Here is a 56,465-nt window from a genome sequence, read left to right on the forward strand (position 1 = left end):
CGGAAGAGCGCGATGGTGAGACAGGGAAGCTCGAAAAGTACTTTTCCGAGAAGCCCGGCGAGGGTGGGTAAGGCAAATTTCGCGCTGATTCGAAGCGATTCGCGTAAATATTTAGGCCTTAATCTCTTCGTTTCGCGGTGTTTTCCTTGAATTGACGCAGGGTCCGCTTTTTTGCGGTCCGTTTTTGTGTTATATTACTTTCACAAAGCAATAACGGATATGCTCATCGCCTTGCGACCTGATTGGTGGCTGGCACTGGAAAATCGATCGGCACACACTCGGACGCGCGGCCTCACGGTCAACGCTCGGTGTGTTTTTGACTGTCGAAACTCTGCGGGGCCGCTGCCGTTTTCTAAGGAACACTGAATGACCAAATCGAAGAAACTTGATTTCCGCCCGAACGAATTCGTCGTCTACCCCGCGCATGGCGTGGGTCAAATTCTGTCGATCGAGGAACAGGAAGTGGCCGGGATCTCGCTGGAGCTCTTTGTGATCTCCTTCGAGAAGGACAAGATGACGCTGCGGGTGCCGACGCATAAGGCGACGGAAATCGGGATGCGGGCGCTGAGCTCGCCGGATGTGATCACCCATGCGATGAAGACGCTGAAGGGGAAAGCCAAGGTCAAGCGGGCCATGTGGTCGCGCCGGGCGCAGGAATACGAGCAGAAGATCAATTCCGGCGACCTGATTGCGATTGCCGAAGTGGTGCGCGATCTGCACCGCACCGATGATCAGCGCGAGCAGAGCTATTCGGAGCGTCAGCTTTATGAGGCCGCACTGGAGCGTCTGACCCGCGAAGTGGCCGCTGTGAGCGGTGGCGATGAGTTGGCCGCTGCCAAACAGGTGGGCGACGTATTGGAAAGCCGCGTCGCGGCCTGATCCCAACATTGCTCTTGAAAAAACCGCGTGTCCGCCGGGCGCGCGGTTTTTCTATGGTAGCAGCAGCACGAAGACTGCCAGAATGCCAACCTCGGCCAGTTGCTGCGTCGCGCCAAGGACGTCGCCGGTCTGTCCGCTAATCTTCTGATGTGCAAGCCAGCCCAACGCGCCGGCGATGGCCAGCGCAACCAGCAGGCCGCCAATGGCCGCGCTTCCGACGCTTAGCCCGGCCAGCAAGAGTGCTATGCCCAATCCCAGAACCGCCGTCGGCGCATCCGGACGCCCCACGCTCTGCGACAGGCCAGCCTCCCGTGCATGAGGCAGGGCGGCCATCATGCAGGGCATCATCGCGCGCGAGAGGGCCGCGGCCGCAACCGCCGACCAGAGGCCTAGGGGCAGAAGGGTTGCATAGGCGGACCACCTGAGCCCGGTCACGATCAGCAGGGCCAGGATGCCATAGGTGCCGGTTTGGCTGTCCTTCATGATCTCGAGCCGCCGCGCCCGATCGAAGCCGCCCCAGAAACCGTCTGCCGTGTCGCCAAGCCCATCCTCATGCATGGCACCGGTCAACAGCATCAGAACGGCCAGCAGACCGCCTGCCGCAAAAACGGCCGGCAACCCCATCGCCAGGAAAATGCTGGCTGCAATCCCGGCAAGTCCCCCGATCACCGCCCCCACAACCGGATAGGCCCAGCAGGCATGCGCCGCGCGCTCGAATGCGGAGGGCGGCACATGCGGCAGGGGCAGGCGGGTCAGCAAAGACCCTGCGAGCAGAAGATCGGTCAGCCAGAAAGGGATTTTGTCGGTTTTCATACGGTGCCGTGTCGTTCGAGGCTTGTGGGGACGTGTTCATTGGGTAATCAGGTGCGCAGGATGTTGCAACCGAGGGACCCCATGACAGCAGCTTTTTCGGACATGGCCGGTTTCCGGTCCCTTCTGGCCGCACAGCCGGGCAGCGATGCCGCAGCCTTTGCCGCCGCCACTGCGCGAAACGGTCAGTTGACCAAACCGCCCGCCGCGCTGGGACGTTTGGAAGATCTTGCGATTTGGTATGCGGGCTGGCGCGGCACTGCGCGTCCGGTGGTCGAGAAACCGCAGGTCATTGTCTTTGCTGGCAACCACGGGGTTGCGGCGCAGGGGGTGTCGGCCTTCCCGCCGGAAGTGACCGCGCAGATGGTGCTGAACTTCCAGCATGGCGGTGCGGCGATCAACCAGTTGGCCAAGACCTTTGGCGCGCAGTTGGACGTGCACGCGCTCGCGCTCGACAGGCCGACCGCGGATTTCACCCAAACCGCCGCGATGAGCGAGGCGGACCTGGTCGAAGCTCTGCAGACAGGCTGGACAGCGGTGGATGAAGGCGCAGACGTGCTGGTGACCGGCGAGATGGGCATCGGCAATACCACTTCTGCAGCGGCGCTGGCGGCGGCTCTTTTTGGCGGCACTGCGTCCGACTGGACCGGGCGCGGCACGGGCGTGGATGATGCGGGCTTGGAGATCAAGACCCGTGTGGTGGCTGAGGGTGTCGCGCTGCACGGCAGTCAGGGCGATGGTCTGGAGACCCTGCGCCGTTTGGGCGGGCGCGAGGTCGCTGCCATGGTAGGTGCCATTGCGCGGGCGCGGAGTCTACGCATCCCGGTCCTGCTGGACGGATTCATTTGCTGCGCCGCCGCCGCCTGTCTGGAAAAGACCGTGGCCGGATCGCTGGATCATTGCGTTGCCAGCCATCTCAGTGCCGAGGGCGCGCATCAAAAGATGCTGGACGCCCTGGGCAAAGAGCCCCTTTTGTCGCTTGGTCTGCGCTTGGGAGAAGCCTCGGGCGCCGCCCTCTCCATCGGTGTGTTGAAGGGCGCCGTTGCCTGCCTGAGCGGCATGGCCACTTTTGCAGAGGCCGGTGTCACCGACGCCTGACCCTTGAGCGCTGCGAAAACTGGATCAAGCTTGCTTTTTTTCAGAATCCCGGCTCAGGAAGGCGGTCTCGAGTTCCTTTTGCAACTCCTTGGCACGGGCGAGATAGGCGGGGTTCTGGCTGGCCGGAACCTCCGGATCCCAGAGCTGTGCCAACTCCTGTACGGAGTGGCGGTCGTGATGGTAGAAAATCCGCTCCGCCTCCGAGGCCTCGTATTCGCTGAGCCCCATGTTCTCCAGCACATAGCGCCCGGCGCGTAGGGAGCTGTCGAAAAGCTCGCGCACGATGTCATCCGCACCGGCCTGGTAGAGTCTGTAAACGTGGGTCCGGTCGCGGGCACGGGCGACGATGTGTAACCCGGGCCGCAGCTTGCGGGCATATTGCACCAGTTTGATTGCCGCCTCGGAATCATCCAACGCGACGACCAGCACGCGGGCGGACTCCAGACCGGCCGCGCGCAGGATATCGGGGCGGGTCGGATCGCCCAGAAACCCCTTGAACCCGAAACGTCGCATCACGGCGATGGTTTCCATGTCATGATCAAGCACGACGGTGTTGAAACCATTTGCCTGCACCAGCCGGTTCACGATCTGACCGAAACGGCCAATGCCTGCGATGATGACCGGCCCCTCGATGTCAATCTCGTCGTCTGGATGTTGTTCACTCGTCTCAGGGGCGCGTTTTGAGAGCAGATCATAGATGATGAAGAGCAGGGGCGTGATCAGCATCGAAATCGAGATGACGAGCAGCAGCGTTTCCGCCACGCCGCGTGGAATGACCCCCTGCACGACGGAAAAAGACACAAGGACAAAGCCAAACTCCCCTGCTTGGGCCAGCGCGAGGGTAAAGAGCCAGTGATCCTTGCCCTTGAGTTTGAAAGCGCGGCCTAGGAAGAACAGGATCAGCCCTTTGATCAGGATGACCAGCAAGGCCATCCCGACGATATTGAGCACATTGTCAAAGAGCAGCGTGAAGTTGATGCCCGCGCCGACGGTGATGAAAAAGAGCCCCAGAAGCAGGCCCTTGAACGGCTCAAGGTCAGTCTCGAGCTCATGGCGGAATTCAGAGCTGGCCAGCACCACACCCGCCAGAAACGCGCCCAAAGCTGGTGAGAGGCCTACCAGCGTCATCAGAAACGAAATACCCACGACAATCAGCAGCGCGAGTGCAGTGTACATTTCGCGCAGGCGCGCAGAATGGATGTATCGGAAAACAGGGCGCGTCAGGAAGATGCCCGCAAAGATGACCGCCGCGATGGCCGCGATGGTCACCAGCGTCACGCCCCAGCCGGGCAAGCCTTCGACCAGAGACAGGCTGTGATGCGCCTTGTCATGGGCCTCCTCGCCGCTGCGCTGGATCGAGCCATCGGTGGCAATCTGCGCCGGCACTGTGGCGACGAGCAGCGGCAGAAAGGCGAGGATGGGAATAACGGCAATGTCCTGCGTCAACAGAACAGAAAAGACAGATCTCCCGCCACTTGTCTGCATCAGGCCTTTTTCGGAAAGGGTTTGCAGAACGATCGCGGTGGAACTCAGCGACAACGCCAGACCAATGGCAAGTGCAACACCCCATGGCTGATTGTAAGCCATGGCGATCCCCATGAGCGCAAGCGCGCTGATCGTGATTTGCAACCCGCCCAATCCGATGAGCCTGTGCCGCATGTCCCAGAGGGCACGCGGTTCGAGTTCCAACCCGATCAGGAAGAGCATCATCACCACGCCGAATTCGGCGAAATGCTGCAAATCCTCTGTTTCAGACCCGACCAGTCCCAGAAGCGGGCCGATGATGATCCCCGCGGCCAAGTAGCCCAGCACCGACCCCAGCCCCAGGCGCGAGGCGAAAGGCACCGCAATGACGGCGGCGGCCAGGTAGATCGAGGCCTGGAACAGGAAGCTATCCATGTGGGTGACGTCTCCTCATCGGGGGTCAGGTGGGCAGGGGCCCATCGGATTTCAGCTGGTCCATCACGATCTGACTATGCACCCGCGCCACAGCCGGATGCGGCAGCAGCACGTCATGGATCAGCGCATTCAGGGCCGGTAAATCAGCGCAGTAAACCCGCAAAAGATAATCCGCATCGCCGGTCATTGTCCATGCGCTCGTAATCTCCGAACGGGTGTTGACGAGGCGCGCAAAGCTCTTGGAGTGATCCGGTCCGTGCGTGCCCAGATGCACTTGCACAAAGCCCTGAACGTGCAGTCCCAGATGCGCGGGATCGAGCCGGGCGACATAGGCGCGAATGTAGCCGTCGGCTTCCAGCCGCTGGCGGCGGCGGCCTGCCTGGCTGGAGGAGAGATTCAACATCTCGCCCAATTGCTGCGCCGTCAGATGGGCGTTGCGTTGCAGCGCTTGCAAGAGGCGGGTGTCGGTGTCGTCAAGCATGATGCGGGTCTTTCGCACGTGTTGCGCCTATCATGCGGAAATTCCGCGCCGTAGTCGATGCCCGACATGGAGATTGCGCGGAAAATGCGCGTGAAAGGCGGTACTCTGCTCAAAATTCGCGCATCGGGCGCGACTCGCTTTGCTGACTGGAGATCACCATGGGCCCTTTTCCGCATGACGCACCGAAATCCACGATCACCGAGGAGAACCCCGCCGGGACGGATGGGTTCGAGTTCGTGGAGTTTGCCCATCCCGATCCGCAAGAGCTGCGCGATCTTTTTGCGCGTATGGGCTATGCGCATGTGGCCAATCACAAGACCAAAAATATCGAATTGTGGCAGCAGGGCGATATCACCTATGTGCTGAACGCTGAAGCCGATAGTTTCGGGGCGCAGTTCGTCGAGGCACACGGACCCTGTGCGCCGTCTATGGGCTGGCGTGTCGCAGATGCCCAGGCAGCGTTCGACCATGCGGTGTCGAAGGGGGCGGAGCCCTATGAGGGGGCGGGCAAAGTGCTGGATGTGCCAACCATCGTCGGGATTGGCGGGTCGCTGCTGTATTTCGTGGATCAATACTATGACACGAGCCCCTACAACGAAGAGTATGACTGGATTGCCCAGTCGAAGCCTGCGGGTGTTGGGTTCTACTATCTCGATCACCTGACCCATAATGTGCACAAGGGGAACATGGACAAATGGTTCAAGTTCTACGGCGATCTGTTCAACTTTCGCGAAATCCGGTTCTTCGACATTGAGGGCAAGTTTACCGGGCTGCTCAGCCGGGCGTTGACCTCGCCCTGCGGGCGTATCCGTATCCCGATCAACGAGGATCGGGGCGAGACCGGGCAGATCGTGTCCTATCTGAAGAAGTACAAGGGCGAGGGTATCCAGCATATCGCTGTGGGCTCAAGCGACATCTATGACAGCACGGACGAGATCGCGGCGCGCGGGCTTAAGTTCATGCCCGGTCCGCCGGAGACATATTACACGCTCAGCCATGACCGTGTGGTCGGCCATGATGAACCCGTGGAGAGGATGAAGAAACACGGCATCCTGATCGATGGCGAAGGGGTCGTGGACGGCGGAGAGACAAAGATCCTGCTGCAGATTTTTTCAAAGACGGTCATCGGCCCGATTTTCTTCGAGTTCATTCAACGCAAGGGCGATGATGGGTTTGGCGAGGGGAACTTCAAGGCGCTGTTCGAGAGTATCGAGCAAGAGCAGATCGACAGCGGAGAACTGGCAGCGGAGTAGGGGTGGCCTGAAGCCCACCCTACCTGCTGGCGCTCAGGTACCTGCGTATAACCGGCGGCAGCGCTACCCTTTGGGCATCTTGAGGACGAGGTTGCGCCCCCGTTTCTGATAGCGCAACTCGCCTTCGCCAATGGCGGAAATCCGGCCGCCATCGATACGGTCGCCAACCTGAACTTTCTTGTACCTGCCGTTGGAAAGCCGCACCAGTGCACGGCGGTCTGACGGTGTGCCATAGACGCCGATCAGGTTCACTTTACGCAGGTTGATCGCATTGCGGATCGTTGCCTCCCGCGTCACGGATGCACTTGAGGGGATGCTCGGCGCAACCGCGCGTGGCGCGATGCTGGCCGCGCCAACGGCGGCGGCTGAAGCCGCGGTTCGTTGCGCTCTCGCGACGATCTGTCCGAAGTTGTTGGGGCGGGCGTCCGGCCGCAACGACGCGGCGAGAGCCAGCTCTTCGCTGCTGGCGACAACACGATCTGACCCCTGTTCCGATAGGGGGGCGGCACCGTCACCCAGCGGAACAAGGCTAGCCGTGGCTGCATTGGCCGGCACAAGCGCTGGTGCAGGCCGAGCGGGGGGGCGCAATTCAGCAAGCTCCGAGCGGGTGAGCCCGTCGAGGGTCGCCCGCTCTGTGGTTTCGACCAGATCACCGGGGCGTGTTTGTGGCCGGAACGCAGCGAGTGCCGTTTGGACCGGGGCCAATTCGGTCGCCGCAGCCGCACGCGATGGGAAGCTCGCCGGACGTGTAGGAGGCGCGCCCGCAAAGATTTTTACGCCATCGGGGTTCAGCGTGCCCTGCGCCGTCGGCACCACAAGACCACGATTGTCCAATGCGAAGGTCGTACCGGCTGCGGCAGGCGAGGTTGGAGCATCAGGAGCAACGTCCTGCGAAAATGAGGTGGCGGGCGGCAATGCCACGGCATCGAAGGCGGGCTCAATCGGATCTATACTGGTCACGTATAGGTCTTCGATGTCCACAAGAGGTGGCGGCGTTGGCACATCGGGAGCCTGCGGCCAGATACCGGTCACGGCATAGCTTGCCCGAAAATCGTCGGGCGATTGTTCAGGCGCTGTGTCATTGGCAAGGGGCGTGCGCAGAGCATCCAAAACCGCCGCATCCTCATCTGTGAGATCTGGGTCCAGCAGGGAAAGTTCCGTTGCATCGCTTGTGTTCGGATTTGACAGGGATGTGGACGGCTGGATTGGCGGGGCGACCTCTACAGCCGTGATCTCGGGTGCCGCGTCATTGCGCCACCCGGCCATGCGGTCCTGCAGGCTCCCGAACGACCAGGTCCCGATACCCACAACAGCCAGAACCAAAACCGCCGCAAGCCCCAGGGGCAACACCCGCCTTTGCGGCGTCACTTCCTGCGCTTCACGTGCGCCGAAAACGGTATAGCGTTCGGCTTCGTTTGCGGGTTTCGTTGCCACGGGTGCCGCAGCTGGCAGGGGCACACGGACCGATCTGGCCTTGGGGGCGTCTGGTCTTGGGGTGTAGGGCTTTGCGGATTCTGCAAAACCAAAGGCTGCCGAGGCGGGTGCCGTGTCATGGGGTGGAGATATCGGGTCCGAGGGTGTGCGGCGGCTGGAAAATGGCGCGATCTCAGTCTCAATATCCCGTGGGGGCAGATCAGGCGCCGTGACATCGGCCACCTGAGGCTCCGAGGCGCGTAGGCTTTGCAAGGCATCCTGCAGGTTGTCTGCCCGTTCCGCTTCCGCCTGTCTGGCCGATTTAAACGTTAGGGCTTCAGTCTTGGGTTTGACAACAGGCTCGGCCACCGGCGGCATACCGGGCAGTTCCTTTGCCACGGGGCCTTTCGGTGTTTCCATATCGCCAACAATAACAATGGCAACGCCATCCGGCTCCACGGTCTGGCCGGGGTCAAGCAATTCCCGCGCGGCGCGGGTTGGTCCGAAATAGGGTTCTCCCGCGTAGCTCTGCGGTTCTGGCATCGCGACGAAGCTTACCGGATGGAACCGGTGCTCTACCGCGAAGTCCTCTGCTTCCTGCAGGGTCTCAAGGGCCACTGCAGCGACATCCGTGGAATCGCCGTCCACCGCTACGTCAAAAGCCAGGTCATCAAGCGCATAGGGCGTCGCCCCCGCCAGGGCATCGCGTGCCGCATCGCGCCGATCCGCGAGGTCGAGCCCGGGGGTCGCCAGCCTGAGATAGCGCAGCTGCTCGTTGGGGATAACCAGTTTGCACCGCAGCCCATCCGGAGCCATCGCGGTGGCCGTTTTGCGCAGCACGGTAAGCTTTGCGCCCAGCTCCTCGGCTTCCGGCGAAACCTCGCCGATCACGCGCCACCCGTCCCCCGAGCGATGTAGCAGACGGATGCTGTCGAACGACAGGGAAAGTGCGAAGTTTGGTTTCATAGCGCGGGTTTACCAGTCATCATGGTTCTTGCACAGATCGATCATGTATTGGCAGAACATATAGCGGGTCTTTGCCGAGGAAAAGTAAACGCCAAGTTTACCACTTGTTCAAACCGTAAGGGCCGTATCAGATGCCGCTGCAATCAGGAGATTAACAATGAGACATGTTTTGAAGGCGATGCTACTGGTGATCCTCACCACAGGGGTCGCAATGGCGGACGAAGACCGGATCATCACGGTCACTGGCGTCGGCACTGTTGAGACCGTACCGGATATGGCAACCGTTCGTCTTGGCGTCACCCATCAGGCCAAAGAGGCCGCGGCGGCCATGTCCGCCACCGGCGAAGGGGTCGCCGCTGTGCTCAGTCGGCTCGAAAAGGCGGGTCTCGCTGCGCGGGACATACAGACAGATCAGCTCTCGCTCCAGCCGGTCTGGTCGGACTACACCTTGAACAGTCGGCGGATCACCGGCTTTTCAGCCACCAACATGTTGATGGTCCGGGTGCGGGACCTTGATGCGCTCGGGCGCGTGCTGGATCTCGTGATCACGGATGGCGCCAATTCCTTCAACGGTCTTTCCTTCGGCTTGCAGGAGCCGAAACCCGCTCAGGATGCTGCACGCGCTGCGGCGGTGGCGGATGCGATAGATCGCGCGCGACAGCTGGCTGAGGCTGCGGGGGTGACCCTTGGCCCGATCCAGAGCATCAGCGAATATGTTGGCGGTGCCCGGCCCGAGATGATGAACATGCCGATGTCGCGCTCGGCTGCGGATGTGCCGATTGCGCAGGGCGAAGTGTCGGTTGCGTCACAAGTGAACGTCGTATTTGCGATTGTGGAGTGATCCGGTCGCGCACCAAATCGAAAGGGCGCCGCTGAGGCGCCCTTTTTACGTGGCGGAGGTCAGCTTGCGGCTTTCGACAACGCCTGATCGAGATCGGCAATCAGGTCTTCGGCATTCTCGGTTCCGATGGAAATCCTCACGACGCTGGGCCCGGCACCTGCGGCTTCTTGCTGCTCTGCCGTGAGCTGCCGGTGAGTGGTCGATGCCGAGTGGATCACCAGACTGCGGGTATCGCCGAGGTTCGCCACGTGGCTGAAGATTTCCAGCGCATTCACGAATTTCACGCAAGCCTCGTAGCCGCCCTTGATCGCAAAGGTGAACAATCCGCCAGCGCCCTTGGGGCAGATTTTCTTGACCCGATCATTGTAAGGCGACGACTTGAGCCCGGCATAGGTAACATAGTCAACGCGCGGGTCTTTTTCGAGCCAACCGGCCACGGTCTCGGCGTTTTCCACATGCCGCTCCATGCGCAGGCTCAGCGTTTCGGTACCCATCAGCGTGTAGTGTGCGGCTTGCGGGTTCATGGTCATGCCCAGATCGCGCAGCCCTATGGCGATGGAGTGGAAAGTGAAGGCCAGGGGTCCGAAAGTCTCGTGGAACTTCAGCCCGTGGTAGGCAGGTTCGGGCTGGCTGAGCGAGGGGAATTTGTCATTCGCCGACCAGTCGAACTTGCCACTGTCCACCACGCACCCCCCGGTGACGGTGCCGTTGCCGGTCAGGTATTTGGTGGTTGAATGCACCACCAGCGTCGCGCCATGCTCGATCGGGCGGCAGAGATAGGGCGTGGCCGAGGTATTGTCGACGATCAGCGGAATGCCCGCCGCATCGGAGATTTTCGAGATCGCATCGAGGTCTGTGATGTAGCCGCCGGGGTTGGCGATGGACTCGCAGAAGACTGCGCGCGTGTCATCGTTGATCGCGGCCTTCACGGCATCGAGATCGTCGAAATCGACGAAGGTGCACTCCCAGCCAAACCGTTTGATGGTGTGGCTGAACTGCGTGACCGTGCCGCCGTAAAGGCGCGTGGAGGCCACAATGTTCTTGCCCGGCCCCATCAGAGGGAAGAGCGCCATGATCTGCGCTGCATGCCCCGACGAACAGCAGGCCGCCCCGACACCGCCCTCAAGCGTTGCAATCCGTTCCTGCAGCACGGCGACGGTGGGGTTGGTCAGGCGGGAATAGATGAACCCCACTTCCTGCAGGTTGAAGAGGGCGGCGGCGTGGTCCGCATCCCGGAACACATAGGCCGTTGTCTGGTAAATCGGGGTCTGGCGCGCACCGGTCGCGGGGTCGGGACGGGCGCCTGCATGAATTTGCAGGGTGTCAAAACCGTAGTCGGGGCCGTCTGTCATGGGGTTCCTCCTGAGGACTTCGTTAACGGTATCGTTAGGCGATGGGGGGCAGGCATACAAGAGTGCCAGCCTGCAAGGCATGTGCCTCAGCGCATCCAGAAGCCCGCCGATTTGATCCGGTTGCGGATGGCGGCCTCGCGGCGCGGCAGGTTGTCCTGATCGAAAAGCGCGCGCACCTTTGTCCCGCGTCCCTGGTAGACATTTCGCTTGATCGGCGCGTGCGCCTTGAGCAGTTTCTTGATCTTGTTGGGGGCCGCGACCTCTTCGAGCACCTCGATCACCGTGTCACTTTCACGGGCATAGAGCAGCGGGAACATGCGGTAGTGGCAGCTGACGGAGCCATCGAGCAGCCCCTCCGGCAGCATGTCACGCCCGCCCCCCAAGGCGTGAATGACGAGCGGCAGCGCGATCTGATCCAGCCAGGGGGTCATTTCCTGCGCACATAGTTCTTTTGGCGGGTCGTCCCGGATGGCTACGGCATAGTCTTCGAAGAGCGCACCAAAGCGGCGCGGGCAGCTGTAGAAGAAGTAGCCTGCATTGAAGTAGAGATAGCGCCGCCAGTATTCATCCGGTTGGTTCCGATCAAGCGAGCTTTCGAAGTCCAACCCGAACTTGTCGTAAAGCGACCCCCACAAATCGCTGTATCCTGGCCCGTAGAGTTCCGGTTTCGGCCATGTGCCTTCCCGTTTGAGCGAGGCGGAGGGGCGGTCAAAGTCGAAAGGCACGGAGCTCAAATCCCCGGTAATCAGCGTGTCAGTGTCAAAAAAGACAAAGGGCGTGCCTTCGGGCAGCTCCCTGAGCATTTCGATCTTGTTGCCGTACGGATACTTGACCCCAAAATGGCGAGACTCGAAGGGAATGATCTCTGCCTCAAGCATCTCCAGCATCTCCAGCACACCCTGATCTGAAATGCGGGGGTCCTTCGGCCACAAGGGACCGGGCTGCGGTTCTGCGATCAGCAGGCGGCCCTTAAAGTCCGGGCTGGAGCGGCGCAGAGAAGCCGCGAAAAGCAACGCCTCATAGGTCAACCGACCCTCTTGGGCGACGACCACCACGTTGAAATCTGGTGTGAAATTCTCAGCCGTTGCGGCCATATCAGCCTGTTCGTTAAAGGTATTATGCCCCAACTATAGGGCCAAGTCGGGCACGACTAAAGCGATTTGCGCGCAGGAGGTTGGATGAGATGTCGTGAATGGTGGGCGACCCTGGAATCGAACCAGGCGTGCGTCTCCGCGAGGGAGTTACAGTCCCCTGCCACACCTTGCGGCCTGTCGCCCACGCCGCTGATGCATTGCACCTGCGGTGAAGGCGTGATTACAAGCGGTGCCCAGAGGCGTCAAGGCGAAATCAGAACCTTTTTGGCGCTGGAATGAACAGGACCGATCCGATGAAAAAACCCAAGTGGGTTGTGCAGAAAGAGCAGGATAAAAAGGCGCAAGGCCGCGAGACGGTCTGGCTTTTTGGCCTGCATGCGGTGCGTGATGCGCTGATGAATCCCGCGCGGGAGAAATTGCGGCTGGTGGTGACGCTGAACGCGCAGAACAAGCTCGCGGAGGCCATCGAGAGCGCCGGCGTGACGCCGGAGGTTGTCGATTCGCGCAGGTTCGCGGCCCCGCTTGATCCCGGATCGGTGCATCAGGGGGCCGCGATGGAGGTCAAACCGCTGGACTGGGGGCGTCTGGAGGATGTCTGCATCGGCCCGGTATCGCCCCGGGTCGTGATGCTCGACCGGGTAACCGATCCCCATAACGTAGGGGCAATCCTGCGGTCTGCTGAGGTCTTGGGGGCGTCCGCCGTGGTGGGAACCCGGCATCATTCCGCCCCTGAAACCGGGGCCTTGGCCAAAACCGCCAGCGGCGCCCTTGAACGCCAACCCTACATCCGCGTCCGCAATCTGGCAGATGCGATCAAGGCCCTGCAGGACATGGGATATATCGTCTTGGGGCTGGATGGTGAGGCGACCCAAACAATTGAGGCGGCGGTCGAGGGCAAGCGCGACCGGCCTGTAGCGCTGGTGTTGGGCGCCGAAGGGCCAGGGCTGCGCGAGAAAACTAAGGAAACGGTGGATGCGCTGGTGCGGATCGACGCTGGCGGTCAATTCGGCTCGCTCAACGTCTCGAACGCGGCAGCAATCGCCTTATATGCATCCAGAGCGTCCGCATGACGCTTGAGGTTTAGGACGCGCTGAATGGCTCATTCAACGAAGATTGCAACATGTTGCTATTGCGGGACACGCGCCGCGCTGGTGCTGGGGCGGGACCGTCACGAACTCGTCTGCTCCAGCTGTGGCGCACCGCTGCACGAGTTGAAACGTCTGCCGCAGGAGCACCCCGGGAAAACCGAGCTTGTACGCCCCTCCGCGGTGCGCAAGTCGTCGAAAACTGCTAAAACCCCCAAGATGAAAAAGCACAAGCCGCGTCGCAAGAGCTACAAGCGGCGCAAGGGTTTCATGCAGCATCTGATGGAAGAGGCCTTTGACGTGATCGAAGATATCTTTGATTGAGTATTCTGGCGGGTTTCTGCGCGAAAATTTAACGTTTCGTTCACAGATTTGCGAGACAGTCTGGATATGCGGGTTTGCACGCATATCTAAGTGTCATGTCAAAGAGCTCGGAACGCTTTTTGATTTCATGACTGTCCCTCGTTCCGTACCTCTGCGCGCCCCTTGCTTTATAGCATCGGGCGCTCTTTTTTTCGGGCGTCGGGACAGGTAGGAAGAGTCATGACCTATTCGGACGTCCAGCTTAAGAAAATTCTGACCCGCACGCGCCGCATTGCTGTGGTGGGCGTGTCGATGAACCCGGTACGGCCCAGCTATTACGTGGCGCGGTATCTGTCCCTGAAAGGGTTTCAGGTGGTGCCGGTCAATCCGCGTCATGCCGGGGAGGTGCTATTGGGGCAAAAGGTGCGAGGCGCGCTGTCCGATATCGAAGGTGGCGTGGATATGGTCGATATCTTTCGCCGCTCGGACGCCGTGCCGCCAATCGTTGATGAAGCTCTGGCGCATTTTCCAAAGCTTCAGACGATCTGGATGCAGATCGGGGTGGAACACGCCGATGCCGCAGCACAGGCCGAAGCGCGCGGCGTCACGGTGATCCAGAACCGCTGCCCCAAGATCGAATATCAGCGCCTGTTCGGAGAGTTGCGCATGGGCGGGTTTGCCACCGGGATCGTCTCATCACGGCTTTAGGAGCGTGCGGCTTTTTCGGCCAGTCCCGATTGGCCCTGACGACGGCCAAGCTCGTGCAGTACCTCATCCAGCGTCACGTCCGAGGCGGCCAGCATGACCAGCAGGTGGTAGAGCACGTCTGCCGCCTCCGACGTCAGGCGGTCTTTGTCGCCCTTCACCGCTTCGATGATCGCCTCTACCGCCTCTTCCCCGAATTTCTCGGCGCATTTTTGTGGACCCTTGGCAAGAAGCTGCGCCGTCCAGCTGCTGTCCGGGTCCGCCGATTTGCGGGCTTCGATGGTTTGGAACAGGTCGTCTAGGGTCATGTCAGCCTCATGGGGATGCCCGCAGCGGCCATATGCGCCTTGGCCTCGGCAATGGTGTAGTCGCCAAAGTGAAAGATCGACGCGGCCAGCACCGCAGAGGCTCCGCCTTCGGTGACCCCGTCCACCAGGTGATCCAACGTGCCCACGCCGCCCGAGGCGATCACCGGCACCGGCACCGCATCGGAAATGGCGCGAGTGAGCGGCAGGTTGAACCCGGCGCGTGTGCCGTCACGGTCCATCGAGGTCAGCAGGATTTCGCCCGCGCCCTTTGCCGCCACGGTTCGGGCGAATGCAACGGCATCGATGCCGGTTGGCTTGCGGCCGCCATGGGTGAAAATCTCCCATTTTCCGGGGCTGACGGTCTTGGCGTCGATGGCGACCACGATGCACTGGCTGCCGAACTGGTTCGCCGCATCCGCCACCACATCGGGGTTGGCCACGGCGGCGGAATTGAACGATACCTTGTCGGCGCCCGCCAGCAGCAGGGCGCGCACATCAGCGGAGGTGCGCACGCCGCCGCCCACCGTCAGCGGGATATAGCAGTGTTCGGCTGTCCGGCTGACCACGTCGAACATCGTGCCGCGATTTTCGTGGGTGGCGGTGATGTCGAGGAAACAAAGCTCGTCCGCCCCCGCCGCATCATAGGCAATGGCCGCATCCACAGGGTCGCCCGCATCGCGCAGATCGACAAAATTTACGCCTTTCACGACACGCCCTTCGGCGACATCCAGACAGGGGATGATACGGGTTTTCAGCATGTGGCACTCATTCCGGCAGGAGGGTGGACCGGCCATCGCGTTCAGCGCGGGCAACCCGGGCCAGCGCGTTGCGGGCGATCAGGATGTGAAACGGCAGGATGGACCGCAGATAGAGGCGCCCCCCCAGATTATGCGGATGCACCCAGGTGGCCAGAAAGACGTGGCCGGCATCGCTCAGGACGCTGACGCGGAAATTGAGGTGCCTGTCGTCAAAGCCAGCGATGAGTTCGTCGTCGGCGCTATGTTCAACGGGGAAAAATCCAATTTTTTCAGATTTCTCCGGGCCGTCCTTCATCAGACCAAAGGGCGCGGTGAGCAGGTTGCGCAGGGCGACAAGACCCTTTGCCCATCCCGGAAAATCCACGATGATGCGCGCCGCCGAGGGCGCGGGCAGGGTGCTGGCGACCCGGTAGCAATCCAGAAAGTCACCCGGTGTCATCCGTGCGTGCAGGCGGCTTTGCACAGGCAAGTCGGTTTTGGTCACTACTGGAACCATGCTTGGTCAGGCCTTCAGTGCTGCAAGTGCTTCTTTCAGGTCGATGGCCCCATCATAGAGGGCGCGACCGGAAATTGCGCCTTGAAGATCTGCGCCACAATCACGCAGGGCGATCAGGTCCTCCAGCGATGAGACACCGCCCGAGGCGACCACCGGGATCGACACCGCCCGGGCAAGCGCCGCGGTAGCATCGATGTTGGGGCCTTTCATCGCGCCGTCACGCAGAATGTCGGTGTAGATGATGGCGGCGACCCCGGCGTCTTCGAAGGATTTGGCGAGCTCGGTCACCCGGACGTCCGTCTCCTCCGCCCATCCCTTGGTGGCGACAAACCCGTTGCGCGCATCGATACCCACCGCCACATGGCCGGGGAAGGTACGTGCCGCTTCGCGCACCAGATCGGGGTTTTCGACGGCCACGGTGCCTAGAATTACGCGGGTGAGGCCTTTTTCGAGCCAGGCTTCGATGGTGGCCATATCGCGGATGCCGCCGCCCAGTTGCACGGGAATGGTGCAGCTCTTCAGGATCGCCTCGACCGGCGCGGCATTCACCGGCTCTCCTGCGAAAGCGCCATTCAGGTCAACCAGATGCAGCCATTCACACCCGGCGGTGACAAAGTCCTGCGCCTGGGCGACCGGGTCATCGTTGAAGACGGTCGATTTGTCCATATCCCCGTGCAAAAGGCGCACGGCCTGACCGTCCTTGAGGTCAATCGCAGGGTAAAGGATCATGGTGCGGGTCCTGTTTCGATATTGGGGGTATGGTACAGACCGTCTCTTGCACGCTTTGGCATGGTTTTGCAACGCGACGCAGGGTCATGCTTGCAGAGCCCGCCCCGGAATGCGGAGACTGCCGCGCAAAAGGGAGGACAATATGAAGAACCTGACAACAGCAGCACTCGCACTCGCGACATGCGCCGGTGTAGCACTGGCCGATCCTATCGAAGGCATCTGGCAAACCCAGCCGGATGACGGCGCCTATGCTCTGGTCGCAATGGCACCCTGTGGGCCGAACTACTGCGGCACGATCGAGCGGACGTTCAATGCGGATGGCGAATACCAGTCCGACAACATCGGGAAGACATTGGTGATCGATATGGCGGCGGAAGGCGGCGGCAAATACAAGGGTAAGGTTTGGCGCCCGTCCAACGATAAAATCTACATCGGCAAAATCGCACTTGACGGTGATAGCATGCGCCTGTCGGGCTGCGTGGCCGGTGGCTTGATCTGCTCCAAGCAGACATGGTCGCGCGCAAAATAGGGCAGCCTGCCGCGTTTACATATGGGCGGAAGAACTGACCTGGGCCTTGACCGAAGCTCCCCCCGCTCAACGCTTCATTAACAGGTAGTGGCTTAATACAGGTGTTGATCCTTGCTCCCGCGCCTTGGGGGTAGGGCGTTTCTTATGGGAACTCGCACCGGGCCGCCGAATGCCACAACGCCGCAAACCAGCATCCGAAGTGACACCTGAATACGAGGATTCAGGTCTGTTCAAGAACAAGGTCGGGCAGCTCTCGGTTGAGCTGGTGCCGCAGATGATGCGTAACGGGCGCAATGATCTTGTCGTACGGGGGTTCGTGAACCGCACGATTGAGATCGAAGTGGCCTTCGCCGGGCGGCGGGTCAAGGAAGTGGGCCCGCTGGAGGCGCGATTGCGGGCCATGATGACTCATGCGGTCAAGAAAGCGGCGGCCAGTGGGGGGAAGGAGCCGGATACGGATCACATTCGATTGCCGGTTCTGATCGAAGGCGCGTGGCGGCCCCGGTTCAAGCGTGACCAGGCGGGGTGGGAGACGCGCAGTTACTACCTCTTTGCGGCGCGCTGGTCCGTTCTGGACAATGAAGGCAACACGGTCTCATTTGGATCTCCACCCATCGTGGTTGCAAGCCAGTATCAGGATTGACGCAGGCGCGGGGACGCGCGCTGAGGTTCAGCATGCGCGGCACTCAGATGACTGCAAGCCCCGTGTTTCAAGGGCGCCAGGTGAGGAAATTTCCGATCATGCGCAGACCGGCGGCCTGGCTTTTTTCCGGGTGGAACTGCAGGCCGATCATCGTGCCGGTGCCAATCACCGCCGTGACATCGCCGCCGTAGTCCACATGGGCCAGCCGCTGTTCGTCGCGCGCGACTTCCATGTGATAGCTGTGCACGAAATACGCGTGATCCCCGGTCTTGATACCGTCAAAGACCGGGTGCGTGCCGTCCAGCACCAGATCATTCCAGCCCATATGCGGCACCTTGAGCGCGGGATCTGACGGTTCGATCTTCCGCACCTCGCCCGCGATCCAGTCCAGCCCTTTGGTATCGGTGTATTCGCGCCCCCAACTGGCCATCAGCTGCATACCAACGCAAATCCCCATGAAGGGACGGCCCTTGGTCTCCACCGCCTCGACCATCGCCGCGTAGAGGCCGGAATGGCCTTTCAATTCGGCCATGCAGGCGGGAAAGGCCCCATCGCCCGGCAATACGATGCGGTCCGCCCGCGCTACAACATCCGCGTCCCCGGTCACGACGATCTCGCCGCCGCCTGTTTCGCGCGCCATGCGCTCGAACGCCTTTTGCGCCGAATGCAGGTTGCCGCTTTCATAGTCAATAATCGCCGTCAGCACGTCAGAGTGCACCTTTGGTCGAGGGGATCGCATCCGCCTTGCGCGGGTCAACCTCCACCGCGTCGCGCAGCGCGCGAGCGACGGATTTGAACGCCGCCTCAGCGATGTGGTGGCTGTTGAGCCCGTGCAGCATGTCCACGTGCAGAGTGATGCCCCCATGGGTGCTGAGCGCCTGAAAGAATTCGCGCACCAACTCAGTGTCAAAGGTGCCGATCTTGGCGGTGGGCAGATCGACGTTCCAGATCAGGAAAGGCCGCGCTGACAGATCCAGCGCCGCACGTACCAGCGCGTCATCCATCGGCAGAAGGCAGGCGCCATAACGGCGGATGCCCCGTTTGTCACCCAGGGCGGCGGCCAGGGCCTGGCCGATGGCAATGCCGGTATCCTCCACCGTGTGGTGGTCGTCGATGTGCAGATCGCCCTGTGCCCGCACCGTCATGTCGATCAGCGAATGGCGCGCCAGCTGGTCCAGCATATGGTCGAAAAATCCAATCCCGGTCTGGTTGTCATAAGAGCCGGTCCCATCCAGATCGAGGGTCACGGTGATCTCCGTCTCCGCGGTGGAACGGGTGAGGGTGTGGCTGCGCATAGGGGCCTCCGGGCCGAAGTGAGTGCGCGCCCTTATAGCAGCCTGCGGGTCCGCGCCAAGATGTGACATTCGGGATTGCAGCGCCCGTGCCGTATATGTCAGCTTGGGGTCGAGGCGAACCGCCCAATCAGGAGCATTCATGGCCACATGCGTCTTTATCCAGATCCGCTGCACACCGGGCACGACCTACCGGGTGGCGGAGGAGATCGCCCTGCGCGAAATCCATTCCGAGCTCTATTCGACCAGCGGCGATTTCGACCTGCTGATGAAGCTCTACATTCCCAAAGACGAAGATGTGGGCAAATACATCAATGATCATCTGCTGGACATCAAAGGGATTGAGCGGTCGTTGACGACGATGACGTTCAAGGTCTTTTGAGGCGCGGGCTTAGCCTCGGCGCGCTGGCGCTCGTGATCTGTGCCGGGCCTTTGGCGGCCGGGCAGAAAACCTATGCCGGCGAAGAAGCCGCTGCCTTGCGCTGTGCCAATACGCTGGCTTTCACGGCGGTGGCCTTGGAATCGTCAGGCGGGATCGGCCAGTTGGAGAAGGATGTGATGCTGGATATCACCGTCCGTATCCTTGTCGATCATGTCAGCGGCACGTGGCGGCAGAAAAAGGCAGCACTGCGCATCGTGCGCGACCGGCGTGACGTGATCGAAACGCTGGATGATTTTCGGCGCTACGCCAATCAGTGCCTGGCGCAGTTTCCCATCAACTGAAGAGGAGGCCAGCCGTTGTTACGCGGCGGCGAGATGGCGCGTGATCCGCGCATATCGGCGGTCTTTTCGCAGGTTCTGCAGCATGGGCTCTTGCTCGAGCCACATGTGATCCCGGTAGCCTTCGTCAACGGCCGAAGAGAGGGCCTCGAATGCACGATCATGTTCGCCCATCGTGGCAAAGGCAAAGGTGTCGTGAATCTGGCAGAGCGAAGTTGCCGCGCCATGGCCGCAGAGCTTGTTGAATGCTGCTTCGGACTTGCCAAGCAGGGCCAGTACAGGGGCAAGCGTCTGACAGGACCTTGGATCATCAGGGTTCAGTGCCAGTTGCGCCTCCACGCCACGCCGACAAATCGCCGAAATCCGATAAGACAGCGAAGAGTCGAAAGCCTTGGCAGCGCGGGCCGCAAGAAAGAGTGCGCGCGCGGGATCCACGGTCAGTTCGGCGGCGCGCATCGCCAGCGTGGCGGCCTCGCGATGACGTCTGGACGCAAAGGCCGAGCGCGCAGCGAGGTAGTGCCCCTCGCCATCCCGGTCTCCCAGCTCGATGCTGCGCGCAAAGGCATTGCTTGCCTCAGCGTTGCGGCCAAGGCTGGCCAGCGCAAAACCATATGCGCTGTGTGATATGGCGCAGGTTGTGGCGCTGGAAACCGCGATCTGGCCATGTTCCGCAGCCGCCAGCAGTGTTTGTCTCGTGCCACCGCCATAGAGCCCCGTGTGCGCCAGCGAAATTGCGTGCTGAGCCTGCGCCATGGCAGCCTCCGGCGCAAGTGCAACGGCTTCACGGCTCAATTCCGTTGCGCGACGTACTGCGTCGCGGTCCCCGCCTGCCAGTGCGGTACGCGATTCGAGCACACGAATATACGCATCGATCGACATTGCCGGGACCTGCGGCGAGAACTGTGGCGTGACGCTGTCGAGCGGACGGGTTTGCACCAGTAACCGGTAGCCCACCTTGGCGACGGTGCCGATCATTGGTTCGGCATTTCTCCCGTTGCGGAAGGCCCGCCGCAGTTCTGCCACCGCCTGGCTGAGGCTTTCGTCGGTCACTGTGACATTGGGCCAGACAGCATCCAGAAGCGCCTCGCGAGTGACCGTTTGTCCATCGGCGGTGCATAGTTCTGAGAGCACGCCAAAAGCCCGTGGAGAAAGTCTTTTTTCAACGTAGCCATCGCTGATGGCACGGGCGCCGGGATCAACCCGCCAGCGTCCAACGGCAAAAGGTGCTGTGCGAAATTGGATAAATGACATGGTAAAATACCCCCTTGCTACGTGCATGTGGTGTCTGACAGAAATTTCCAGATTAATGTTCGATACAATTGGCGCAAAAAACACGAGCGCGATATGCCCTGTCAATTCAAGGCTGCGTGAGGAATGGGCGCAAGCGGCTTTACGCTTTGAAACGGCAATAAACTTTTTGAACGAATGGCGAAGTGCCCTGGTGTCCATATATGTAACTCGGATGTCACCCGGAGTTCTCGGAGCTGCGCCCGGTCTTTAAAGAGTGGCGCGGAGTTTGGGTGCCGATACGCGCATTGTGACATGCGAAATGAGCCAAACGTGTACCCTTAAACCTTGTCTCAAACTCTCTGTTGTACGATCACTGGGATATCCGCCCCGTGCGGTGGCGATGGTCATCCGAAAATGGAGTGCCCGGTGAAATTTAGTGATATGATTTTGGCTGCAGCCCTGTTTTGCTCGCCCGCGTCTCCGCTTGCGGCGCAGACGGAAATCGCGTTCTGGCATGCGTTCTCCGGGGGGCTGGCGGAGCTCATGTCAACACAAGTTGACGCGTTCAATGCCGCGCAGAACGACGTGATAGTAACCGCCGTCCGCAAGGGGGACTATGGGCAGACCCTTCGCGCCGGTCTTGAGGCTCTTGGTGCGGATGATCAGCCAAACCTGCTAATGGTTGACGATGTCGGGTCCGCTGCCATGGTCTCGACCCCAAGTGCTTTCAAACCGCTGCATGACGTGATGGTCATGCGCGATCCCGAGTTCACAGGTGACACTTACATCCCCGGCATCCGGGCTCTTTTTTCGGATCTGGACGGCAGAATGCTCTCCTTGCCGTTCAACACGTCAACACCGGTGCTTTGGGTGAACCGGGACGCGCTTGCCGCTACCGGGATTGATCCGGAAGTTGATTTGTCCACCTGGGAGCAGGTCAGCGATGTATTGAGCCTGTTGAAGGCAGCAGGCAGTACCTGTCCGCTGACAACCAGCTGGCCTAGCTGGATTCATCTGGAAAACTTCTCAGCCTATCACGACGTGCCTTTTGCCACGCAGGCAAACGGTTTGGGCGGGCGTGATGCAGCGCTTGCCCTGAACAGTGCCGCGCAGGTGGCGCACATCAACGCTTTGGGTGTTTGGGCGCAGGAAGGTAAATTCGTCTACGAAGGACGTCGCAATGCCGCCGGTGCAAAGTTCCGCGCCGGGGAATGCGCGCTTTTGACGGAAAGCTCGGCGGCATACGCCTCGATCCATGCGAGCGCGGATTTCGATGTTGACGTGCGCCCTCTACCTTACTGGCCAGCTTTGGTGGACGGGCCGCAGAATTCGAGTGTCGGCGGCGGGTCCATCTGGATCATGGAAGGGCAGACAGAGCCGGAGTATCAGGCCACAGCCGCATTTCTGGCCTATCTTAGCGCGGCCGACACGCAGGCACGTTGGCATCAAGCGACGGGGTATCTGCCGATCACCTATAATGCGGTACAGCTCACAAGGGCTCAGGGGTTTTATGCAACGAACCCGGGCACGGATGTCGCCGTGACGCAGATTTCTGTTGACGTTTTGACAGATAACTCAAGAGGGGTGCGCCTGAATGCGCTGGACCTGCTGCGTGGGATCATCAACGAAGAGCTTGAGGCCGTCTGGTCAGGAGAAGCAGATGCACAATCGGCTCTCGACAGCGCCCAGAGGCGTGGGGATGCTGTCTTGCGCCGATTTAATCAGGCCAACTGACAACAGGGCTCAGGTTGTGCGAGGAGGGGGGCAGATCGTTCCTTGCGAAAGCGGCTGGTACTTCTTTGCCTTTCCGTAGGCTGCGCGCCCGATAGAGATCTTGAGGCATTTTTGATGGTCTAATCAAGTGACGGGCATCCGGTAAACTGGGGCATTTGTCCTGTGATTTTAGCAGTTAGGTCCGCCCAAGACTTCAGGCGACTCACATCCGTGATTACACCAGTGCAAATTCCTGTAGCGCGTCTAAAAGGGTGCTGGCGGAACTCCCGGTAGACGGGAATTTTGAGCGAGTAGACAATTTGTCGCAGCTCCAAAGCCCAAGTCTGATACTGGCTGGTGTGCTTTGGGATATTTTTGCCATGGACCATGGGTTGGAGCAAGATTGTTACGGTGAAGTAATCATTGGTTAATCTTGCCGCCTGAGAACTCTTTTACAAGAAATCACTATTTCCGAAAAAATATTTACAAAAAATACCAATGAAACCAATGAAAAGGATGCCCAGTTTACAATTCTGAGTATGCTCTGAGGGCAAGCGCCATGTACCCCCGATGGTTGGGATGCAACGCGGCGCAGCACGAGGAGGATACCTATGACAACGGAAGACTTGCTAGCGCCGACCGAGGTGTCGCCAGACGTTACCGCGCGTAAACGGCCACATGTGACTGCAGAGGACTATGCGCGGATATACAACGCATCCGTGCAGGACCCTGACGCCTTTTGGGCCAAGGAAGGTCAACGGATCGACTGGATCAAGCCTTTCACCAAGGTCAAAAACACGTCCTTTGCGCCCGGCAACATTGACATCCGCTGGTTCGAAGATGGCACGCTGAATGTCTCGGCCAACTGCATTGACCGCCACCTCGAAGCGCGGGGCGATCAGACCGCGATCATCTGGGAGCCGGATGACCCGGCGAAGGACGCGGCCCAACACATTACCTACAACGACCTGCACCGCTCTGTCAGCAAAATGGCAAATGTGCTGCGGGAGTTGGGCGTCGCAAAGGGCGACCGCGTCGTCATCTACTTGCCCATGATCCCGGAGGCGGCTTATGCCATGCTTGCTTGTGCGCGGATCGGGGCCATTCACTCCATCGTTTTCGCCGGTTTCTCCCCGGACGCATTGGGCGCGCGGATCAACGGCTGTGACGCGAAAGTCGTCATCACTGCAGATTATGCCCCCCGGGGCGGACGCGAAACGCCGCTGAAATCAAACACCGACACCGCGCTGCTGCACTGCAAGGACGATGTGAAGTGTCTGGTGGTCAAACGCACCGGTGGACAGACCACATGGACAGATCGCGATTATGATTGCACCGCGTTGATGGCCGCGGCCTCGGCTGATTGCACGCCGGTTGAGGTGAATGCCGAAGACCCGCTTTTCATCCTCTATACCTCCGGCTCAACAGGCCAACCCAAGGGCGTTGTGCACAGCTCCGGTGGCTATCTGGTCTATGCCGCGATGACCCACGAAATCACTTTTGACTACCACGACGGCGATGTCTTCTGGTGCACGGCGGATGTGGGTTGGGTGACCGGCCACAGCTACATTGTCTATGGCCCGCTGGCGAATGGTGGGACCACGATCATGTTCGAAGGCGTGCCGACCTATCCAGATGCGGGCCGTTTCTGGGAGGTGTGCGCCAAGCATAAGGTCAACCAGTTCTACACGGCGCCCACCGCGATCCGCGCGCTGATGGGCGCGGGCAAGGAGTGGGTGGAAAAGCACGATCTGTCGAGCCTACGCCTGCTGGGCTCGGTCGGCGAGCCGATCAACCCCGAAGCGTGGAACTGGTACAACGAGGTTGTCGGCAAGGGCAAATGCCCCATCGTCGACACCTTCTGGCAGACCGAGACAGGCGGTCACATGCTGACGCCGCTGCCCAGCACCAAGCTCAAACCGGGTGCGGCGCAGCAGCCGTTCTTTGGCGTGCAGCCGGTTGTGCTGGAGCCGACCTCGGGCGAGGTGATCGACGGCAATGGCGTCGACGGTGTGCTGTGCATCGCCGACAGCTGGCCCGGACAGATGCGCACCGTCTGGGGTGACCATGAGCGGTTCGAGAAGACGTATTTCTCTGATTACAAAGGCTATTACTTCTCCGGTGACGGCTGTCGGCGTGACGAGGATGGCGATTATTGGATCACGGGGCGCGTCGATGACGTGATCAACGTCTCCGGCCACCGCATGGGCACGGCGGAGGTGGAAAGCGCGCTTGTGGCCCACGCCAAGGTCGCGGAAAGCGCTGTGGTCGGCTACCCACATGAGGTGAAGGGGCAGGGCATCTACGCCTATGTGACCTTGATGAACGGCGAAGAGCCGTCCGATGAACTCCGCAAGGAGCTTGAAAAATGGGTCCGCACCGAGATTGGTCCCATCGCCAAGCCGGATCTCATCCAATGGGCGCCGGGCCTGCCGAAGACACGCTCCGGCAAGATCATGCGGCGTATCCTGCGCAAGATTGCAGAGGATGATTTCGGCGCGCTTGGTGACACCTCAACCCTCGCAGACCCGTCCGTGGTCGATGATCTCATCGAAAATCGCATGAACCGGGGGGACACATGATGGACGGCTCAAAGACACCTGTTGCAGCCCCGGTTCTGATCCTTCTTGGGCCTCCGGGCGCGGGTAAAGGCACCCAGGCGCGCATGTTGGAAGAAACCCACGGGTTGGTCCAGCTGTCCACCGGTGATCTGTTGCGCGCCGCTGTGGCTGCGGGCACAGAGGCGGGCCAACGTGCCAAAGCGGTGATGGAGGCGGGCGATCTGGTCAGCGACGAGATCGTGGTCGCGATCCTGCGCGACAGGTTGGCGGACGCGGATTGCGCGCAGGGTGTGATCCTCGATGGCTTCCCGCGCACAACTGTTCAGGCTCAGGCGCTGGATGCGCTGTTGCAGGCCAACGGCCAGCGGATAAACGCCGCGATCAGCCTTGAGGTGGATGACGCGGCCATGGTCGACCGCATCTCAGGGCGGTACAACTGCGGCGGCTGCGGTGAGGGCTATCACGACACGTTCAAGCCGACGGCCAAACCGGGTGTCTGTGACCATTGCGGCGGCACAGAGATGAGGCGCCGCGCTGATGACAACGCCGAAACGGTGGCGCAGCGGCTTGCGGCCTACCATGCGCAGACCGCACCGCTCATCGACTACTACGCAGGCCAGGGTGCGCTGTCGCGTATCCCAGCCATGGGCGCGATTGACCAGATTGCGGTAGCGCTCGACAACGTCGTCACCGAGGCCACGGCCTAGCCAATTGAGGGAGGCCATACCGGCCTCAGGGAACCATACGGAGGAGGGCTTCATGTCCCAAACAAATGATAACAACGCCTATTGGAGTGCCAATGTGCGTCTCATCCTGATCAGCCTCGCGATTTGGGCGCTGGTCTCATTCGGGTTCGGGATTGTCCTGCGCCCGCTTCTGGCCGGGATCGCCGTGGGCGGCACCGACCTGGGCTTTTGGTTCGCGCAGCAAGGATCGATCATCGTCTTTCTTATCCTGATCTTCTTTTACGCCTGGCGCATGAACAAGCTCGACCGTGAACACGGCGTCGAGGAGGAATAAGAACAATGGATCAGTTTACACTCAACCTGCTGTTTGTGGGCGCGAGCTTCGCGCTCTACATCGGCATCGCGATCTGGGCCCGCGCGGGCTCCACATCGGAGTTCTACGCGGCCGGGCGCGGCGTGCATCCTGTCACCAACGGCATGGCGACCGCTGCTGACTGGATGTCTGCCGCTTCCTTCATTTCCATGGCGGGGCTGATCGCCTTCACCGGCTATGACAACTCGTCGTTCCTGATGGGCTGGACCGGCGGCTATGTGCTGCTGGCACTGCTGCTGGCGCCCTACCTGCGCAAGTTCGGCAAGTTCACGGTGTCCGAGTTCATCGGCGACCGGTTCTATTCCAGCACCGCGCGCATGGTGGCGGTGATTTGCCTGCTGGTGGCTTCCATCACCTACGTGATTGGCCAGATGCAGGGGGTGGGCATCGCCTTTGGCCGCTTCCTTGAGATCGACGCCTTCTGGGGTCTGCTCATCGGGTCCTGTGTGGTCTTTGCCTATGCGGTCTTTGGCGGCATGAAGGGTGTGACTTACACGCAGGTGGCGCAATACTGCGTGTTGATCACCGCCTATACGATCCCGGCGGTCTTCATCTCGCTACAACTGACGGGCAACCCGATCCCGGCGCTGGGTCTCTTTGGCAGTACCGAGAGCGGCGAGCCGCTGCTGGTCAAGCTGAACCAGATCGTGACCGACCTGGGCTTTGCCGAGTATACCGCAGCGCATGGCTCGACCATCAATATGGTGCTCTTCACCCTGTCGCTGATGATCGGTACCGCCGGTTTGCCGCACGTGATCATGCGCTTCTTCACCGTGCCGCGTGTGTCGGATGCGCGCTGGTCGGCAGGCTGGACGCTGGTCTTCATTGCACTGCTCTATCTGACAGCCCCGGCTGTGGGTGCGATGGCACGGCTGAATATCTCCGAGCTGATGTGGCCCAATGGCACAAGCGGTGAAGCGGTCAGCGTTGAGCAGATCGAAAGCGATCCGGAATACGCCTGGATGGCCACATGGCAAAAAACCGGTCTGCTTGGCTGGGAAGACAAGAACGGCGACGGCAAGATCCAGTACTACAACGATGCCAATGCCGATCTGCAGGCCAAGGCGGCGGAGAATGGTTGGGAAGGCAATGAGCTGACCAACTTCAACCGGGATATCCTCGTGCTCGCCAACCCAGAGATCGCAAGCCTGCCCGGCTGGGTGATCGGCCTTGTGGCAGCAGGCGGCCTCGCGGCGGCGCTGTCGACGGCAGCGGGTCTGTTGCTCGCGATCTCCTCTGCGGTCAGCCATGACCTGCTGAAAGGGCAACTCACGCCGAACATGTCGGAGAAATCCGAACTGCTGGCGGCCCGTATCTCGATGGCAGCGGCGATTGTGGTGGCGGTCCTTCTGGGGCTCAATCCACCGGGCTTTGCGGCTCAAACGGTGGCCTTGGCCTTCGGTCTCGCGGCAGCCTCGATCTTCCCGGCGCTGATGATGGGGATCTTCTCGACCCGCATCAACAACGCAGGCGCCGTGGCGGGCATGCTGGCCGGTCTGGTGGTCACGCTGCTTTACATCTTCCTGCACAAGGGCTGGTTCTTCATCCCGGACACCAATTCGTTCACGGATGCCGACCCGCTGCTGGGCCCGATCAAATCCACCTCTTTCGGTGCGATCGGGGCGGCGGTCAACTTCACGGTGGCCTACATTGTCTCCGGCATGACCAAGGAGACCCCGCAGGAAATCAAGGACCTCGTCGAAAGCGTGCGCATCCCCCGCGGTGCAGGCGTGGCCGTCGAAGGTCACTAAAACCGCCTGACGTCGCCACCCACCAGTGGCGGCGCCTCCCAAATCAGGCCCGTCCTGCCCGATCCTCCCTCGGGCAGGACATCCCGCTTCAGGAGGCTGACATATGCCCCTCTCGGCCCACCAAAGACAGTTTCTCGCCTCCGTGCACCCCTACGACAGCCTGTCGGATGCTGATCTCGATGCGCTGGCAGAGGTTTGCGAGGCAAAGGACTTCGCACCCGGAGAAAACGTGTTCGTGGTTGGAGAGGCCGCGACAAGCCTTTACATCATTGTCGCTGGCGAGGTTGAAGTCACCGACGAAACCGATGTGCAAATCTCAATTCTCGGGCCCCGCAATTCCTTTGGCGAAAGGGCCCTGCTGCGGGGCGAAGAGGCCAGCCGCACGGCTAGAACCACCCAGGACACGACGCTGATCGTGATGCCATCAGCAACGTTCTACGCGCTGATCGACGCCCACGCGCCGGTCGCGAAATTCTTCGACCGCCGCCGCCCGCCGCGCTCGGATCAGAAGGATCTGGCAACGCTGCCGGTAGGGCAGCTGATGACACGCGACCCGGTGACCTGCGCGCCCGACACCCCCATCCGCACAGCGGCCGCGCAGATGCATGCCAAAGGTATCTCGTCGATCTGCGTCAGCGATGCGCAGGGCTTTCGCGGCATCGTCACGCTACGCGATATGACGGGCCATGTGGTGGCGGGCGGACATGACCCTGACGCGCCTGTGTCCTCGATCATGACCGAGCACCCGCTGACCCTCGGACCGCAGGCGCTGGTGACGGATGTACTGCACCTGATGGTAGAGCGCGGCATCGGGCATGTGCCCATCGTCGAGGGGGCTGACCTCCTGGGCATCGTCACGCAAACCGACCTCACCCGCGCGCAGGCGATGTCGTCGGCGGATCTGGTGGGCCGCGTGGCCAAGGCGGCCGATGCGGCCGAGATGGCGCGCGCCACGGCGCAAATCCCGGAGCTGCTGGTGCAACTGGTCGAGGCGGGCAACCGGCACGAGGTCGTCACCCGCCTGATCACCGACATCGCCGATACCGCAACGCGGCGCTTGCTGACGCTGGCCGAAGCCGAGCTTGGGCCGCCGCCCGTGTCCTACCTCTGGCTCGCCTGCGGCTCACAGGGGCGGCAGGAACAGACGGGGGTGTCTGATCAGGACAACTGCCTGATCCTCTCGGACGAGATGACCGAGGCGCATCATCACTATTTCGCGGCACTGGCCAAATACGTCAGCGACGGTCTGGACACTTGCGGTTATTTCTACTGCCCCGGTGACATGATGGCGACCAACCCGCGCTGGTGCCAGCCGCTGCAGGTCTGGAAGGACTACTTCCGTGGCTGGATCGCCACGCCAAACCCCGAAGCACAGATGCTCGCCTCGGTGATGTTCGACCTGCGCCCCATCGGCGGCGATCACAGCCTGTTCGGCAACTTGCAGGAGACCACTCTGGCGGCGGCGTCGAAGAACTCCATCTTCACCGCGCATATGATCTCCAACTCGCTCAAGCACCAGCCGCCGCTGGGGCTGTTGCGCGGGCTTGCGACGATCCGATCGGGCGAGCACCGAAACCAGCTGGACCTCAAGCACAACGGTGTCGTGCCCGTGGTCGATCTCGGCCGTGTCTATACGCTGCAGGGACACCTCAGCCCGGTGAACACCCGCGCGCGGCTCGACGCCGCCCAGAAGGCCGGAGTTCTTTCAGCCTCGGGCGGCGCAGACCTGCTGCACGCCTATGACCTGATCGCGACGACGCGGCTCGACCATCAGGCGGCGCAGATCAAGGCGGGTAACAAACCGAACAATTATCTCGATCCCGCCACACTCTCGGATTTCGAGCGCAGCCACCTGCGCGACGCCTTCGTGGTCGTCAAGACGATGCAATCCGCTGTGGGATCGGGCAAAGGCGCGTTAGGATAGGTCCATGTTTGTCGAACTCATCGCTACCATCTTCGCCGGGATCGCCTGTGCTGGCGTTGCCATGCTGCTCAACATCATCACCGGGCGCCGTTTACCGAAGTGGGTCATGCCCGTCGCTGCGGGCGCGGGCATGATCGGCATGACGATCTCCAATGAATACACTTGGTTTGGACGTACTGCAGAAAGACTGCCCCAGGGTGTGCAGATCGCCACAACGGTTGAGGAACAAGGCTGGCTACGCCCGTGGACCCAAGTGTGGCCCTATACCAAACGCTTTGCTGCCGTCGACACGGGCACGGCGCGTAGACACCCGAACCTGCCCGATCAGCGGCTTGCGGATATCTATTTCTTTGGCCGCTGGTCGCCGGTCAACCAGGCCCCGATGTTGTTTGATTGCAGGCTGTCGCAATCCGCCCTGCTGATTGACGGGGCTGATTTTGCCGCGGATGGCACTGTGTCCGATGCTGATTGGCAGACAATGCCCGCGGATGATCCGATCCTGACACTGGTGTGCGAGACCTGAGATGTTCACGAACCTCTCCCTGCGCTTTCGCGTCTTTCTCTTCTTCTGCCTCGTGGCATTTGCGAGTGCGGCGCTGGCGGCGGGGGCGCTGGCTTTTGGCTGGTCGCGCGGCGACGCGGGCCTGCCCGCGGCGCCTTTTCTCACCGCATTCGTTGCCTTCACCTTTCTGAATACCGGATTCGCGCTCGGCATCTGGCTGCTGTTCGACGAGAATATGGCCAAACCCATCACGCGCCTCTCGGCCGATCTGCGCCTGCGCGCGCACTCCGGTGTCGACTGTGCCGTCGATACCGAAGCGGCGCGCTATCTCGGCGATCTGGCGCCCGCCGCCAGCGCGCTGTCGGAGACGATGAACAGCTCGGTCATGGACACTGCCGCCGAGGTCGCGCGCGAGACGGAGCGGCTGAAAGCGGAGAGCGCGCGGCTCACCGCGTTGCTCACCGAAATCCCGATTGCAACGATCCTGCTCAATCCGGCACGGGAAATCGTGCTCTATGATGCGCAGGCTGCTGACGTGCTGTCACAGATTGCGCCGCCGCGCTTGAAAGCACCGCTCGCCGATTACTTCGACCTCAGCCCGCTGCATGAGGCGATGGATAAGTTGTCGAAAGGGGCGGGAGAGGTAACTTTTACACTGCAGAACACCGCTGGAAATGGCGATTTCAACGCAAGGCTGAAAGCCCTGGGTGGCGATGGTCATATGCTCTGTCTGGACGTAAAGACGGTGAAAAGCCCGCCGATAGACCCGCGTCCACTGGTGTTTGATTTCGATCTGATGAATGCGTCCGAGACAAAAGAGATCAGGGAAATGCCGTTGCGCGATCTTTGCTTCGTGCCTTTTGATACCGAGACAACCGGTCTGTCGGTCGAAAAGGATGCGATCGTTCAGCTGGGCGCCGTACGGGTGCTGAATGGTCGGATTGTCGAGGGTGAAGTGCTGGATACCTATGTCAATCCCGGCCGTCCCATCCCGCCCGCCTCAACGAAGATTCACGGTGTGACTGATGCCGATGTCGCAGCAGCGCCTGATATCGGAACGGCTGGTCGCAGCTTTCACCACTTCGCCCGAGATGCCGTTCTCGTCGCGCATAACGCGCCTTTCGACATAGGCTTGTTGCGCAGGTTCCAATCCGACATGGAAGTGGAGTGGAACCATCCGGTATTGGATACCGTGCTCCTGTCTGCCGTGGTCTTCGGCACCAATGAGGAGCACTCCCTCGATGCGCTTTGCGATCGTCTGGCGGTGAGCTTGCCAACGCATCTACGTCATACCGCGCTCGGCGATGCTCAAGCGACTGCGCAGGCCTTGGTCAAGCTTTTGCCGTTGCTTGAGGGCAAAGGTCTTCGCACGTTTGGCAACCTGCTGGAGGCCACTCAAAAACACGGGCGCTTGCTACAGGACATGAATGGCTAGTTCCCTTTCAGAAGGCGGCAAGTGTCGCGCCTGGCATCTGGCGACCAATCTGGCTGGAGAGAGAACCGGCTCCTCCGAAAGCCCTGACCCTCAGTCCTGACGTATACCAGAGAGCGGTACCTTGAAGAAATAGGGGGGCCACTGGCCCCCCAGGGTTGGCTCTTACTTAATTTTTCCGGGCAAGCTCAGATCGCCAGAGGCGACATCGAAAACATCCACGACGCAGAGCAGAGGTGAATGAATGTTCGCATTCACGCGCAAGGCAGATGTCACGCCGTCGTAGGCGACGCCTGCCAATTCGACATCGCTTCGAAAGCCGACGTTGATCGCAATCTCCGGACCATCAAAAAGCGGTGTGAACCCCGGACTGTCGAGAAAGATCGGAAAACCTGGCCAAGTCGCCGGGAGTTGGGGGCTCTCCCCCTCGGGAATATCGCGCACGGCAAGCGCGCCCACGCCGCATGCCTCGGTCGGCGTCAGAACCACCCAATGACTGTGCCAGATCACGCCGTCATTGGTTGGATCGCCATCGTTGTTTTCATCATAGAGCGGCGTGTCGTCAAAGTCGGGGTGGCTGGTCGCCGCCAGCGCGAGAATTCCCGTGCCGCTTTCGAAACCGACGGCGGAAGGATCCAGTGACGTGGGCCAGACATAGGACAACACGGTCGAACCGCCCACTTCACCAATAGGGTGAGGGACATCGGCGCCCGCCATGCCGTTTGTGGTCATATGGAACGTGACGACATTGCCGGTGCGGTGTGCATGTGCCGCCAGAATGTCGAATGAGGCAACCTTTGTGCCATCTGCATCTGAGAGAACTGCGCCTTTCTGGGTGACCGCGTGCCCGTGATCGTGATTGCCCGCCGCGAAGGCCGTCGCGCCGAGAAGGACAATACCTGCAGAGAGGGCAAAGAGAGTTTTGGTCATGTCGTATCCTTTCAAGTGATTTCGACTCACTATTAATATCGAGTCGAAACTATTGCAATAATAATTTCGACTCGATACATTGTATCCATGGCAACAGATACGCATATCCGTGAACTGATAAACCGACTTGCAAGGTTGGATGCGGCCGCTGGCTGGGCAGGGGATTTGAACCCCTCGCAGCGCGCCGTACTCGGCTATCTTTGTCGGGCCAACCGATTTTCCAGAAGCCCGTCGCATGTAGCGGATTATCTTGGAACAACTCGGGGAACGACAACCCAATCGCTGAAATCCCTACTCCAGAAAGGATACGTGAAGGAGCATCGTTCAGAGCATGACAGACGGGTTATCAGCTATGAGTTGACGCAAGCGGGACGCATGGCCGCGGAGCGCCCTGCGCCGTTGCAAAGTGCAGTGTCTGCGCTCGGCAGGGATGATCAGAACGCCTTGCAAAGCTTGCTGCGCAACGCGCTTCAAAATGCGCTCGCTGAAAATGAGGGCCGCGAATTCGGTCTGTGCAAAACCTGCATTCATCATCGAAACGTTGAAGGTGTTCCCTTTTGCGCATTGTTGGACGTGACGCTGTCACCTGATGAAGGAAATCAGATTTGTCATGAACAGGAGAGCGTATGACGGCGTCCCTGACATCCCGGATAGACGGGCTTTTCGTTGGCCAGATACAAAATCGCTGGGAGGGCCGGGAGCCCTCGGCGATTGGCAAAACGGCGGTCACCAGCCCCATGCTGATCGATGAAAACGGATTTGTTGAGGATGCGCAGGCCGATCTCAAGAACCACGGGGGATGTGACAAGGCGATCCACCACTATGCTTCGGACCACTACGCATCATGGATAGCAGAAGGAGAGATTCCGGTGGGGACGATCCCGGCTGCATTCGGCGAAAATGTCGCCACGTCCGGCATGACCGAAGATATGCTATGTGTCGGAGATATCCTGCGTTTCGGAACAGCTGTCGTTCAGATCAGTCAAGGGCGACAGCCTTGCTGGAAGGTGTCCGAGCATACCCGGAACAGCCGTATGGCCTATCTGTTCCAGAAGACAGGGCGGACGGGCTGGTACTACCGGGTTTTGGAGAATGGCCGGGTGGCGGTGGGTAACGAGGTGCAGCTCATTGAGCGCCGACAGCCCGACTGGTCGGTCAGGCGCGTTACGGCTGCGCGCCTCACGCGGCGTATTTCCGAGGAGGATGCGGCGGAGTTGGCGATGGTGCCTGAGCTCGCCGAGGGCTGGCGTGTTGCATTCTCCAGAATGGCATCCGGAGATCGGACCGAAGACACCAGCCGACGGCTGGAAGGCTGAAACTACAGGCGAGGTTTCTCAAGCTGCTGCCGAGCAACCAATGGGTAAGACGGGTCATATCTGTCTTACTTCCATACGTCCTGCGCCTTGCTGAAAGGCGATCACGAAAAGCATCGTGGCCAAATGTCTGCTTTCAGCATTTGGCCGACCAAAAGGATCACATATTCCGATTGTGAACGGCTGCCGATCAAATAACCGAAACCCAACGAAAGACAGGTCTCTCTTTTAGACGCGATTCTTCGTGAATGGTCCCCATTGGAGCGGGCGAGGCGATTCGAACGCCCGACCCTAACCTTGGCAAGGTTATGCTCTACCCCTGAGCTACGCCCGCATCCTTGGGTGAGGCGTGAGATACCTGCGCTGCTCGCTGCCTGCAAGTGAAAAATCGGCTCGCGATCCAAAAAAGTTGGCAGGTTTTCACCGCGCATGTCACAACACGCGCGCCCGCTTACGAGGCTTTCTGGATCAGGTCCCAGCGGTTGCCAAAAGGATCGCGAAACACGGCCACCGTGCCATAAGGCTCGGTTCTGGGATTTTCTTCGAAAACGATGCCATGTGCCAGCAGGCGGGCATGGTCGCGTGCAAAATCCTTCGTTTCCAGAAACAGCCATACCCGGCCGCCGCCCTGATGGCCGATCATGGCTTCCTGCTGCGCGCCATCCGCACGTGCGAGGATGAGGGAGAGTGCCGCGCCCGGTGCCCGCACTTCGACCCATCTTTTCCGGCCCTGAGGTATGTCCGCGACAAGGTCGAACCCCAGTATGTCGACGAAGAAGGCGAGGCCCGCTTCATAGTCGGGCACGAGGATGGAGAAGGACGATATCTGCATGCGATCTTCCTGCCATGGATACCGGGAAAGCGACATGGAAAACCGAACCGTGGTCGGAATTGATTCGCCCTCCGCGCCCGATCTCACTCCGATAAGCCCGTCGGCTTTTGGTTGTGTGCCGGGGTGTTACTGGTCATCACGATTGAGATTTTCCACCGGTGGTGGAAATTGTACCCCCGATGCCGGGGTTTTTTGAGTTCGATGGTCTTGCCGCTTTGGGTTTTCACGGAATTTGCGTTAAGCTCTGGGGCGGTGGGTATGAATTTCAACCCGCTGCAGACGCCGCTTGTGCGGCACGTGGTTTAGGGGATTTGAAGTGAACTGGATTTTTAAATCTGTCGCAGCCGGCATCATAGCGCTTGGCTTGAATGTCAGCGCGGCGAGCGCGGCGGTCATTGAAAGCTGTGGGAACAAGGATTTCTCGGCAACGCAGGACGGCATGGATCTGTCCGTGACGGACCCGGGTTCCATTTGTGGCAATCTCGGTGGTCCGCAGGGGAACTCAACCGGTGCAGCCAGCCCGATCGCGGCCGCCGGCTGGATATCTGGCGCGGAGGTACAGGGCAGCAATCCCGATGGCGCCAGCGGCCAGGGTGACGGTAACCTGTCGTTGGCGATAAGTATCCTCGACAACACGTGGACGATCCTGAACCCTAACAACTACGAGAAAGTCGGTCTGTCGGTAAAGCATGGGAACGGGTTTGCGTTCTACAATCTCGATCTGACCAAGGCCCTGACCGGGACCTGGTTCACCTATGACAATGCAAATTCCGGCGCTGGCAACGCGTTTTCGCATATCAATGCGTGGTACATGGGGGACCCGGTTTCGCCAGTTCCACTGCCAGCCGCGGGTTGGATGCTGATCGCGGGGCTTGGCGGCTTGGGCGCGATGCGCCGGTTCCGCAAATCCTGACCATAGCCGAGACGCATTAGGTAAAGGCCCCTTCGTGGGGCCTTTTTTAGTTTTTGGCCCCCCGCGCGCATCCAGGCGCGGGGAGGCCAGTCAAAGTGCGCTTTGGATCAATCCAGTTCCACCAGCAGGTCCTTGGCGTCAATCTGGCCACCCGGCGTGACATGCACCGCCTTGATCACCGCATCGCGTTCGGCATGTATCCCGGTTTCCATCTTCATCGCCTCTATCGTCAGCAGCAGGTCGCCCGCCTTGACCTTGCCGCCGACACTGGCCGCAACCGAGGCGACGACACCGGGCATCGGCGCGCCGATATGATTGGCGTTGCCAACTTCCGCCTTGGGCCGCTGCGCCGTGCTGGCCTTGACCAGACGGTTGGGCACGCGGATCACGCGGGGTTGGCCGTTGAGCTCGAAGAACACCTTGACCTCGCCATCCTCGTTGGTGTCGCCCACCGCCTGCAACCGGATTTCCAGCGTCTTGCCGGGATCGATCTCGGCAGAGATTTCCTCGCCCGGTTCCATGCCGTAGAAAAACGTTTTCGTCGGCAGCGCGCGCACGGGGCCATAGGTGCGATGCCGTCCCATGTAGTCGAGGAAGACCTTGGGATACATCAGGTAGCCGCTCAGATCCTCATCATCGACCTCGCGGCCTTCCATTGCATCCGATGCTTCCTTGCGCAGTGCTTCCAGATCGGCGGGCGGCAGGTGCTTGCCCGGGCGTTCGGTGTTGGGTTTTTCGTCCTTCAGCACTTTTTCCAGAATGCCAGCCGGGAAACCGCCGGGAGGCTGGCCAAGGTTGCCGCGCATCATATCGACAACGCTGTCGGGGAAGGCGACATCGGTCTGAGGGTTCTCCACGTCTGCGCGGGAGAGGTTCTGCGACACCATCATCAGCGCCATGTCACCCACCACCTTGGATGAGGGTGTCACCTTCACGATGTCGCCGAACATCTGGTTCACATCGGCATAGGTCTGCGCCACCTCGTGCCAACGGTCTTCCAGACCCAGACTGGCAGCCTGCGCCTTGAGGTTGGTGAACTGCCCGCCGGGCATCTCGTGCAGATAAACCTCGGAGGAGGGGGCCTGCATGCCGGTCTCGAAGGCCGCATAGTGGCTGCGCACCTCTTCCCAGTAATCCGAGATTTCGCGCACCGCCTGCATGGACAGCCCGGTGTCGCGATCCGTATGCTTGAGCGCCTCCACGACCGAGCCAAGTGTCGCCTGGGACGTGTTGCCCGAGAGCGCGTCCATAGCGCAATCCACTGCGTCCACGCCTGCTTCGGAGGCTGCGAGGATTGTGGCGCAGGCTACGCCTGCGGTGTCATGCGTGTGGAAGTGGATGGGCAGGCCAACTTCGGATTTCAGCGCCTTGATCAACTGACGGGCGGCGGCGGGCTTCAGCAGCCCCGCCATGTCCTTGAGGCCCAGCACATGGGCGCCCGCGTCCCGCAGCTCTTTGCCCATATCGACGTAGTATTTCAGATTGTACTTGGCGCGATCCGGATCATTGATATCGCCGGTGTAACAGATCGTGCCCTCGCAGACCTTGCCGTTCTCGATCACTGCGTCCATCGCGACGCGCATGTTTTCGACCCAATTCAGGCTGTCGAAGACGCGGAAGACATCGACGCCAGTTCTGGCCGCCACCCGTACGAATTCCTGCACCACATTGTCAGGGTAGTTGGTGTAGCCAACGCCGTTGGAGGCGCGCAGCAGCATCTGGGTCATCAGGTTGGGCATGGCGGCGCGCAAGTCACGCAGGCGCTGCCAGGGGCATTCCTGCAGGAAGCGGTAAGCCACGTCAAAGGTCGCGCCACCCCAGCATTCCACGCTGAAAAGCTGCGGCAGATTGGCGGCATAGGTCGGGGCCACCTTGATCATGTCATGGCTGCGCATCCGTGTCGCCAGCAGGGATTGGTGCCCGTCCCGCATGGTGGTGTCGGTGATCAGCAATTGCCGCTGCTGCTTCATCCAGTCGGCAACCGCTTGGGGCCCCTTCTGTTCCAGCAGGTTGCGCGTGCCCATCATTGGCTCTGCCTTGAGCGCGGGCGGCTTGGGGTTCCGCACATGGGCTGCGGGGCGCGGGTGGTCCTTGGTCTCCGGGTGCCCGTTCACCGTGATGTCCGCGATATAGGTCAAGACCTTGGTGCCGCGATCCCGGCGGCGGGTGAACTGGAAGAGATCCGGCGTCTCGTCAATGAACTTGGTGTGGTAGGTGTTGTCGAGGAACGTCGGATGCTTCAGCAGGTTCTCGACAAAGGCGATATTGGTGCTGACGCCCCGGATACGGAACTCGCGCAAGGCCCGGTCCATCCGGGAAATTGCCGCCTCCGGCGTCTGCGCCTTGGCGGTCACCTTGACCAGCAGGCTGTCATAATACCGCGTGATCACCCCGCCCGAATAGGCCGTGCCCCCATCCAGACGAATGCCCATGCCGGTGGCCTCACGAAAGGCGGTGATGCGGCCATAGTCGGGGATGAAGTTGTTCTGCGGGTCCTCGGTGGTGATCCGGGTCTGCAGCGCGTGGCCGTTCAATTGCACGTCTTTCTGCGTGGGCTTGCCCGTCGCCTCGGCAATGCTCTTGCCCTCCGCGATCAGGATTTGCGCCTGCACGATGTCGATGCCGGTCACCTCTTCGGTCACGGTGTGTTCGACCTGCACCCGCGGGTTCACTTCGATGAAGTAGAATTTGCCGTCGTCCATATCCATCAGGAATTCGACGGTGCCCGCGCATTCGTAATTCACATGCTTGCAGATTTTGTAGCCCAGCTCGCAAATCTCTTCGCGCTGCTTGTCGGTCAGATAGGGGGCAGGGGCGCGTTCCACGACCTTCTGGTTGCGGCGCTGCACCGAGCAATCCCGCTCGTAAAGGTGATACATCCCGCCGTGCTTGTCGCCGAGGATCTGCACCTCCACGTGGCGCGCCTTGAGGATCATCTTTTCCAGATAGCCCTCGCCATTGCCAAAGGCGGCCTCTGCCTCGCGGCGACCCTCCAGCACCTTCTCTTCCAGCTCATCTTCGCCTTGGATCGGACGCATGCCGCGCCCGCCGCCGCCCCAGGAGGCTTTGAGCATCAGGGGGTAACCGATCTCTTTCGCCTCCGATTTGATGGCCTTCATGTCGTCGCCCAGCACTTCCGTGGCGGGGATGACCGGCACACCGGCCTCCATGGCCACCCGACGGGCGCTGGCCTTGTCACCTAGGGCACGCATGGTCTCCGCGCGCGGACCGATGAAGGTGATGCCGTTCTGATCACAGGCATCGACAAAATCGGGGTTCTCCGACAGCAGCCCGTACCCTGGGTGGATCGCATCCGCGCCGGACGCCTTCGCGACCCGGATCATTTCATCGATCGACAAATATGCAGCGACGGGCCCCAACCCCTCGCCAATGCGATAGGCCTCATCCGCCTTGAACCGGTGCAGGCCAAGCTTGTCCTCTTCCGCATAAACGGCCACCGTTTTCTTGCCCATCTCATTGGCGGCGCGCATGATGCGGATGGCAATCTCACCGCGGTTGGCGATCAGGATTTTGCGGAAGTCAGTCATAGGGGGCTCCGGTCTTTCGCGCTATTGTGCAGGTGCAGCAACGTGTATGACGTTTGGGTAACTGCAACAACACGTAGTAGTGGGTATATCGCAAGAATCCGTGTTTGAACGGCGTTTTGCGAAGGTTGAACCCTCTGTAAACGCCGTTGGAGCAGGGATATTCCCTGCTGATTGAGCTTCCCGGTAACTTCCCTGACGTCTGGACAGCGTGCATATTGGCCGGGGTGCCAACGTCATGTGATCCCTTCTGACACAGAGTTCGAGATGGTTAGATATGTCCTGGCCGCTCGGGGTGGGGGCGTGCACGACCGGGACTGCTCGCACGGAACACGCATGTCACTGTTGGGGTCGATCCAGGTTAAGAGAGGACGATGGGGGGCGGCAGGCTTGCCAGATTCTGCGCGCCCAATTGTCCCATATTGGCGATCAGATCCTTCCGCAGAATATCGACGAGGTGATCGACGCCTGAAGGGCCGAGGGCGGCAAGGGCAAAGTGGAACGCGCGGCCCAGCATGACGAAATCCGCGCCGCTTGCCAGTGCCCGCAGGATGTCGAGCCCGCCCTCAATCCCGGAATCGAAGATGATCGGCAGGTCCGTTTCGGCGCGGACGTGCGGCAGCGCTTCGATTGAAGCGGGCGCACCGTCGAACTGGCGCCCCGCATGATTGGACACCCAAAACCCGTCCACACCGATCTTTTCACAGGCGGGCACGTCGTCGGCGCGCAGAACGCCCTTGATCAGCAAGGGGCCGTCCCACGCATCACGCAGCCAGGCGACATAGTCCCAATCGGGCGAGGTGCGCAGCAGATAGCCCACATGCGCCGTGGACGAGAGTGCCGTGGTGGCCTCGCTGGCGTATTTCTCCAGCGTGCGCATCCGGGGCAATCCGCGCCGCGCCATTTCAAATGCCCAGCGGGGGCGCAGGGCGACCTGGGCCAGCAGGCGCGGCGTCAGCCGGGGCGGCAGCGTCAGACCAGAGCGCGTCTGGCGCTCGCGGCGCGAGGCAACCGGCACGTCTACCGTCAACACAAGCGTTGAGAAACCCGCGGCACGGGCGCGGTTCAGCATATCGGTGCGAATGGTCTCGTCGCGTGGTGGATACATCTGGAACCAGCCATCCGCGGCGAGGTGTGGGGCGATGTCTTCGGGGGTCTGGGTGGCCACGGTAGACAGGCTGTAGGGGATGCCCGCCCGACCCGCGGCGCGGGCCAGATGCGCTTCGGCATCCGGCCAGATCATCCCCGACATGCCAACGGGCGCGATGCCGAATGGCAGGGGCAGGGTGTCCCCAAAGAGCGGCGTGCTCAAGTCAGGATCGAATTCGCCGTGCAGGATGGAAGGGACAAAGCCAATGCGGTCCAAGGCCTTGCGATTGCGCGCCTTTGTGGCTTCCTGCCCGGTTCCGCTGTCAAGGTATTCCCAGACAAATTTCGGGATGCGCTGCTGGGCGCGCTGGCGCAGATCGACGAGGCCGGGGTAGGTATTGTGCAGGTCCATGGCGCGAAGCTAGCAACCAATGGGCGGCGCGGAAAGCGTCCTTTGCCCGCTTTCCGCACGCGCCATTCGGTGGCGTTCAACTGGCCGCCGGAAGGGTCCCGACCTTGGCGTGTTCCTCAAAGGCACGGTCCGCCTCTGCCTCGGCGTCCCCGTCAAAGGCGTCGACCTCGGTGCTGCCCAGGACCACCCGGTTGCGGCCCTGCGCCTTTGCCTCATACATGGCGTCATCGGCGACGCGCAGCAGGTCCTGCGGCATGTGCCCGTGATCGGGGAAAAGCGCCACGCCGACCGACACCGTGATCCGGGGCAGGTTCTTTTCGCCGTAGCGCAGCGTGATCGCCTCAATCGCCCGGCGCAGCTTTTCCGCCCGGCTTTCGGCGGTCTTCCGATCCGTGCCTGGCAGCAGGAGCATGAACTCCTCGCCTCCCATCCGGCAGGCGATTTCATCGCCATCGCAGGCCCGCTCCAGCGCCTCGCCAACCGTGCGCAGCACCATGTCACCCGCATCATGGCCGTGGTTGTCATTGAATTTCTTGAAGTGGTCGACGTCGAGGTACAGCATGCTGAATACTTCTTCGGTTCGCTGCGCGCTCTGGATCATCTTGCGCAGATAGTCCGTCATGTGGCGGCGATTGAAGAGCCCCGTCAAGGGATCGCGCACGGACCGTTCCTGCAACTGATCGCGCATCTGAACGTTGGCAATGGCCAGACTGATCTGTTCTGCGCACATCTGCGCCAGCTTCTGATATTCCTTGAAGGCATCGACAGACATCATCGTCTTCGCTTTCAGATGCATCAGGCCAACGGTTTCCCCATGCGCAAGGATCGGGAAGCAGAAGTAAGGCCGGTCATCATGTGGTTCGGCATGCTCACAGACAAAATCAATGCTGGACGTGCCGTAAACATAGGTCCGGCCCCGGCGCAGCCCCCAGCATTCTTCGGGATGGATATGGGCCTTGTGGTCGCCCTCGTTCCAGGAAATCGCACCATCCAACACGTCGCGGGAGTTGGAGTAGACATACACACTGCCCTCGCAGTCAGGCAGCATATGCGTCATGAAACGCGCGACCATTTCGAACAATTCGTCCAGTGACCGGCTTGACTGCAGCCACTCGTTCAGCTCACCCAGCAGGCTCACTTCGCGGGCCAATTGCATCTGACGCTCCAGACTTTTGCGTTCCTTGGTGGTGCGCGTCTCAAGCTCGTGCATCTGACGCCGTCCGCGTCGCAGAACGGACAAAACGATGATGGAAAAAATCGTCATGAAGATGGTCGAGACAATCATCATCAACCACTCGATACGCCACGCAAACGTGTCACGCTTTTTCGTGATGTCGGTGTAAAACTCGATCGCCCCGATCACCGAGCCGTTGAGGACGACGGGCGTATAGACCTCGGCCACTTCGCGCGTCATTTCATTGGTATCGGCTAGGGCGTGCAGCTCAAAGTCATCTACTTCGGATGCCGGTTTCATCTCGTGTTTGTAGTAAGATTCGCCATTCATCACCTCGCCGATGAAGTAGGGTTTGGTGTTGATTGCCCCGATATCGGACGGGCGGCTGGACCAGAAAACCCGACCCTCGGCGTCGAACATCTTGAAGCGGTAGATGTCCGAGGCGCGCGTGATCTGGCTGAGAAAGGAAATGTCCAGATCGGTGAGGCCGTGCTGATTGCCGCCGACACCGCCATAGGCGCTCAAGTCTTCGCCCGAGGGGTCTGCTTCGGTGGTCAGCTCGAACGTCTCTGCGCCGTGACTGAGTTGGTCCAGAACGCGTTTGCGCCAAAGCTTGGCTTCCTCCTTGATGTCGGCCTCCAGCATGCGGTCGACAATCGGGTAGGGAAGTTTGATGTTCGCAAAGATGTTGGCCGCCGCCATGACGATCAAAAGCGCCACCACGCCATACTTGCGGGTTTTGGCGCTGGCATTTTCCTGCGTCACGATTTCCGCAAGCTTCTTAGTCTGTTCTGCGGTTTCCACTAACACACTCCTTGTGCACCCTCATGCCAAGGGATGAAGTGGTAACATTTCCAATTCCTTAAACTTTGAGGGGCGGTAGCCTGCATGTGATTGGTTTTTAAGTCCAGTTTTCGTCAGATTGAGCCGTTTTGGATCCGATGTGCAGATTATTGAACATTATAAGAACATAGCTTTAAATCGCCGCCTGACTTCGGTACGATATCGCCATGAGCAGTTACGATGAAATGGACGCCTTTGATGGCGCATCGCTGTCGGCGCGGGCGATGGCCGCGCGACCGCAACCTTATCTGGACGGGTTGAACCCGGCGCAGCGCGAAGCGGTGGAGAAGCTGGACGGGCCGGTCCTGATGTTGGCCGGGGCGGGGACAGGCAAGACGCGCGCGCTGACCGCCCGCATCGTGCATCTGCTGAACACCGGGTCTGCCCGGCCCAACGAAATCCTGGCCGTGACCTTCACAAACAAGGCCGCGCGCGAGATGAAAAAGCGCGTAGGCCAGATGCTGGGCCAGCAGATCGAGGGGATGCCCTGGCTGGGCACCTTCCATGCGATCTGTGTGAAGCTGCTGCGCCGCCATGCGGAACTGGTGGGGCTGAAATCCAACTTCACCATTCTGGATACGGACGATCAGCTGCGGCTGCTGAAACAGCTGGTGGCGGCCGACGGGATCGACGACAAGCGCTGGCCTGCGCGGCAATTGGCGAGCATCATTGACGGCTGGAAGAACCGCGCTCTCACGCCCGAAAAAGTGCCTGCCAGTGATGCGGGGGCGTACAATCACCGCGGTGTCGCGCTCTATGCGCAATACCAACGGCGCCTGATCGAGCTGAACGCCACGGATTTCGGCGATCTGCTGCTGCATATGGTCACAATTTTCCAGACCCACCCGGATGTGCTGGAGCAGTATCAGCGCTGGTTCCGTTACATCCTCGTGGATGAATATCAGGATACCAATGTTGCGCAGTACCTGTGGCTGCGCTTGCTGGCAGGCGGACACAAGAACATCTGCTGCGTGGGCGACGATGATCAGTCGATCTATGGCTGGCGCGGGGCCGAGGTTGGCAATATCCTGCGGTTTGAAAAGGATTTTCCGGGTGCCCATGTGGTCCGGCTGGAACAGAATTACCGCTCCACCCCGCATATTCTCGCCGCGGCCTCCGGCGTGATCGAGGGCAATGAGGGCCGGTTGGGTAAAACGCTTTTCACCGATCTCACCGAGGGCGAGAAGGTGCGTCTGATCGGCCATTGGGATGGCGAGGAAGAAGCCCGCTGGATCGGCGAGGAAGTGGAGGCGGCGCAGCGCGGTACGCGGGGCATGAAACCTTTTGGCCTCGACCAGATGGCCATTCTGGTGCGCGCCTCCCACCAGATGCGTGCCTTTGAGGATCGGTTCCTGACCATCGGGCTGCCTTACCGCGTCATCGGCGGTCCGCGGTTCTATGAGCGGATGGAGATCCGCGATGCGATGGCTTATTTTCGCATCACTGTCAGCCCTGATGACGATCTGGCCTTTGAACGGATCGTGAATACGCCCAAACGCGGCCTCGGCGACAAGGCGCGGCAGACCATTCAGCGCATCGCCCGTGAAAACGGGGTTTCCCTGCTGGAAGGCGCGCGGTTGGTGGTGGAAACACGCGCCATCGGCGGTAAAGGCGGCGCGGCGCTGGCGCAGCTTGTTGACGGGATCGACCGCTGGGGCCAGATGACGAAGGGTCGCTTGATCTCCGTCTCTGAGACCGACGATGTGATCGACGAGGGCCCGGTCGAGCTGGAGTATGGGCCCCCCGATGTAAGCCATGTGGAGCTTGCCGAAATCATCCTCGATGAAAGCGGCTACACCGCCCATTGGCAGAACGACAAGACGCCCGAAGCACCGGGGCGGCTGGAAAACCTCAAGGAGTTGATCAACCAGCTGCACAACTTCGAGAACCTGCAGGGGTTCCTGGAACACGTCAGCCTGATCATGGACAATGAAACCGATGACGGCGGCGAAAAGGTGTCCATCATGACGCTGCATGCGGCCAAGGGGCTGGAATTTCCCGTGGTCTTCCTGCCGGGCTGGGAAGACGGTCTTTTTCCCTCGCAACGGTCGATGGATGAAAGCGGCATGAAGGGCCTCGAAGAAGAGCGCAGGCTGGCCTATGTGGGCATCACGCGGGCCGAAGAGGTCTGCACGATCTCCTTTGCCGCCAACCGTCGGGTGTTTGGCCAGTGGCAATCCTCCATGCCCTCGCGCTTTATCGATGAGTTGCCCGAGACCCATGTGGAGGTGCTGACCCCGCCGGGCCTTTATGGTGGCGGCTATGGCGCGGCGGCACCGACATCGAACCTGCACAATGCGGCCGCCGAGGCAAACGTCTACAACTCACCGGGGTGGCGCCGCCTGCAGGCGCGCAGCCAGGACCGCCCGGTCAGCCAGCCCCGCGAAAGCAAGAACACCGTGATCGATATGTCAGCGGTTTCAAGTTTCGCCGTCGGCGAGCGCGTTTTCCATCAGAAATTCGGCTACGGTGCCATCCAGGGCATCGAAGGCGACAAGCTGGAGATTGCCTTTGAAAAGGCAGGCGTAAAGAAGGTCGTGGCGAAATTCGTGACCGGCTGCGACGATATCCCGTTCTGACCAGCGCTGTCCGGGTCCTGCTGTAACCAAGCTATTTTGGATTCAGGTCACGCAAACAGACGCTTCTGTAAACAGAATGAATAGGCAAGAGTGTCTGATCTATGCTGCTGCTGGCTCCGAAGATCGCTCAGGTCAGCTTGATACCCTTAATATGAGTGACTTCACTGCGAGTTTTTTGGTCCCTAGACATAAATGGCGAGTAGCTTCCCGCATTATTTTCGACCATATGAAAGAGGATAGAAACCAACTTCGGCCAACCAAGCCGCGACAATTCGCGCTTTTTATTTCTGGATCGCAACCGGAGCTTTTGGCGACACTCAACAATACTCCTTAGAGTCAGCGGTAATATGCCGATGGGTTGCGGATAGTTTCTTGAATCCTGCTAACATACAGAAAAAAAGTCAGAAATTATCGGCAAGATTTAGCCTATATTAACCAGAGCTATCGATACCAAGGTGAAGGCAGCTGGAAAGAGACCATGTCGCACTGGGTAAGAGCAGTTCTGGAAGAAGCCATCGGTAATGATGCACAGCGACCATCCCAAGTTATGGAGGGGCTGAAAAGGATTTCGCATATCATCGAAGAGTCTGATGCCATCCAGTTTCGCACGGATGACATGGAGGAACTGGCCAACTCGATCAGTGTGTGCGACAACCTTACCGAGCTTTCGCAGCTTCTATGGCAGGCCGCAACCAACTCAGGATTCCAGCATTTTTCTCTGTTTGTTGTCGAGCAGGGACGATCCGCAAACTTTTCATCGCGCATGTGTACGTCATACGGGCAAAATTGGCTTCGGCGACACGAGGAGAAGTCATATCAATTCGTCGATCCAGTCTTTCTGGAAGCAAAGTCCGGAAATGACAGTTTTCTGTTTAGCGATCTGAGTACGTCATCTCCACTTGTAAGAGAGTTTTGGGATGACAGGGAAGAGCACAATGTCGGGACCAAGGGAATGTGCTATGCGAGCACACGGCCAAATGGCGCACGTATCGCAGTCACGTTTTCATCTTCGGACAGCGAAGAAAAGTTTAGCGAGAATATCCGGTTCAACCGTTCGGACCTAGAAGCCGTGGCTCAGCTCGCAATAGAAGGTTTCCAACACTGCGCCTCTTTGACGAACTTAGACGACAATACTCTGTCAGCGCAGGAACTCCGGTTTCTGCACACTTTGGCTACAAGTTCGCACCCGGCCAGCGCGCTGACCATGAGTTCGCCATATGGAGGGAATAACTCCCTGCAGGTATCAATCCGGCGAAAACTGAATGTGGAAACGATCTTTCAAGCGCTGGCAACGGCAAGCGCGAACGGTTGGTTCGACAATTTGCCATTTTACTCAGACGACGTTGTGACGCCATTTCCCAAGCTGGTAGGTTGGGAAGCTGCAGAAATGGCAGAAACCGACACATGAAACGGTCCTGGCGCCAAAGTACTTCGCAGTAATTGAAGAGGCCGTCATTGTCTCTACGTTCTTGAGGTCTGGCGTCAAGGGCAGGACCGCGCTGGATGGTCCCCGTGGCGCAAGGTTCCCAGACCTGGGGTCCAGTCACCTCAATCGCGAGATTTTGAGCTATTTTCGGCCAGCGGTCCTTGCCCCGGTCAAAGGGTTGCAGCCGAGGCCGGAAAAGGAAAAAGGCGGCACCCGGGAGGAGGGAGCCGCCTTCTTTGTCCGCTGCAGCGACTAGGGAGGAGGAAAGCCCCTGCAGCGTATGACAACAAGCCATCTCGGCTTGGGTATTAGGGACAGCGGCATCCGGGAGGAGGATGAATGCCGCTGCCTGGTCACAGACGCCCCAGGGAGGAGGAAAGGTGCGTCTGATCTGGTGACCTGTCCCGGCTGCCCGATGGGCTGGAGGGAGAGGCGCGCAATTTCATGCGCTTTTGTAAGGGCGACGACATCCGGGAGGAGGATGAATGCCGTCGCATGTTACAGACACTCTAGGGAGGAGACGAATGTCTGATCTGTAAACAGGTTCACTTACCTGCGTGTTTCTCCGCTGCTTCGAGCGCCAGGCCGCGGATCATCGACCGGGACAGGCCCAGATCGTTCAGGTCGCGGTCGTTCAGCTGTGCCAACTCGTTATACGTCTCGCGGTACACGCGATATGTCGCATAGCGCTGCGCGGCAGCCTGAAGCAGGTTTGCGGTTGCAGCCAGCGCCCGTTCGATCAGGCTGGTGGATGCTGAATTCGTCTGTGTGTAGTAGGCCATTTGCTGTGCCTCATCTTTCGTTCGTCGTTTTGTTGTGTCCCATATTTATGCTTATGCTGCGACTGCACAATAGACAGCTAAACAATGCTGCTATGCAGCAAATGCATGGGCGACCTAGCGTAAATTTATGCGTGTTGCTATAGGGTTAAGCAGTTTTCGACCCTAAATACTGTTAGCGGAAACAGGCGCTTATCTAAGTGGCGCATATGAGGAGAAATTGAGCATGTCTGTCACGAAGGCCGAAATAGAGGCAGCGCTGGCCCGTGTTGCGTTACCCGATGGCAAGAGCCTCATTGCGCATGATTTGATTCGTGCCCTGATCATTGACAGTGGCACCGTGAAATTCGTGATCGAAGCGCCCAGCCCCGAGGTCGCACGCCAGATGGGGCCGCTCCGCGATGCCGCGGAAAAGATCGTGCGGGAGCTGCCGGGAGTTGAGACAGCCTCGGTCGCGCTGACCGCGCACGGCCCGGCAGAGAAAAAGCCCAGCCCCCCCAGCCTCAAGATCGGCGGGCACCCGAAACCGCAGGCAGGGCCAACCAAGCCCAGCGGTGTGAAACGCATTCTCGCCATCGGCTCCGGCAAGGGCGGGGTGGGCAAATCTACCGTGTCCTCGAACCTCGCCGTGGCGCTGGCGCGGGCGGGCCGCAAGGTGGGGCTGCTCGACGCTGATATATACGGTCCTTCTCAGCCGCGCATGATGGGGGTGAACAAACGCCCCGCGTCCCCCGACGGCAAGACGATCATTCCCCTGCACGCCCATGGGGTCACGCTGATGTCCATTGGCTTCATGCTGGAGGAGGGCAAGGCCGTGGTCTGGCGCGGGCCGATGCTGATGGGCGCGCTGCAGCAGATGCTGGGGCAGGTGGAGTGGGGGGAGCTGGACATCCTGCTCGTTGATTTGCCACCGGGCACGGGGGATGTGCAGCTGACGCTTTGTACCAAGTCTGAACTCACCGGGGCGATTGTCGTCTCCACCCCGCAGGACGTGGCCCTTATAGATGCCCGCAAGGCGCTCGACATGTTTGATACGCTGAAGACGCCGGTGCTGGGGCTGATCGAGAACATGTCTATGTTCGTCTGCCCTGATTGCGGGTCTGAGCACCAAATCTTCGGGCAGGGTGGTGTGGCCGCCGAAGCAGAGAGGCTGGGTGTGCCTCTCTTGGGCGCACTGCCGATCGATCTGGACACACGCCTTGCGGGCGACGGTGGCACACCCGTGGCTGCGGGTGACGGGGCGATGGCTGAGGCCTACGCGCGTATCGCCGAGGGCCTGATCAAGGGAGGCATGGCCTGATTTGGCGGGCTACGCCAGTTCCCGTTTTTCGACCAGGTACCCGTAGAGCGTGCTGAGTAGGCTGAGTGTGACCAGTATCTGGAAAAAGGACAGCAGGACCTGAACCGCGATTCCCGTCATCGGCATGGCCCACACAAACTGAACCAGGGCCATGTTCAACAGGATATTCAGCACGGCGATGATGAGGATCACCCGGATCAATACAAATGAGACGGATGCTGTTGCTTTCCAACTGTCGATCATGCTCAGTCGTGCGTTGATCGCTATTGCGGGCAGGATCAAGCCAATCCGTATCAAGATCCAGGATATCAGAAGTGTCAGGATCAGACCAATCGCGATCCCGGCTCCAAGTCGCCCCTGCGCAAAGGGGTCGAGGAGGGCTGTTGTTGTCGAGCCAATGATAAAGCCCACGGCCAAGTACAATGGCAAGACGATCAGGACTATGAAGATCGTAGCAAAAAAGTAGCGGCCAAAAGCGGATGGTTTTGGCCGCATGATAAGGGCTCTGTCATCGCCCTGCAGGAGAGCATAGCGATGCCACATGACAGCGATCAGAATACTGGCAAAAATCGTTGCCACGAACTGTAGCAGTAGTGCGAGCGAGAAAAACGAACTTGACTGCATGGCGGCATCCGAAAAGACCAGACGACCGAAAAGAAGAAATGCTGCAACGAAGGTGAGTGTTCCCGGGGCTGTGACTACCAGGGTCTGCCAGGGGTTCGAAAAAATCAGCCCGAAGGTGTGGCGCAAGATAGCGATGTCAGTTTTCATACTAGAATCCTCGTGACCGGTTTCACACGTTGTCCCGCGCTTTCTGCCGGGCGTCTGGATTGCCATGGGACATCATGGGACATGATGCGTCTGCGCGGTCAGTAGGGTCTGGCACGACGTTGGAGGAGATCGCGAATCAAAAAAAAAGTCTTGATATCAGGAAATTTTATGGAACAAAAAGGCAACAAAAAAAGAGTGTGAGGCAGAATTGCAAAATTGTTGGGATATTAGGGGAAATTTTTATGAAGCAAGGAGGCTACTATATATAGTGGCTTCATGTGTCGTATTGTCAATTTGTGGAAGGTTTTGCCTGCTAGCTCCTCTTATGTCTGTTGTTTGTTAACGCCAAAAGAGGAAAATTAGAGATTTGCTAACTAAAAATCCCTTGCTATCCCATGGTTTCCCGCTGTATCCCTATTGCATCAGATGGGAACGAGACCGGGGCAGCAAACGACCCCACGCAAATAAAAAACTCTAGCAGGTTTCATACAGGCACCTCGCTTTCATCCGACCAAGAGATCCGGCGCGCGAGCGAGCAGACATCCCCCCAGGTGGCGCGCGCAGCTGGACTTCCCCGCAGACGCGGGACGAGGGCGGCGGGTTGATCAGTGGCAGCAGATCAACCCGCCGTTTCCATTTCACGGCAGGGGGATAAGCGTCAATCTTAAAGTGGCGTCAAAGATTGGGATAAGGCAGTGAGCCGCAGGTTCAGAGGCGAAAGCCATCACAAGGTCGACACCAAGGGGCGGGTCTCTATCCCAGCCTCTTTTCGCCGTGTGATCGAGGCCGCCGATCCCAATTGGTCCTCCGGCGACGCCCCGGAGCTGGTCATCGTCTATGGCGATCACCGCCGCAACTACCTGGAATGCTACACGATCGAGGCCATCAACGAAGTGGACGACAAGATCGATGCGCTGCCGCGCGGCGCGATGGAGCGCAAGATGCTCCAGCGTCTCTTTCATGGACAGTCTTTCCCAACCTCTGTCGATGAAACCGGGCGTCTGGTCCTGCCTGCCAAGCTGCGCAACAAGATCGAGCTGGACGGCGAGGCGTTTTTCATCGCCGCCGGTGACACCTTCCAGATCTGGAAGCCCGAGACCTACGAGGCGGAGGAAGCGGCCAAGACCGAGGCCTGGCTCGATGAATTGCCGGATGATTTCGATCCGCTGGTCTTCCTGGATTCCAAGCAAGGGGAGTGAGCCATGGCTGCTGCGGCTCCCTCTGACACATCCGCCCCGCATATTCCCGTCCTGCTGCCCGCCATTCTGAAGACGGTCGCGCCGGTCACCGGTGTCTGGCTGGACGGCACCTTTGGTGCCGGTGGTTACACGCGAGGCTTCCTTGAGGCGGGCGCTGAACGGGTGATTGCGGTGGACCGCGATCCGCTGGCGTTCGAGATGGCTGCGGATTGGGCGGCTGACTACGGGGGTCGGCTGACGCAGCAGCACGGTGTTTTCTCGAAAATGGACGAATATTCCAGCGATCTCGATGGGATCGTGCTCGATCTGGGCGTGTCCTCGATGCAGCTGGATCAGGCCGAGCGGGGATTTTCCTTCATGCGCGACGGACCTTTGGACATGCGCATGAGCCAGGATGGCCCGTCCGCCGCCGACATTGTGAACGAGGCGGATGAAGCGACCCTGGCCAACATCCTTTTCCAATACGGCGAGGAACGCGCCAGCCGCCGGATTGCAAAAGCCATTCTGCGCGAGCGCACACAGGACCCAATCACGACGACCTTGCGCCTTGCGGGCATCATCGAGGGCTGTCTGCCGCGCGCCAAGCCCGGTCAGTCGCATCCGGCCACGCGCAGTTTCCAAGCGCTGCGGATCGCTGTGAACAACGAGTATGACGAGCTTTTTCAGGGCCTTATGGCCGCAGAACGCGCGCTCAAGCCCGGCGGGCAGTTGGCCGTCGTGACCTTTCATTCGGTCGAGGACCGTATGGTCAAACGCTTCCTGACAGCGCGGGCAGGGATGGGTGGCAATGCCAACAGATACGCCCCGCAACAGGAGAAGGTCCCACCGGCCTTCACGCTCAAATCGCGCAAGGCCATCGCTGCGGATGCTGAAGAGATTGCGCGTAACCCGCGGGCCCGGTCGGCCAAGCTGCGGGTGGCAACCCGTACCGAGGCCCCGGCGGGTGAGATCGACGCAAAATCCATCGGCATGCCGATGGTCAAGGAGGTGAGTTAATGCGAACGGTTCTGTACATTCTGACCACCTTGGCCGTGATTGGGCTCGCGTTCTGGGCCTATCGGGAAAACTATGCCACACAGGCAGCGCTGGCGGATACCCGCACGCTGCGGCAGGACATCCGCGAGGCGCACGAACGGCTGGCGGTGCTGCGCGCCGAATGGGCCTATCTCAACCGGCCCGACCGTCTCCGTGATCTGGCAGAGATCAACTTTGACCGGCTTGGCCTGTTGGAATTGCGCCCAGAGCAGTTCGGCCTCGTGGGCCAGGTGGCCTATCCGCCCGATCCGCTGCTGCCGATCACCAATCCGGTGGATGTCTCCAGCCTCGCCGGTGATGTGACCGAGGAGAGCCGCCCATGATCCGGACACCCCTGCGCCCGCTGGCGCGCATTCTCGATGCCCGCGCCAAGGGCGAAAACCCCGATGCGATCGAGCGGGAAAACATCCGCATCCGGCACGAGCAGATGCGCGATCAGTCCCGTCAGCGCGCCGAGGGACGTCTGCTGGTGCTGGGGCTGTTCTTCGTGGTGGCCTTCGGCGTCATCGGTGCCCGCATGGGGCTGCTGGCGACCGCTGAACCGATGGAGCCGCGTGTCGAGGCACCGGGCGCCCGCATCCACGCCAGCCGCGCCGATATAGTGGATCGGCACGGGCGTCTGCTGGCCACGAATTTCGAGACGCATTCCCTGTATGCGCAACCGCCCCAAATGGTCGATCCGGCGCATTCGGCGCGCGAGTTGGCGCGTGTCTTCCCGGATCTCGATGAAAAGGATTTGCTGGAGGATTTCACCGGAAAGCGCAAATTCATCTGGATCAAGCGCAAGATCAGCCCCGAACAGATGCAGGCGGTGCATGAGATTGGCGATCCGGGCCTGCTCTTTGGTGCGCGCGACATGCGGCTCTATCCCAATGGTCGCCTGGCCGCGCATGTGCTGGGCGGCGCCAGCTATGGGCGCGAAGGGGTGCATGCTGCCGAGGTGATTGGCGTCGCCGGTGTCGAGAAGTATTTTGACGATCATCTGCGCGATCCTGCCAATGGCAACCAGCCGCTGGAACTATCGCTCGACCTGACCGTTCAGGCGGCGGCCGAGCGTGTGCTTTATGGTGGCATGAAGCTGATGAACGCCAAGGGTGCGACCTCCATCCTCATGGACGTCCACACCGGCGAAGTCGTCAGTGTTGTGTCCCTGCCCAGATTTGATCCCAACAACCGCCCGCGTCCGGCGGTCACTGGCGATGCCTCGGACAGCCCGCTTTTCAACCGGTCGGTACAGGGCGTCTATGAGTTGGGCTCGACCTTCAAGATTTTCACCGTCGCACAGGCGCTTGATCTGGGGCTGGTGAGCCCCGATACGGTGATCGACACCAAAGGCCCATTGCGCTGGGGCAAGTTCCGCATTCGTGATTTCCGCAACTACGGCAATGCGATGACAGTCAGCAAGATCATCGAGAAGAGCTCCAACATTGGCACCGCGCGCCTTGCCCAGCAGATCGGCGTGGCGCGGCAGCGGGAGTTCATGGGCACCATGGGCATGCTGGAGGCCACGGGTTTCGAGATTGTCGAGGCGGCGACGGGCAAACCCCTACTGCCCAAGAACTGGTCCGAGCTGAGCACCATGACCATTTCCTATGGCCACGGGCTGTCAACCTCCCCGATGCATCTTGCGGTGGGATATGCGGCGATTGCCAATGGCGGGTTGAAGGTGAAACCGACGATCCTCAAGCAGGACGGGCCGCAGGTGGGGGAACGGGTGATTTCCGAACGCTCTGCCGGTGCTGCGCGCAAGATGCTGCGCCGGGTGGTGACCGAAGGCACCGCCAGCTTTGGCGACGTGGCGGGTTATGCCGTGGGCGGCAAGACCGGGACGGCGGATAAACCGCGCCCTCAGGGCGGGTATTACGAGGATAAGGTGATCGCGACATTTGCCTCGATCTTCCCGGCGCATGACCCGCGCTATGTGCTGATCGTGACGCTGGACGAGGCGGTGGACACCACCGGTGAAAAGCCGCGCCGCACCGCAGGCTGGACCGCCGTGCCCGTGGCGGCGGAGATGATCAAACGCATTGCTCCGCTGCTGGGTCTCAGGCCAACCGTTGAACCTGCTGTGCTTACCGATGTAAAGCTCACCCGGAACTGAGCCGGAAAGGGCGGAGCCGATGAGCACAGACGCAAAGACACTTTCCTCCCTCGGCCTGACGGCCAAAGCCGGGCGCAATCCGGAGGTCACCGGGCTGGCCGTGGACAGCCGCGACGTGCAGGAGGGGTTTCTCTTTGCCGCCATGCCGGGCGTCAAGATGCACGGCGCGGAGTTCATCCAATATGCGCTGCGTATGGGGGCGGCGGCTGTGCTGACAGATGCCGACGGGGCCAAGATCGCCGCGGAGGAACTAAGCACCAGCGAAGCTGCCCTGGTCGTGACGTCCGAGCCGCGCGAGGCTCTGGCACGCGCCGCCTCGCTCTGGTTTGGTCGGCAGCCGCCGGTGATGGTGGCGGTCACGGGGACCAACGGCAAAACCTCGGTCAGCACCTTCGTGCGGCAAATCTGGACGCTGCTGGGCCACGCCGCGATCAACCTTGGCACCACCGGTGTGGAAGGCGCGTGGACCGCGCCGCTGATGCACACCACGCCCGAGCCGATCACTCTGCACCGCGCGCTCGCCGAGGCCGCTGAGCACGAGGTTACCCATGCGGCCATGGAGGCCTCCAGCCACGGGCTGGATCAACGACGTCTGGACGGCGTGACCCTCAGGGCTGCTGGCTTCACCAACTTTTCGCAGGACCATCTCGACTACCACGAAAGCTTCGAGGCCTATTTCGATGCCAAGGCAGGGCTGTTCGCGCGGGTGCTGCCCGAAGAGGCCAAGGCCGTGATCAACATCGAGGAGGAGCGTGGCGTCGATATGGCCGCGATTGCTAACGCGCGCGGCTGCCCGGTGGTCTCCGTCGGGCGGGACATCGGCGATTTTCACCTCGGCAATATTCAGGTCGATGCCACCGGCCAGACGGTCCAGTTCTTTCATCTGAGCAAATCCTACGTGCGCCGCATCAACCTGATTGGGGATTTTCAGGCCGAAAACGTCTTGCTGGCCGCCGCACTGGTGATCGCCTGCGGCGAAAAGCCCAACGTGGTGTTCGACACCTTCGAGGATCTCAGGACCGTGCGCGGTCGGATGCAACTGGCGGCGACACGCGACAATGGCGCCACGGTCTTTGTGGATTACGCCCACACGCCGGGGGCCGTTGCCACCGCCCTCAAGGCGCTGCGCCCGCATGTTGTCGGGCGGCTGATCGCAATCGTCGGCGCAGGCGGGGACCGCGATGCCACCAAACGTCCCTTGATGGGGCAGGCAGCGGCGGAGAACGCCGATCTGGTCATCGTGACCGATGACAACCCCCGCTCCGAGGACCCCGCGACGATCCGTGCCTCCGTCCTGCTGGGCGCGCCCGACGCACAAGAGGTGGGCGACCGGGCCGAAGCCATTCTGCGCGGTGTGGACGCGCTGGGGCCGGGGGATGCGCTGCTGATCGCGGGCAAAGGCCACGAGACCGGTCAGACCGTGGGCGACGATGTTCTGCCCTTTGATGATGCTGAACAGGCCAGCGTCGCAGTGGCGGCCCTGGACGGGAGGTTCGCGTGACGCTTTGGACCGCGCAGGACGCGGCGGCGGCGACAGGCGGGCAGGTTACCACCGATTGGACCGCCACGGGCGTATCCATCGACACCCGTAGTATCGAAACGGGTGACCTTTTCGTAGCCCTCGAGGACCAGCGTGACGGGCATGAATTTGTGGCCCAGGCGCTGGAAAAAGGTGCGGCGGCTGCCCTTGTCACGCACCGGCCTGATGGCGTGGCAGACGATGCGCCCCTCTTGATTGTTCCGGACGTGCTGGCCGGGCTGGAGGCTTTGGGACAGGCGGCGCGGGCACGGATGGGTGGCAAAGTTGCAGCTGTGACTGGCAGCGTCGGCAAGACGTCGACCAAGGAGATGCTGCTCGAAATGTTGCGCGTGCAGGGGCGCACCCATGCCTCTGTGGCCAGCTACAACAACCATTGGGGCGTGCCGCTGACGCTGGCGCGGATGCCTGCCGACACCGAATTCGCCGTGATCGAGATCGGCATGAACCACCCCGGCGAAATTGCGCCGCTTTCTAAAATGGCACAGCCGCATGTGGCGCTGGTCACCACCGTGGCCGCCGCGCATCTGGAGGCTTTCGACGACATCACCGGCATTGCCGTGGAAAAAGCCTCGATTTTCGACGGCGTTGTCCCGAACGGTGTTGCGGTGCTGAATTCGGATGTCGAAACCGCGGCGATCCTGATGGCCAAGGCGCAGGATTGCAAGCTGCGCGACATCAGCTTTGGCGAAAACGGCTATGATTTCAAACTGATCCGGGCCGATCTGCGGGAGGACACCACGGTCGTTCAGGCGCAGATGGGGGCGGAGCCGCTGCTTTACAAAATCGCTTCTCCCGGACGTCACTTTGCCATGAACGCGCTCGGCGCGCTGGCGGTGGTGGCAGCCCTTCATGCCGATA

52 protein-coding genes and 2 tRNA genes (2 of these 54 only partly in view) are annotated in these 56,465 nt (G+C 60.5%); 32 read left to right on the top strand and 22 right to left on the bottom strand.

All coding sequences use genetic code 11. The features are described from left to right. On the top strand, window positions 1-71 hold the 3' portion of the coding sequence (gene fdxA / locus Q1A07_RS14755) for a ferredoxin FdxA (RefSeq protein ID WP_195820683.1). Its footprint begins 268 nt before the window's first position; only the last 71 of its 339 coding nucleotides appear in the window; the start codon falls outside the window, past its left edge; it ends in the stop codon at window positions 69-71. Window positions 72-366: 295 nt separating this feature from the next. After that, entirely contained in the window at window positions 367-879 is a 513-nt protein-coding gene (locus tag Q1A07_RS14760) for a CarD family transcriptional regulator (RefSeq protein WP_195820682.1), read from the top strand. Between the two features lie 51 nt (window positions 880-930). Here Q1A07_RS14760 and cobS read toward each other — a convergent pair whose 3' ends face one another. Further along, window positions 931-1,692, bottom strand: coding sequence for an adenosylcobinamide-GDP ribazoletransferase (gene cobS, locus Q1A07_RS14765; RefSeq protein ID WP_299782636.1), 762 nt, complete (start codon window positions 1,690-1,692; stop codon window positions 931-933). Between the two features lie 81 nt (window positions 1,693-1,773). Between cobS and cobT the strand changes: the two genes are divergently transcribed. Continuing rightward, a complete protein-coding gene (gene cobT, locus Q1A07_RS14770; RefSeq protein ID WP_299782638.1) occupies window positions 1,774-2,787 on the top strand; it encodes a nicotinate-nucleotide--dimethylbenzimidazole phosphoribosyltransferase in 1,014 nt (337 codons plus the stop codon). 24 nt (window positions 2,788-2,811) lie between these two features. Here cobT and Q1A07_RS14775 read toward each other — a convergent pair whose 3' ends face one another. Then, window positions 2,812-4,686 carry a monovalent cation:proton antiporter-2 (CPA2) family protein gene (locus tag Q1A07_RS14775; protein WP_299782640.1) on the bottom strand — a complete coding sequence of 625 codons (1,875 nt, stop codon included), beginning with the start codon at window positions 4,684-4,686 and terminating at the stop codon, window positions 2,812-2,814. Window positions 4,687-4,711: 25 nt separating this feature from the next. Continuing rightward, on the bottom strand, window positions 4,712-5,167 hold the full coding sequence (locus tag Q1A07_RS14780) for an Lrp/AsnC family transcriptional regulator (RefSeq protein ID WP_299782642.1): 456 nt from the start codon (window positions 5,165-5,167) through the stop codon (window positions 4,712-4,714). A gap of 158 nt (window positions 5,168-5,325) precedes the next feature. On the opposite strand from Q1A07_RS14780, the gene hppD reads away from it, so the two are divergent. Continuing rightward, window positions 5,326-6,420, top strand: coding sequence for a 4-hydroxyphenylpyruvate dioxygenase (gene hppD / locus Q1A07_RS14785; protein ID WP_299782644.1), 1,095 nt, complete (start codon window positions 5,326-5,328; stop codon window positions 6,418-6,420). 63 nt (window positions 6,421-6,483) lie between these two features. On the opposite strand, the gene Q1A07_RS14790 is transcribed toward hppD, so the two are convergent. After that, entirely contained in the window at window positions 6,484-8,799 is a 2,316-nt protein-coding gene (locus Q1A07_RS14790) for a hypothetical protein (RefSeq protein ID WP_299782646.1), read from the bottom strand. A gap of 157 nt (window positions 8,800-8,956) precedes the next feature. Here Q1A07_RS14790 and Q1A07_RS14795 point away from each other — a divergent pair, with 157 nt between their 5' ends. Beyond that, a complete protein-coding gene (locus tag Q1A07_RS14795; RefSeq protein WP_299782648.1) occupies window positions 8,957-9,640 on the top strand; it encodes an SIMPL domain-containing protein in 684 nt (227 codons plus the stop codon). Between the two features lie 59 nt (window positions 9,641-9,699). Here the strand turns inward: Q1A07_RS14795 and Q1A07_RS14800 are convergent, their stop codons facing one another. From Q1A07_RS14800 to Q1A07_RS14810, 3 genes are all read right to left on the bottom strand, one after another. Then, complete coding sequence (locus Q1A07_RS14800; protein ID WP_299782650.1) at window positions 9,700-10,992, bottom strand: O-acetylhomoserine aminocarboxypropyltransferase/cysteine synthase family protein; 1,293 nt, start codon at window positions 10,990-10,992, stop codon at window positions 9,700-9,702. Window positions 10,993-11,078: 86 nt separating this feature from the next. After that, window positions 11,079-12,086, bottom strand: coding sequence for a hypothetical protein (locus tag Q1A07_RS14805; protein ID WP_299782651.1), 1,008 nt, complete (start codon window positions 12,084-12,086; stop codon window positions 11,079-11,081). A 99-nt stretch (window positions 12,087-12,185) separates the two neighbouring features. Further along, window positions 12,186-12,269 (bottom strand) — tRNA-Tyr (locus Q1A07_RS14810). Between the two features lie 110 nt (window positions 12,270-12,379). Between Q1A07_RS14810 and rlmB the strand changes: the two genes are divergently transcribed. The 3 genes from rlmB (at window position 12,380) to Q1A07_RS14825 (ending at window position 14,182) form a co-directional block, all read left to right on the top strand. After that, window positions 12,380-13,156 (top strand): 23S rRNA (guanosine(2251)-2'-O)-methyltransferase RlmB, encoded by a 777-nt coding sequence (rlmB, locus tag Q1A07_RS14815; protein ID WP_299782653.1) that lies wholly within the window; start codon window positions 12,380-12,382, stop codon window positions 13,154-13,156. A 24-nt stretch (window positions 13,157-13,180) separates the two neighbouring features. After that, complete coding sequence (locus tag Q1A07_RS14820; RefSeq protein ID WP_299782655.1) at window positions 13,181-13,495, top strand: hypothetical protein; 315 nt, start codon at window positions 13,181-13,183, stop codon at window positions 13,493-13,495. A 219-nt stretch (window positions 13,496-13,714) separates the two neighbouring features. Continuing rightward, window positions 13,715-14,182, top strand: a complete 468-nt coding sequence (locus Q1A07_RS14825; RefSeq protein WP_299782657.1) for a CoA-binding protein — start codon at window positions 13,715-13,717, stop codon at window positions 14,180-14,182. Here the strand turns inward: Q1A07_RS14825 and Q1A07_RS14830 are convergent. From Q1A07_RS14830 to hisA, 4 genes are read right to left on the bottom strand one after another with little or no spacing between them, the layout of a single operon-like run. After that, on the bottom strand, window positions 14,179-14,487 hold the full coding sequence (locus Q1A07_RS14830; protein WP_299782659.1) for a phosphoribosyl-ATP diphosphatase: 309 nt from the start codon (window positions 14,485-14,487) through the stop codon (window positions 14,179-14,181). The two genes, Q1A07_RS14825 and Q1A07_RS14830, sit on opposite strands and share 4 nt — an antisense overlap. After that, window positions 14,484-15,245 (bottom strand): imidazole glycerol phosphate synthase subunit HisF, encoded by a 762-nt coding sequence (gene hisF, locus Q1A07_RS14835; protein ID WP_299782661.1) that lies wholly within the window; start codon window positions 15,243-15,245, stop codon window positions 14,484-14,486. The genes Q1A07_RS14830 and hisF overlap by 4 nt, the downstream gene beginning before the upstream one ends. Before the next feature lie 7 nt (window positions 15,246-15,252). Continuing rightward, window positions 15,253-15,729 carry a DUF2867 domain-containing protein gene (locus tag Q1A07_RS14840; RefSeq protein WP_299782663.1) on the bottom strand — a complete coding sequence of 159 codons (477 nt, stop codon included), beginning with the start codon at window positions 15,727-15,729 and terminating at the stop codon, window positions 15,253-15,255. An 18-nt stretch (window positions 15,730-15,747) separates the two neighbouring features. Continuing rightward, the gene (hisA, locus tag Q1A07_RS14845) at window positions 15,748-16,470 is read right to left on the bottom strand and encodes a 1-(5-phosphoribosyl)-5-[(5-phosphoribosylamino)methylideneamino]imidazole-4-carboxamide isomerase (RefSeq protein ID WP_299782665.1); all 723 of its coding nucleotides are present in this window, start codon (window positions 16,468-16,470) and stop codon (window positions 15,748-15,750) included. 142 nt (window positions 16,471-16,612) lie between these two features. Between hisA and Q1A07_RS14850 the strand changes: the two genes are divergently transcribed. Together Q1A07_RS14850 and Q1A07_RS14855 are read left to right on the top strand one after the other, a co-directional pair. Further along, window positions 16,613-16,999, top strand: a complete 387-nt coding sequence (locus Q1A07_RS14850) for a DUF2147 domain-containing protein (protein ID WP_299782667.1) — start codon at window positions 16,613-16,615, stop codon at window positions 16,997-16,999. A 169-nt stretch (window positions 17,000-17,168) separates the two neighbouring features. Further along, window positions 17,169-17,642, top strand: coding sequence for a hypothetical protein (locus Q1A07_RS14855; protein WP_299782669.1), 474 nt, complete (start codon window positions 17,169-17,171; stop codon window positions 17,640-17,642). 67 nt (window positions 17,643-17,709) lie between these two features. Here the strand turns inward: Q1A07_RS14855 and hisH are convergent, their stop codons facing one another. Continuing rightward, a complete protein-coding gene (hisH, locus tag Q1A07_RS14860; protein WP_299782671.1) occupies window positions 17,710-18,348 on the bottom strand; it encodes an imidazole glycerol phosphate synthase subunit HisH in 639 nt (212 codons plus the stop codon). Window position 18,349: 1 nt separating this feature from the next. Next, a complete protein-coding gene (gene hisB, locus Q1A07_RS14865; RefSeq protein WP_299782672.1) occupies window positions 18,350-18,937 on the bottom strand; it encodes an imidazoleglycerol-phosphate dehydratase HisB in 588 nt (195 codons plus the stop codon). 139 nt (window positions 18,938-19,076) lie between these two features. Between hisB and Q1A07_RS14870 the strand changes: the two genes are divergently transcribed. Further along, the gene (locus Q1A07_RS14870; RefSeq protein ID WP_195820631.1) at window positions 19,077-19,316 is read left to right on the top strand and encodes an Lrp/AsnC ligand binding domain-containing protein; all 240 of its coding nucleotides are present in this window, start codon (window positions 19,077-19,079) and stop codon (window positions 19,314-19,316) included. After that, complete coding sequence (locus Q1A07_RS14875; protein ID WP_299782675.1) at window positions 19,313-19,657, top strand: hypothetical protein; 345 nt, start codon at window positions 19,313-19,315, stop codon at window positions 19,655-19,657. Before Q1A07_RS14870 ends, Q1A07_RS14875 begins: the two co-directional genes overlap by 4 nt. A gap of 18 nt (window positions 19,658-19,675) precedes the next feature. Here Q1A07_RS14875 and Q1A07_RS14880 read toward each other — a convergent pair whose 3' ends face one another. Next, on the bottom strand, window positions 19,676-20,905 hold the full coding sequence (locus Q1A07_RS14880) for a winged helix-turn-helix domain-containing protein (protein WP_299782677.1): 1,230 nt from the start codon (window positions 20,903-20,905) through the stop codon (window positions 19,676-19,678). Window positions 20,906-21,325: 420 nt separating this feature from the next. On the opposite strand from Q1A07_RS14880, the gene ugpB reads away from it, so the two are divergent. The 8 genes from ugpB (at window position 21,326) to Q1A07_RS14920 (ending at window position 31,829) form a co-directional block, all read left to right on the top strand. Further along, on the top strand, window positions 21,326-22,618 hold the full coding sequence (ugpB, locus tag Q1A07_RS14885) for a sn-glycerol-3-phosphate ABC transporter substrate-binding protein UgpB (RefSeq protein WP_299783550.1): 1,293 nt from the start codon (window positions 21,326-21,328) through the stop codon (window positions 22,616-22,618). Between the two features lie 590 nt (window positions 22,619-23,208). Beyond that, on the top strand, window positions 23,209-25,179 hold the full coding sequence (acs, locus tag Q1A07_RS14890) for an acetate--CoA ligase (RefSeq protein ID WP_299782679.1): 1,971 nt from the start codon (window positions 23,209-23,211) through the stop codon (window positions 25,177-25,179). Continuing rightward, window positions 25,179-25,865: an adenylate kinase gene (locus tag Q1A07_RS14895; RefSeq protein ID WP_299782681.1), complete on the top strand. Its 687-nt coding sequence runs from the start codon at window positions 25,179-25,181 to the stop codon at window positions 25,863-25,865. The genes acs and Q1A07_RS14895 overlap by 1 nt, the downstream gene beginning before the upstream one ends. A 52-nt stretch (window positions 25,866-25,917) precedes the next feature. After that, window positions 25,918-26,178: a DUF4212 domain-containing protein gene (locus Q1A07_RS14900; RefSeq protein WP_299782683.1), complete on the top strand. Its 261-nt coding sequence runs from the start codon at window positions 25,918-25,920 to the stop codon at window positions 26,176-26,178. Between the two features lie 5 nt (window positions 26,179-26,183). Continuing rightward, window positions 26,184-27,968, top strand: a complete 1,785-nt coding sequence (locus Q1A07_RS14905; protein ID WP_299782685.1) for a sodium:solute symporter family protein — start codon at window positions 26,184-26,186, stop codon at window positions 27,966-27,968. A gap of 103 nt (window positions 27,969-28,071) precedes the next feature. Further along, window positions 28,072-29,892, top strand: coding sequence for a DUF294 nucleotidyltransferase-like domain-containing protein (locus Q1A07_RS14910; protein ID WP_299782687.1), 1,821 nt, complete (start codon window positions 28,072-28,074; stop codon window positions 29,890-29,892). Between the two features lie 4 nt (window positions 29,893-29,896). Next, complete coding sequence (locus tag Q1A07_RS14915; protein ID WP_299782689.1) at window positions 29,897-30,415, top strand: hypothetical protein; 519 nt, start codon at window positions 29,897-29,899, stop codon at window positions 30,413-30,415. 1 nt (window position 30,416) lies between these two features. After that, on the top strand, window positions 30,417-31,829 hold the full coding sequence (locus tag Q1A07_RS14920; RefSeq protein WP_299782691.1) for a 3'-5' exonuclease: 1,413 nt from the start codon (window positions 30,417-30,419) through the stop codon (window positions 31,827-31,829). Window positions 31,830-31,991: 162 nt separating this feature from the next. Here Q1A07_RS14920 and Q1A07_RS14925 read toward each other — a convergent pair whose 3' ends face one another. After that, window positions 31,992-32,756: a hypothetical protein gene (locus Q1A07_RS14925; RefSeq protein ID WP_299782692.1), complete on the bottom strand. Its 765-nt coding sequence runs from the start codon at window positions 32,754-32,756 to the stop codon at window positions 31,992-31,994. 87 nt (window positions 32,757-32,843) lie between these two features. On the opposite strand from Q1A07_RS14925, the gene Q1A07_RS14930 reads away from it, so the two are divergent. Beyond that, on the top strand, window positions 32,844-33,386 hold the full coding sequence (locus Q1A07_RS14930) for a MarR family winged helix-turn-helix transcriptional regulator (protein ID WP_299782694.1): 543 nt from the start codon (window positions 32,844-32,846) through the stop codon (window positions 33,384-33,386). Further along, on the top strand, window positions 33,383-34,072 hold the full coding sequence (locus tag Q1A07_RS14935; protein WP_299782696.1) for an MOSC domain-containing protein: 690 nt from the start codon (window positions 33,383-33,385) through the stop codon (window positions 34,070-34,072). The genes Q1A07_RS14930 and Q1A07_RS14935 overlap by 4 nt, the downstream gene beginning before the upstream one ends. Before the next feature lie 256 nt (window positions 34,073-34,328). Here the strand turns inward: Q1A07_RS14935 and Q1A07_RS14940 are convergent. Both Q1A07_RS14940 and Q1A07_RS14945 read right to left on the bottom strand, forming a co-directional pair. Then, window positions 34,329-34,403 (bottom strand) — tRNA-Gly (locus Q1A07_RS14940). A 117-nt stretch (window positions 34,404-34,520) separates the two neighbouring features. Next, window positions 34,521-34,901, bottom strand: a complete 381-nt coding sequence (locus Q1A07_RS14945; RefSeq protein ID WP_299782698.1) for a VOC family protein — start codon at window positions 34,899-34,901, stop codon at window positions 34,521-34,523. Window positions 34,902-35,217: 316 nt separating this feature from the next. On the opposite strand from Q1A07_RS14945, the gene Q1A07_RS14950 reads away from it, so the two are divergent. Then, on the top strand, window positions 35,218-35,814 hold the full coding sequence (locus Q1A07_RS14950; RefSeq protein ID WP_299782700.1) for a VPLPA-CTERM sorting domain-containing protein: 597 nt from the start codon (window positions 35,218-35,220) through the stop codon (window positions 35,812-35,814). A 107-nt stretch (window positions 35,815-35,921) separates the two neighbouring features. Here Q1A07_RS14950 and Q1A07_RS14955 read toward each other — a convergent pair whose 3' ends face one another. From Q1A07_RS14955 to Q1A07_RS14965, 3 genes are all read right to left on the bottom strand, one after another. Next, window positions 35,922-39,362: a pyruvate carboxylase gene (locus tag Q1A07_RS14955; protein ID WP_299782702.1), complete on the bottom strand. Its 3,441-nt coding sequence runs from the start codon at window positions 39,360-39,362 to the stop codon at window positions 35,922-35,924. 358 nt (window positions 39,363-39,720) lie between these two features. After that, a complete protein-coding gene (locus Q1A07_RS14960) occupies window positions 39,721-40,860 on the bottom strand; it encodes an alpha-hydroxy acid oxidase (protein ID WP_299782704.1) in 1,140 nt (379 codons plus the stop codon). A gap of 76 nt (window positions 40,861-40,936) precedes the next feature. Continuing rightward, on the bottom strand, window positions 40,937-42,838 hold the full coding sequence (locus Q1A07_RS14965) for a diguanylate cyclase (RefSeq protein WP_299782706.1): 1,902 nt from the start codon (window positions 42,836-42,838) through the stop codon (window positions 40,937-40,939). Between the two features lie 206 nt (window positions 42,839-43,044). On the opposite strand from Q1A07_RS14965, the gene Q1A07_RS14970 reads away from it, so the two are divergent. Together Q1A07_RS14970 and Q1A07_RS14975 are read left to right on the top strand one after the other, a co-directional pair. After that, the gene (locus Q1A07_RS14970; protein ID WP_299782708.1) at window positions 43,045-45,456 is read left to right on the top strand and encodes an ATP-dependent helicase; all 2,412 of its coding nucleotides are present in this window, start codon (window positions 43,045-43,047) and stop codon (window positions 45,454-45,456) included. Window positions 45,457-45,934: 478 nt separating this feature from the next. Continuing rightward, window positions 45,935-46,864 (top strand): autoinducer binding domain-containing protein, encoded by a 930-nt coding sequence (locus Q1A07_RS14975; protein ID WP_299782710.1) that lies wholly within the window; start codon window positions 45,935-45,937, stop codon window positions 46,862-46,864. Window positions 46,865-47,427: 563 nt separating this feature from the next. Here Q1A07_RS14975 and Q1A07_RS14980 read toward each other — a convergent pair. After that, window positions 47,428-47,664, bottom strand: a complete 237-nt coding sequence (locus Q1A07_RS14980; RefSeq protein ID WP_299782712.1) for a DUF1127 domain-containing protein — start codon at window positions 47,662-47,664, stop codon at window positions 47,428-47,430. A gap of 223 nt (window positions 47,665-47,887) precedes the next feature. On the opposite strand from Q1A07_RS14980, the gene Q1A07_RS14985 reads away from it, so the two are divergent. Next, on the top strand, window positions 47,888-48,961 hold the full coding sequence (locus Q1A07_RS14985) for an Mrp/NBP35 family ATP-binding protein (RefSeq protein ID WP_299782714.1): 1,074 nt from the start codon (window positions 47,888-47,890) through the stop codon (window positions 48,959-48,961). 9 nt (window positions 48,962-48,970) lie between these two features. Here Q1A07_RS14985 and Q1A07_RS14990 read toward each other — a convergent pair whose 3' ends face one another. Then, window positions 48,971-49,798: a hypothetical protein gene (locus tag Q1A07_RS14990; protein ID WP_299782716.1), complete on the bottom strand. Its 828-nt coding sequence runs from the start codon at window positions 49,796-49,798 to the stop codon at window positions 48,971-48,973. Between the two features lie 629 nt (window positions 49,799-50,427). Here Q1A07_RS14990 and mraZ point away from each other — a divergent pair. The 6 genes in view from mraZ to murF are tightly spaced (at most 19 nt apart) and all read left to right on the top strand, a layout consistent with a single transcriptional unit that may run on beyond the window. Continuing rightward, window positions 50,428-50,931 carry a division/cell wall cluster transcriptional repressor MraZ gene (gene mraZ, locus Q1A07_RS14995; RefSeq protein WP_299782718.1) on the top strand — a complete coding sequence of 168 codons (504 nt, stop codon included), beginning with the start codon at window positions 50,428-50,430 and terminating at the stop codon, window positions 50,929-50,931. A gap of 3 nt (window positions 50,932-50,934) precedes the next feature. After that, window positions 50,935-51,927 (top strand): 16S rRNA (cytosine(1402)-N(4))-methyltransferase RsmH, encoded by a 993-nt coding sequence (gene rsmH, locus Q1A07_RS15000; protein WP_299782720.1) that lies wholly within the window; start codon window positions 50,935-50,937, stop codon window positions 51,925-51,927. Then, complete coding sequence (locus Q1A07_RS15005; protein WP_299782722.1) at window positions 51,927-52,289, top strand: cell division protein FtsL; 363 nt, start codon at window positions 51,927-51,929, stop codon at window positions 52,287-52,289. Before rsmH ends, Q1A07_RS15005 begins: the two co-directional genes overlap by 1 nt. Beyond that, window positions 52,286-54,067, top strand: a complete 1,782-nt coding sequence (locus tag Q1A07_RS15010; protein ID WP_299782724.1) for a penicillin-binding protein 2 — start codon at window positions 52,286-52,288, stop codon at window positions 54,065-54,067. The genes Q1A07_RS15005 and Q1A07_RS15010 overlap by 4 nt, the downstream gene beginning before the upstream one ends. Before the next feature lie 19 nt (window positions 54,068-54,086). Beyond that, a complete protein-coding gene (locus Q1A07_RS15015; protein WP_299782726.1) occupies window positions 54,087-55,568 on the top strand; it encodes a UDP-N-acetylmuramoyl-L-alanyl-D-glutamate--2,6-diaminopimelate ligase in 1,482 nt (493 codons plus the stop codon). Further along, window positions 55,565-56,465, top strand: the 5' portion of a protein-coding gene (gene murF, locus Q1A07_RS15020; protein ID WP_299782728.1) for a UDP-N-acetylmuramoyl-tripeptide--D-alanyl-D-alanine ligase. The gene runs 536 nt beyond the window's last position; only the first 901 of its 1,437 coding nucleotides appear in the window; the start codon lies at window positions 55,565-55,567; the stop codon falls past the right edge of the window. The genes Q1A07_RS15015 and murF overlap by 4 nt, the downstream gene beginning before the upstream one ends.

This window comes from uncultured Roseobacter sp. (assembly GCF_947492555.1).
GTDB lineage: Bacteria > Pseudomonadota > Alphaproteobacteria > Rhodobacterales > Rhodobacteraceae > Roseobacter.

What these genes read in the sequence shown, in the direction of transcription:
- Q1A07_RS14955 (WP_299782702.1), bottom strand. Translation starts at nt 39,362, where the DNA reads ATGACTGACTTCCGCAAAATCCTGATCGCCAACCGCGGTGAGATTGCC.
- Q1A07_RS14910 (WP_299782687.1), top strand. Translation starts at nt 28,072, where the DNA reads ATGCCCCTCTCGGCCCACCAAAGACAGTTTCTCGCCTCCGTGCACCCC.
- rsmH (WP_299782720.1), top strand. Translation starts at nt 50,935, where the DNA reads ATGGCTGCTGCGGCTCCCTCTGACACATCCGCCCCGCATATTCCCGTC.
- Q1A07_RS14780 (WP_299782642.1), bottom strand. Translation starts at nt 5,167, where the DNA reads ATGCTTGACGACACCGACACCCGCCTCTTGCAAGCGCTGCAACGCAAC.
- Q1A07_RS14830 (WP_299782659.1), bottom strand. Translation starts at nt 14,487, where the DNA reads ATGACCCTAGACGACCTGTTCCAAACCATCGAAGCCCGCAAATCGGCG.
- Q1A07_RS14915 (WP_299782689.1), top strand. Translation starts at nt 29,897, where the DNA reads ATGTTTGTCGAACTCATCGCTACCATCTTCGCCGGGATCGCCTGTGCT.
- Q1A07_RS14850 (WP_299782667.1), top strand. Translation starts at nt 16,613, where the DNA reads ATGAAGAACCTGACAACAGCAGCACTCGCACTCGCGACATGCGCCGGT.
- Q1A07_RS14960 (WP_299782704.1), bottom strand. Translation starts at nt 40,860, where the DNA reads ATGGACCTGCACAATACCTACCCCGGCCTCGTCGATCTGCGCCAGCGC.
- acs (WP_299782679.1), top strand. Translation starts at nt 23,209, where the DNA reads ATGACAACGGAAGACTTGCTAGCGCCGACCGAGGTGTCGCCAGACGTT.
- Q1A07_RS15005 (WP_299782722.1), top strand. Translation starts at nt 51,927, where the DNA reads ATGCGAACGGTTCTGTACATTCTGACCACCTTGGCCGTGATTGGGCTC.
- Q1A07_RS14990 (WP_299782716.1), bottom strand. Translation starts at nt 49,798, where the DNA reads ATGGCAATCCAGACGCCCGGCAGAAAGCGCGGGACAACGTGTGAAACC.
- Q1A07_RS14880 (WP_299782677.1), bottom strand. Translation starts at nt 20,905, where the DNA reads ATGTCATTTATCCAATTTCGCACAGCACCTTTTGCCGTTGGACGCTGG.
- Q1A07_RS14970 (WP_299782708.1), top strand. Translation starts at nt 43,045, where the DNA reads ATGAGCAGTTACGATGAAATGGACGCCTTTGATGGCGCATCGCTGTCG.
- hisA (WP_299782665.1), bottom strand. Translation starts at nt 16,470, where the DNA reads ATGATCCTTTACCCTGCGATTGACCTCAAGGACGGTCAGGCCGTGCGC.
- Q1A07_RS14900 (WP_299782683.1), top strand. Translation starts at nt 25,918, where the DNA reads ATGTCCCAAACAAATGATAACAACGCCTATTGGAGTGCCAATGTGCGT.
- ugpB (WP_299783550.1), top strand. Translation starts at nt 21,326, where the DNA reads ATGATTTTGGCTGCAGCCCTGTTTTGCTCGCCCGCGTCTCCGCTTGCG.
- Q1A07_RS14975 (WP_299782710.1), top strand. Translation starts at nt 45,935, where the DNA reads ATGTCGCACTGGGTAAGAGCAGTTCTGGAAGAAGCCATCGGTAATGAT.
- Q1A07_RS14935 (WP_299782696.1), top strand. Translation starts at nt 33,383, where the DNA reads ATGACGGCGTCCCTGACATCCCGGATAGACGGGCTTTTCGTTGGCCAG.
- Q1A07_RS14775 (WP_299782640.1), bottom strand. Translation starts at nt 4,686, where the DNA reads ATGGATAGCTTCCTGTTCCAGGCCTCGATCTACCTGGCCGCCGCCGTC.
- Q1A07_RS14920 (WP_299782691.1), top strand. Translation starts at nt 30,417, where the DNA reads ATGTTCACGAACCTCTCCCTGCGCTTTCGCGTCTTTCTCTTCTTCTGC.
- Q1A07_RS14985 (WP_299782714.1), top strand. Translation starts at nt 47,888, where the DNA reads ATGTCTGTCACGAAGGCCGAAATAGAGGCAGCGCTGGCCCGTGTTGCG.
- Q1A07_RS14800 (WP_299782650.1), bottom strand. Translation starts at nt 10,992, where the DNA reads ATGACAGACGGCCCCGACTACGGTTTTGACACCCTGCAAATTCATGCA.
- Q1A07_RS14905 (WP_299782685.1), top strand. Translation starts at nt 26,184, where the DNA reads ATGGATCAGTTTACACTCAACCTGCTGTTTGTGGGCGCGAGCTTCGCG.
- cobT (WP_299782638.1), top strand. Translation starts at nt 1,774, where the DNA reads ATGACAGCAGCTTTTTCGGACATGGCCGGTTTCCGGTCCCTTCTGGCC.
- Q1A07_RS15015 (WP_299782726.1), top strand. Translation starts at nt 54,087, where the DNA reads ATGAGCACAGACGCAAAGACACTTTCCTCCCTCGGCCTGACGGCCAAA.
- Q1A07_RS14980 (WP_299782712.1), bottom strand. Translation starts at nt 47,664, where the DNA reads ATGGCCTACTACACACAGACGAATTCAGCATCCACCAGCCTGATCGAA.
- rlmB (WP_299782653.1), top strand. Translation starts at nt 12,380, where the DNA reads ATGAAAAAACCCAAGTGGGTTGTGCAGAAAGAGCAGGATAAAAAGGCG.
- Q1A07_RS14760 (WP_195820682.1), top strand. Translation starts at nt 367, where the DNA reads ATGACCAAATCGAAGAAACTTGATTTCCGCCCGAACGAATTCGTCGTC.
- cobS (WP_299782636.1), bottom strand. Translation starts at nt 1,692, where the DNA reads ATGAAAACCGACAAAATCCCTTTCTGGCTGACCGATCTTCTGCTCGCA.
- Q1A07_RS14925 (WP_299782692.1), bottom strand. Translation starts at nt 32,756, where the DNA reads ATGACCAAAACTCTCTTTGCCCTCTCTGCAGGTATTGTCCTTCTCGGC.
- Q1A07_RS14870 (WP_195820631.1), top strand. Translation starts at nt 19,077, where the DNA reads ATGGCCACATGCGTCTTTATCCAGATCCGCTGCACACCGGGCACGACC.
- Q1A07_RS14930 (WP_299782694.1), top strand. Translation starts at nt 32,844, where the DNA reads ATGGCAACAGATACGCATATCCGTGAACTGATAAACCGACTTGCAAGG.
- Q1A07_RS14820 (WP_299782655.1), top strand. Translation starts at nt 13,181, where the DNA reads ATGGCTCATTCAACGAAGATTGCAACATGTTGCTATTGCGGGACACGC.
- hisF (WP_299782661.1), bottom strand. Translation starts at nt 15,245, where the DNA reads ATGCTGAAAACCCGTATCATCCCCTGTCTGGATGTCGCCGAAGGGCGT.
- Q1A07_RS14855 (WP_299782669.1), top strand. Translation starts at nt 17,169, where the DNA reads ATGCCACAACGCCGCAAACCAGCATCCGAAGTGACACCTGAATACGAG.
- Q1A07_RS15010 (WP_299782724.1), top strand. Translation starts at nt 52,286, where the DNA reads ATGATCCGGACACCCCTGCGCCCGCTGGCGCGCATTCTCGATGCCCGC.
- Q1A07_RS14795 (WP_299782648.1), top strand. Translation starts at nt 8,957, where the DNA reads ATGAGACATGTTTTGAAGGCGATGCTACTGGTGATCCTCACCACAGGG.
- Q1A07_RS14895 (WP_299782681.1), top strand. Translation starts at nt 25,179, where the DNA reads ATGGACGGCTCAAAGACACCTGTTGCAGCCCCGGTTCTGATCCTTCTT.
- Q1A07_RS14945 (WP_299782698.1), bottom strand. Translation starts at nt 34,901, where the DNA reads ATGCAGATATCGTCCTTCTCCATCCTCGTGCCCGACTATGAAGCGGGC.
- hppD (WP_299782644.1), top strand. Translation starts at nt 5,326, where the DNA reads ATGGGCCCTTTTCCGCATGACGCACCGAAATCCACGATCACCGAGGAG.
- Q1A07_RS14825 (WP_299782657.1), top strand. Translation starts at nt 13,715, where the DNA reads ATGACCTATTCGGACGTCCAGCTTAAGAAAATTCTGACCCGCACGCGC.
- Q1A07_RS14790 (WP_299782646.1), bottom strand. Translation starts at nt 8,799, where the DNA reads ATGAAACCAAACTTCGCACTTTCCCTGTCGTTCGACAGCATCCGTCTG.
- Q1A07_RS14805 (WP_299782651.1), bottom strand. Translation starts at nt 12,086, where the DNA reads ATGGCCGCAACGGCTGAGAATTTCACACCAGATTTCAACGTGGTGGTC.
- hisB (WP_299782672.1), bottom strand. Translation starts at nt 18,937, where the DNA reads ATGCGCAGCCACACCCTCACCCGTTCCACCGCGGAGACGGAGATCACC.